We start from the raw sequence: 57,465 nt of genomic DNA on the forward strand, positions 1-57,465 counted from the left end.
GCCACCAGCATGCCGATGAAGACGGAAAGGCCGCCCACCAGCGGGATGTTGCCTTGGTGCAGTTTGCGTTTGTTGGGGCGGTCAACCAGGCCGAGTCGCTCGGCAAGGTTTGCCAGAATGAACAGTGCGATGGCCGAGACGCCTGCTGCCAGGGCGCAGGCGAGAACGATCCGTGTGTCGAGCATTGGATTCTCCTCAATCCATCCCTGTTGAAAGGCACCGGGCAGACAAAACTGTCCGATAGGGGCGGTAAAGCAATCCTTGACGTCGATCAACGACGCCCGGATGACATACGCATGAAGATTTGGAACCGCCCCCTGTCTGATGCGTCCGTTCCACTCCGTGCCATAGACGTCAAACGAACCGCGATTCTAGCACGTCATTCCAAGCCTGAAACTAAACCGGAGCGAAATAAAACGGCTGTATGTCCATGATTTTGCCGAATATGTGTAGAGGTGGTGAAGGGCGGCATATTCAGGGACGTTTTGGCGGGAACTCGCCGTTTGCGTTATTGCCGCGCCGACTGGTTGCCGCCCGGAGGCGGCGTCAAAATCGTCGTGGTGCAAGGCAGGATGATCGGAGGTCATGATCTTGGGCTCCAATTCGTGACCGATGCTTGTAGCCCGTTGGCGGGCGATGCTCTTGCTGCTATTCCCTCCAGAAAAGCATCGCCCGCGAACGGGCTCCTGCAACAGAATTGTTCGAGGGGCCCCGAAGGGTTCCTCGGAAGACCCATCAATTTGCGTCATTCCGGCGAGGTGCCTTTCGACAGCCGAAGGGCTGGTCGGGCCGGATGACGAGCAAAAAAAGGGGGGGGGGGGGCTCGAGGGTCCTTAAAGCGGCTTTCCGTGACGCCCTCAATGGAACATCAGGTTGATTGCCACCATGGTGATGGCCAGGACCACGAAGGTCAGCGAAATGCCGCACTCGGACGGGCCTTTTGCAGGGCGCGCTTGGCCGAGAAATGTTTCTTTAAGTTGACATTTTTTGATAAATGATCATTATAAGAAACACTTTACGAAAGTTAGCACCATGAATCTTCTCGTATCCAAGTCGGAAACTGCCCTCACGCTCGGGCAAACATTGCGCATCCGGCGCAAGTCGCTGGGTCTGAGCGCAGTGGCGGCTGCAGAAGCCGCCGGGATTTCCCGTGTGACCTGGCATCGACTGGAAAAGGGGGAGGCCAGCGTGGCGGCCGGTTCGCTATTGGCCGCTGCCGAGGTACTCGGCTTGCGTGTCGAGCTGCTTGCGCCTGCTTCGATACCGGAGCAGGCGACGGCTACGGGCCCCCTGGCGGATCATTTGCCATTGCATATCCGTCTGCACGATTTTCCGCAATTGCGCCGGCTGGCTTGGCAGGTAGCCGACGATACGCAGGTGCTCACGCCACGCGAAGCGCTGGATTTGTATGAGCGCAATTGGCGGCACGTTGAACTTGAGGCTCTCGAGCTGCGGGAACGTGCCCTGATCAAGGCATTGCAACAGGTCTATGGCAAGGGACTACTGGATGTTTGAACGCCTGCATCATCGCCGTGTCGCCCAGGTATTGCTGGCCCTGGATGGTGGACGGTTGGATGCCATGCAATGCCGCTTCGGCGGGGGTACGGCCATCGCCTTGCGCTGGGGCGAATTCCGCGAGTCCGTCGACATGGACTTCCTCGTCTCCGATGCAGAAGCCTACCGTGAGCTGCGTCAATGCCTTGCCGGTGCCGATGACCTGGCGCCACTGCTGCGAGCAGGCGTTGCACCGATCCGCCTGCTGCGCCCGTGGCGGATCGACCAATACGGTATCCGCACCGTGCTGCAGGTTGAAAGCAGCGAAATCAAGTTTGAGATTGTGCGCGAAGCGCGCATCGTGCTGGATCCGCCTGGTCGTAATGACCGGCTATGCGGCATCGGGACACTCACTGATATAGACGCGGCCGCCAGTAAATTGCTGGCCAATGCCGACCGTTGGCGCGACGACAGCGTTTTTTCCCGTGACGCGATCGATCTGGCCATGATGAACCAGCCACCACGCCGGCTGCGCCCTGCGCTGGAGAAAGCGCGGTGTGCCTATGGCGATGTCGTGCGCATCGATCTGGACAAGGCACTGAAGCGTCTGCGCGGCGATCCAGTGCATTTGCAGCACTGCCTGGGTGCCTTGTCGATGACGCTGCCGCCAGCGGCGCTGCAACAACGACTGCGTGCCTTGCAGCGTCGACTCGATGTTGTTGCCGCCGATGGCTGCGCGTGATGATGGCAAGTTGCGTGAAGCGCGCACCTCCCACTGGGTATCTCGAATAACCGCTTTATTTGTTCGTCATCCCGGCCTGCGCCGATTGCTGTCCGGAATAATCTGGGCATAGCCCTGATGCATGAGGGCTGTGGAGACTTGTATGGGACTGGTAACGGAGCGACTCAAAATCGGCCAGCGACGACCTATCGTGCTCGTCATCCCGGCGAAGGGCCACTGCTGTCCGGAATAATCCTGGGATGTCCTTCGAGAGTGAATACCCGCGCCGCTTGCGCGAGATGCAACAAGGGGGCGACTCCATTTCTGGCAGCGAGCACCTCTCCGGCTCGTCATCCCGGCGCAGGCCGGGATCCAGTAGCGATCACGCCTGTCCAAGCCATATGGCTACTGGATTCCGGCCTTCGCCGGAATGACGGGCAAAAACCGATTTCGGCATATGCCACCGCACGACTGCGGGTATTCGAAATTATTCCGGACAGCAGTGGGCGAAGGCCGGGATCCAGTAGCGACCACGCTTGTTCAGGCCATGCGGCCACTGGATGACCAGACAGCCGTCTGTTGAAAGGCGCCTCCGGCCTTCGCCGGAATGACGCACTTTGAGAGATTTTTGAGGTTCCCGGTGTGCGTTCAATGAGACAAGAACCTTTTTGAGGGAGGCGATTTCGGCCGCGACCAGATTTGCCTGGAGGCACGTATCGGTTGCGGTCCCCGGCTCGGGTGCCCGCGCGGGTGGAGAAATCATCGCGCGGAGGCGTGGGAGCCCTCAATGGAACATCAGGTTGATCGCCACCAGAGTGATGGCCAGGACCACGAAGGTCAGCGGGATGCCGGCACGCAGGAAGTCCTTGCTCTTGTAGCCGCCGGGGCCGGTGACCATCATCAGGGCGGGGTGGCCGGAGCTGATCAGGAAGGTGTTGGACGAGGACACGGCCACGATCAGCGCATAGGCGGACGGATTGCCGCCGGTGGCCACGGCCACGCTGATCGCCACCGGCACCATCATCACGGTGGCGCCCACGTTGGACATGACCTGCGAGAACAGCAGGGTGAGCGTCGCCAGTGCCAGTTGCAGCACCCACGGCGAGGCGCCGCCCATGTGCACCAGCACTTCCTGCGCCAGCCACGCGGCGGTGCCGGTGGAGTCCATCGACCAGCCCAGCGGGATCAGGCAGGCGGTGACGAAGATGGTCTTCCAGTTGATCGCCTTGTAGGCCTCATCCATGTTCAGCACGCCGGACAGCAGCATGCCGATGGCGCCGGTCATCATGGCGATGGACAGATCGAGATTGGTGAACAGGGCCAGGCACTTGGCGGTGAAGAAGAAGCCCACAGCCTGCCAGATCTTGTTCGGGCGCTGTTCCTCCCGCGGGATGTCGGTGACCACCACCAGGTCGCGGTCCTCGGCGGTTTGCGCCAGTTCGCGCCAGCTTGAATGCAGCACCATGGTGTCGCCGGCGCGCAGGCTGACTGCGCGCACGTCGTCGCGGTATACGTGCTCGCCACGGGTCACCGCCAACACCGAGATGCCGTGGCGCTTGCGCAGGTGGAGGTCGCCGATGGTCTGCTTGATGAAACGCGAGTTGGGCGGAATCACCGCCTCCGAAATGCCCGCGCGAGTCGGATTGAACAGCTCGCCCAACTGGCGCATGCGTGGCAGCAGGCGGCACAGCTGGTTGTTGGCGAACTGATTGAGCTGCTCGCGGGGGCCGAGCACACCCAGCACCGAGCCGACCCAGATCACGTGGTCCGCCGGCGGGGCCATGCGTGCATCGTTGCCGCTCTTGATGGCCAGGATCAGCGGCGCGCCGTGCAGTTGTTCCGCTTCGCCGATGCTCATGCCTACCAGCGGGCTTTCCGCGGTGACGGTGAGCTCGGCGGTCTCGCCGACGATGCCGTAGGTCTCGGCGAAGTAGCTTTCGGTACGGCCCGGGGTCACCTTCTGGCGCGCGTCTTCGCGCTCGGGCAGCACCTTGCGGGTGAACAGCCAGAAGAACAGCACGCCGGTAATGGCCAGCGCCAGGCCCACCGGGGTCACGCTGAACAGACCGAACTTGGGAATGGTCTGCGCGCCCGGCGGCAGGTTGTTGTTGGCGCTGGCGATCAGGTCGTTCAGCATGATCAGCGGGGAGTTCGCGATCAGCGTGGTGTTGGTGGCGGTGAGGATACAAAACGCCATCGGCAGCAGCAGCCGCGAGATCGGCACGCCGGTGCGCGCGGACAAGCGGCTGGATACCGGGATCATCAGCGCGGCCAGCGCCTGACTGGGGATCACCGCGCTGAACAGGCTGGCGACCGAGTTGATCACCACGCCCAGCCGGGATTCCTTGCCACGTGCCATGCGCATCACGAAGCGGGCGGTCAGGCTCAGCACGCCGGCGCGGTCCAACCCTTCGCCCATGATCATGATCGCGATGATCGCGATGACCGCGTTGCCGGCGAATCCGTTGAAGACCTTGTCGGCCGGAATCAGCCCGGTCAGGCCGATCACCACCACCACCAGCAGCGCCACCATGTCGGCGCGGATCCACTCCAGCACCAGCATCAGCATGGTGAAGACCACCAGCCCGAGCACCAGCATCATGTCGGGTGTGAGGGTCAGTCCCACTAGCGAGCGTCCCGGCGGGGCGAGCGATCAGTCTGGCGATGGATGGGCAGTGGATGATTCACGCTGCGGCAGCTTGGGTCCCTGATTGAACGCAAGTATAAGCGGCCAAGTGCAAGGGCTGGTGAATCGGGAGCAAGTGGATCACCGCAGTTCTCGCTTTTGCCCCCACCCCCTGCCAGCAGGGGTGGGTTGGGGTGGGGTAGGTAAGCTTGTGGCGAGAGTGGTTGACCCCCTCCCAACCTCCCTTGCACGCCGTTGCTGATTGTAGGAGCGCACCCTGTGCGCGATTGCCTGAGCCTGCAATAGGCTTTTCGCGCACAGGGTGCGCTCCTACCGGGTAGGTCATTCGATGTGGTGGATCTTGTGCTTCGCGGCGTCAGACGCGACGGTAAAGCAGATCCCACACCCCGTGACCCAACTTCAATCCGCGCCGTTCGAAGTGGGTTTCGATACGCCAGGCGGGCTTTTCGGCGTACTCGCCGGGGGCGATGGCGTTGGACCAGGCCGGCGCGGCTTCCATCACTTCGAGCATGTGCTCGGCGTAGGCCTGCCAGTCGGTGGCCAGGTGCAGCAGGCCGCCGGGGGCCATGCGCGTGGCGAGTTGGGCGACGAACCCGGGCTGGATGATGCGGCGCTTGTTGTGGCGCTTCTTGTGCCACGGGTCGGGAAACCAGATGCGCGCTTCGGCCAGGGTGTCCGGGGCGATCTCGTTTTCCAGCACTTCCACCGCGTCGTGCCGATACAGGCGCACATTGCCGGCATCGCGCGCTGCCAGCACGTTCATCAGCCGGCCGACGCCGGGACCGTGCACTTCCACGCCGAGGTAGTCACGCGCCGGATCGTGCTCGCTGGCCCACGCCAACGCCTCGCCGTTGCCGAAACCGATTTCCATCACCAGCGGTGCGGTACGCCCGAAGCGGGTGGCGAAGTCCTGTGCACAGCCGGTGTAATCGATGCCGAAACGGGCCCAGTGATCGTCGAAGGCGCGTTGTTGCGCGGGCGTCATGCGGCCGTCGCGCAGCACGAAGCTGCGGATGCGGCGGAGATGGTCGGGAACGGGATGGTCGGTCATGTCGGGCGAAAGCTATCGAGTGAGTCCCTCTCACTTTGGGAGAGGGTGCCGGCAGGCGGGTGAGGGTGCGGGCGGAGCGAGTAGGTGCAGGCTTTTCGCAGCAGTGAGCGTGGTTTTTCACCGTTCGCCCTGAGCGTAGCGTAGCGAAGTCGAAGGGCTACCCTTCGACTTCGGCCCCTGCGGGCCTACGCTCAGGGCGAATGGCGTAGGGTGAAGTTCCTCTCCCGGCGGGAGAGGGGAGTGCGATCAGCCGATGATGCCGTCGACCGGGCTGGAGGCCGAAGCATAGCGCTTGCGCGGAATCCGCCCGGCGCGGAAGGCGGCGCGGCCAGCCTGGATCGCCAGTTTCATCGCGTGGGCCATCAGTACGGGATCTTTCGCGCCGGCGATGGCGGTGTTCATCAGCACGCCGTCGCAGCCCAGTTCCATCGCCACGGCGGCATCGGACGCGGTGCCCACGCCGGCGTCGACGATGATCGGTACCGTGGCGTTCTCCACGATTTCCAGCAGGTTGTAGCGATTCTGGATGCCCAGGCCCGAGCCGATCGGCGCGGCCAGCGGCATCACTGCTACACAGCCGATCTGTTCCAACCGCTTGGCCAGGATCGGGTCGTCCGAGGTGTAGACCATCACGTCGAAACCGTCGGCGACCAGTTCCTCTGCCGCCTTCAGGGTTTCCACCACGTCCGGGAACAGGGTCTTCGGGTCGCCCAGCACTTCCAGCTTCACCAGCTTGTGGCCGTCCAGCAGCTCGCGCGCCAGCTTGCAGGTGCGCACGGCGTCGACCGCGTTGTAGCAACCGGCGGTATTCGGCAACAGGGTGAACTGCTCGGGCGGCAGCGCATCGAGCAGGCTGGGCTGGCTGGCGTCCTGGCCGATGTTCACGCGACGGATCGCCACCGTGACGATCTCGGCGCCCGCAGCCTGCGAGGCGGCGCGGGTTTCATCGAAATCCTTGTACTTGCCGGTGCCGGTGAGCAGGCGCGAGCCGTAGCTTTTGCCGGCGATGATCAACGGGTCGGCGATGTCGGTGGTTTTCAGGTTCATGGCGTGGCCGGAATGTGGGGGAAAGGGCGAAGCGTGCGGTCAGCCGCCGCCGATGGCGTGGACGATTTCCACCTCATCGCCTTCGGCCAGCGCGTGCTCGGCATGGCGGCTGCGCGGAATGATCTCGCGGTTCACTTCCACCGCCACGCGACGACCGGCGTAACCGGCTTCATCGAGCAGGTGGGCGATGGTGATCGAGGCCGTGCAATCGCGCGGCTGGCCATTGAGCGTGATATGCATCCGCCTATTGTAGCGGTTGTGCCCGGGGCTGTTGGGAGCGGCCCGGCCTTGGCGCCAGGATGATGGAACGTATCGAAAGTCAATTTGTCCGGATGTTTCATAGTCCGTCGCGCGGAGGAGGTAGGAGCGCACCTTGTGCGCGATGCTCTCGGTAGCACACTGCGAAAAAGCATCGCGCACAGGGTGCGCTCCTACAGTGGCGTCGAAACGGCTGTTTCAGTGCTGCCGATCGTCGCCCGGGTGGTATGCCGGTGCGTGCCCGCCATATCCGCGGCTGGGCGCCGAATGGGCTTGGGGTGCACGCCGTTCCGGTTCTACCCGCGGTGGCTGGCGGAAGGCTGGCGCGCGGTAATCCGGGTGCGGTGCACTGTTGTAGCTGCGCTGGGGGATGTTGTTGTATGAGCGTGGGGCTGCGTTGTTGTAGCTGCGCGGCATCGCGTCGACATGTGTGCGGTAGGTGGCTGGAGGCGCGCGTTCGTCGCGCATGCGCCGGGCTGCTTCGAAGCGCGCGGCGGATTCACGGGCGCCGGTGTCGCGCGGCAGGGATTGCACGCGTTCGAAACGCGGTTCCGGCGGCAGCGCGCCCACGGGATGCTGCGTTTCCCGTGATGGCTCCGATCCGCGACCCACAAAACTCACGCCGGGACGTTGCACGTATTCGCGACGCGTGTCCCGGTGTTGCTGCGCGAAGCGGGCAGAAGGAAGCTCGCCGGTGCGTTGCAGGTCATGCGCGGTGATGAGGCGCGGCGGCGTTGGCAGGGTCGCCGGGTGGTTGCCGCCGTAGGCACGCACGTTGCTGCGCGGCGTGGTGGGTGGTACGTCCGGACGGGCAATCCCGGCGGACACGCGGTAGTCCGGGTGCGCCACGTTGTAGCGTCCGGCACGGACAAAGCGCTCGTCGTCTGGTGCATGGCGCATCACCACGGGGCGACGGAAGCCGGCCGTGGGCAGTGAGCGCAGGCGTGGGTTGCGCGACGACAGTGGATTGACCGGCACGGGCTTCACGCGAACCCCGCGGGCTTCGATCGGCGCATGGGCCAGGCGACGGGGGTCGACATGCAGCAGATGCCGATGCACGTCGTGCGCCTCGGCGAAGCTGCGTTCGGGAACGGCGGTGAAGCCGTGCGGGTGATGGTGGGCGTAGTCCATGCCGGGGGAGGTACGGCCGCGTTGGAAGTCGCCGTAATGGCGTTCGATGCGGCCGGCGATGTCGTGCGGGCTGTGCCCGTGGCGATCGCGCAGGTCGGCGATGTTGACGCGCGAGTAATAGCCGCGGCTGGCGTGGTACCACGGGTTGAAGATCTCGCCCGGACCGAGCGGAAACCAGCCCACCGGTGCACCCAGGCCCACCGATACGCCCCAGTGTCGTCCGCCGCCGACGAAGGCGACCAGCGCCGGTGCATAGATCGGCCGCGCGTAACGCGGACCGGGCAGCCAGCCCCATGCGCCGCGGATATAGGCCCAGCGGCCGTAGTGGAACGGCGCGAAGCCCCACGGTGCGTCATCCACCCAGGTCCAGCCCCATGGCGTGATCCACACCCAGTGGCCGAACCGGTACGGCGCCCAGCCGGCGACGACATGGGCGGGGTACCACACCTCGCCATACTCGGGGTCGTCGTTCCAGTCGCCGTAGTTGTCCAGGTCTTCGGCGCCCACCACTTCGGTGGAGACGTAGCGCGGCGTCATCGCGTCGGTGTAGCGGCGGTCGCGGTCGCTGCACCAGGCATCGAACGCGTCGTTGCCGCCCACGTCGGTGATTCCCACGTCGCTCAGCGACGCGTCGTCGAACTGGTAGCTGCGCCCGGCGATCACGTCCTGCTGTGCGTTGTTCTGGCCGAACACCACCGCGTTGCCGTTGAAGGCGGTGACCGTGGTGGAGCGGCCATCGGCGCCGATATCCACGCGGAACGAGCCCGGCTGATCCATCACCAGCGCCACCGTGGGCGTGTCGATCTCGTAGCTCTGGCCGTTGGCGAGGCTGCGCACGCTGAGCTCCAGCGTGCCCTGGGTCAGCTCGAACTGGCCAAGCTGCCCGTTCAGGGCGAGCAGGCCCAGGTCGGTATCGCCATCGACGTGCAGCATGGCGCCGCCCAGTTCCAGCTCGGCACGCGCATCGGCACCGCTGGAAAGCTGGTCACCGTCGGTCAGCGGGCGGTTGACGTCGGCATCGCTCCAGTCATGCGCACCGGCCGGCAGTACGCCGACATCCCCGGCCAGGTAGGACAGGCGCGCCACCCGTGTGGGCGGGTCGACGGCGGTGGTGTCGGTGGTTTGGGACCACGCGGTGGCGGTCAGGCTCAGCAGCAAAAGCAGCGCGGTTACGCGCCAGCGGCGAAGTGATGGGGGCAGGCTGGTGGGCATGCGCATGACATCCTCTTCTTGCGGGAGCGCGCGGGGACGCGCTTTCGTGAGTCCTGCCCCCGGAACAACGTGCGAATGGCCATGACGATGACAGCGGGCGAGGTGGCGGGCAAGGCCATCGATGAGTCGGTTTCGGCCGGATTCATGCGTGGCTGCGACGCCTGAAGGACCCCGGAAGCCACCGTCGTCCAACGAACCTCGCCAGCCGAACCGCCGCTCAGTACGGAACTCCTCGACTCCGGGCCATTGAAATCAATGGTGCTGGATTGCTGCCTTCGCAGGAATGACGAGCGACCGGGATTCCAAAACCTGCCGATCCCGGGTTACCATCCGCCGGCAACGCGGGTGTAGCTCAATGGTAGAGCTGTAGCTTCCCAAGCTACTGACGAGGGTTCGATTCCCTTCACCCGCTCCACCACGCTGTCCCCGCAGCTGGTTTGAACGACCGGTTCGATCCCCGTCGAACTTCCCCGAATCCTCCAAGCAACCAGCGTGTGCCGATGACTGCAGGCGTGATGACTCTTGGTTGGCGGGAGCGGGTCGGGTTGCCGCAACTTGGCATCGAGCGGCTGCGCGCCAAGCTCGACACCGGCGCGCGTTCCAGTGCGCTGCATGTGGATTCCCTTGAAACGTTCATGCGCGATGGTTCGGTCTGGCTGCGCTTTGACGTGAGCCAGGGGCGGCATGCGCAGTACGGCGTGACGTGCGAGGCACCGGCGCTGGGCCGGCGCGTGGTGACCAACAGCAGCGGCCATCGTGCCGAACGCTGGTTCATCCGCAGCCAGATCCTGCTCGCGGGGCATTGCTTCGACGCCGAGATCAGCCTGACCGACCGCCGCGGCATGCGTTTTCCGTTGCTGCTGGGGCGCACGGCACTGAATGAGCGATTCCGCGTGGACCCGGCCTTGTCCTACGTGGCGGCAACGCTCGCTCACGCCGCGGTCGCCGGGCTTTCGTCACATGCGTGAGATGACGTTGTTGCAACATTTGCCTCGGGTGCCGGGTTGTATAAGCTTGGATTTCCCCGCGGTGGCATGGAGATGGAGTCATGAAACGATGGATTGTCCTGATGGCCGGCCTGGTGCTGGCGTTTTCCGCAGCGGCTGCCGACAGCGTGCGCTTCGGTTCCAGCCTGGTGGTGCTTGGCGATACCGAGGCGCATGTGCTGAAGGTGGCCGGCAAGCCCGCGATACAGAGCGATGTGCAGAACCGCTTTGGCGCGGTGGTCGCGCATCGACTGGACTACGACGAAGGCAACAAGACCATCTCCATCTACGTCGGCCAGGATGGTCGCGTGGCGAAGATCACCGAAACGTACAACTGAACCGGTCGCGCTTTTTCAACGACAGCCGCGCTGGTCATCCCGGAACCCCATGAAGATCGCCATTCTCTCGCGCAATGCGCGGCTGTATTCCACGCGTCGGCTGGTGGAGGCGGCCCGTGCCCGTGACCATGTGGTACGCGTGCTCGACCCGTTGCGCTGCTACGTGCGCATCGCGCCGGAAGCGGTGCAGATGCGCTACAAGGGCAAGCCGCTGCGCGATATCGACGCGGTGATCCCGCGCATCGGCACCAACACCACGTTCTACGGCACGGCGGTATTGCGCCAGCTGGAAATGATGGGCGTGTACACGCCCAACCCGTCCGACGCGGTGCTGCGCGCGCGCGACAAGCTGCGCAGCCTGCAGATCCTTGCCGCCCAGGGCATTGCCATGCCGGTGACGGTGTTCGGCGACAACCCCGACGACACCGACGACGTGCTGGCGATGCTGGGCGAGCCGCCGCACGTGATCAAGCTCAACGAGGGAAGCCAGGGCACCGGCGTGGTGCTGGCGGAAAAGCGCAGCGCCTCGCAGAGCGTGGTCGAGGCGTTTCGCGGCTTGTACGCCAACTTCCTGGTGCAGGAATTCGTGGCTGAGGCGAAGGGCTGCGACCTGCGCTGTTTCGTGGTCGGCGGCAAGGTGGTCGCGGCGATGCAACGCGAGGCCAGCCCCGGCGATTTCCGCGCCAACCTGCATCGTGGCGGCAGCGCCAGCGCGGCCGTGCTGAGCGCGGCGGAAAAACGCATCGCGGTACGTGCGGCCGGTGCGTTGGGTCTGGGTATCGCCGGCGTCGACCTGCTGCGCTCCCATCGTGGCCCGCTGGTGCTGGAAGTGAATGCCTCGCCGGGACTCGAAGGCATCGAAGCGGCGACTGGCGTGGATGTATCCACCTGCATCATCGAGCACCTGGAGCGGAACACGGCAAAGTGAATGTGCGGCGCTGCGCATTTCGAGAGGTTTCATGAACACTGTGCGACCGCGTATGGATGGGATTAACTGCCGCGTAACCCTGCCACCCCTATAAAGACCCCACTGTTTTTTGCTGGACACTTCAACCGCAAGGCTACGGTGGCAGCAGATGACGGTATCGGGGCAAGTAGCTTCAGCCCGGGCAGGGTGGCCGCAAGGTCATGCGCCCGGGCTTTTTTATGCTGTCGGGTGGATCGCGGCCGAAACCGGCCATGCAATGTCCTTTGCAGGGGCGCACCCTGTGCGCGAAAGGCTTCTCGCGATACCCGGCCAAGAGCCTTCGCGCACAGGGTGCGCTCCTGCAAAAGAGCTGGGTGAGGCGGTTTCGGCCGCGATTCACCACGATGCATTCAGCTTTACCGCTTACGTCGGTGCGGCACACCGTTTAAGCTTGAGCTTCCGCCGGACTGTGTGCCGGCAGCGTAGCGGAGTGACGCATGCGCGTTCTGGTGATTGAAGACAACAGCGATATCGCGACGAACATCGGCGATTATCTGGAAGACCGCGGCCATGTGGTGGATTTCGCCGGCGATGGCGTGACCGGCCTGCATCTTGCCGTGGTGCACGATTTCGACGTGATCGTGCTGGATCTGACCCTGCCCGGCATGGACGGCCTGGACGTGGCGCGCAAGCTGCGCCACGAGGCGCACAAGCAGACCCCGGTGCTGATGCTGACCGCGCGCGACGCACTGGAACAGAAGCTCACCGGCTTCGAATCCGGTGCCGACGATTACATGACCAAGCCGTTCGCGCTGCAGGAACTGGCCGCGCGGCTGGAAGTGCTGGCGCGCCGCGGCAAGGGCCCGCAGAGCCGGGTGCTGAAGGTGTCCGACCTGACCTACAACCTCGACACGCTCACCGTGAACCGCGATGGCAAGTCGATCCAGCTCAACCCGATCGGCCTGAAACTGCTGCAGGCGCTGATGGAAGCCAGCCCCTCGGTGGTGACACGACAGGATCTGGAGCAGAAGGTGTGGGGCGAGGAACTGCCCGACAGCGACTCCCTGCGCGTACACATCCACGGCCTGCGCGCCGCGATCGACAAGCCGTTCGACAAGCCGCTGATCCACACGCGGCACGGCATCGGCTACCGCATGGTCGATCCGGATGCAGTCCAGGCGTAAGCTGCGGTTTCGCCTCGTCGTTTCCTTCGCGCTGTTCGGCTTCGGCCTCAGCGCGTTGTTTGCCGTGGCTGCGCTGAACATTCGTTCGCGCGTCGAGGATCAATTGGTCAGCAACAGCCTGCAGAATGAGGTGGACAACCTCAATGCGCAGGTTCGTGCCGATCCGACCAGACCGCCTCATTTCGACATCATCAAGGCTTGGTCGTGGAGCGAGCGGACGATCTACAAGGCACCACTGAACTGGCAAAACCTGGCGACTGGCGTTCATGACATCACTGAGACGGATGCTGACGGTCACACCAAGCGCTACAAGTTGGCTGTCGAGCGGAAGGGTGGTGTCATCAGCTTTCTGCGCTACGACGTATCCCGCGATGAACTGGGCAAACGGCAACTTCTGATCAGTGTCATCGCGGCGGTATTCCTGTTTGGCCTGCTCTCGCTGGCGATCGGCCTATGGCTGTCGCGCAAGGTGCTCAAACCGGTGACCCAACTGGCGCAGCGCCTGCGTGACTTCCGCAAGGCCGGCAAGGCCGAGCCGCTGGCGGCGAACTTCGCCGACGACGAAGTGGGCGAACTGGCGCTGGCGCTGGACGAATACGCCGCGCGGCTCACCGCGATGGTCGAGCGCGACCGCGAATTCAACTCCGACGTCAGCCATGAATTGCGCACACCGCTGGCGGTGGTCGCCAGTACCACCGAATTGCTGCAGGGTTCGCCCGACCTGACGCCCAAGCTCGCCGAACGCCTCAAGCGCATCGAGCGCGCCTCGCGCCAGGCCACCGAGCTGATCGAGGCGCTGCTGCTGCTTTCCCGCGCCGAACGCCGCGGCCCCACCCGCGGCGAAACCACCGAGGTCGGCAAGGTCGCCGCCGACGTGATCGAAAGCCAGCGCCCGCAGCTGCGCGGCAAACCGGTGGAAATCGAGTTGGCGATGAACGAGCCGGTGAGCGTCAACGCCCCGGCCTCGGTGCTGTCAGTGGCGCTGACCAACCTGATCGGCAACGCCATCAAATACACGCTGGAAGGCACCGTGCGCGTGGAAGTGGGGAAAGGCCGCATCGAAGTGATCGACACCGGCCCCGGCATCAAGCCCGAAGATGCCGAACGCCTGTTCCAGCGCGGCGTGCGCGGCGAAGGCGCCGGCGGCAGCGGTGCCGGGCTCGGCCTGGCCATCGTGCGCCGCCTGTGCGACCTCTACGGCTGGAACGTATCGATGCGCCCACGCGGCGACGCCAACGGCGCCATTGCGAGCATCGTGTTTGACTGAGAGTCTGTTCACGACCTTGTCCTTGCAGGTGCTCCACCTTGTGGCTGAAACCGCTCCTGCCGTGGAGCGATGAGGGCATGCGGGCGCGCTAAACGAGATCGTGGACACCAGTTTTCTCCCTCCCCTGCATGCAGGGGAGGGTTGGGGTGGGGTGCTCTTGCTTGATCTTTCCGTTAGCCCGGGTCACGCCCTCCCGCCCCCTGCATGCGCAAGGGGCGGGACCGAACGGGGGCCGCACTCGACGATGTTGGCGTGGCAGGTGCTAATCCAGCGCAAGCCCAGCCTGGGCTCCCGGTGCCACCGCCGGGCGCACCCGCGAATACGCCAGCAACTCGCCCAGCCGGGCGCCTTTCTCGCGCCAATCATGGAACAGTGATTCGCCGACCAGGGCGTAGTGCCAGTTCCGCTCGCCGCGTTGTGAGGGCTCCAGTGCATTGATCCGCTCGCACCACGTGGCCGCGGCCTTCAGCTTGCGCTGCACATTTGGATGACTGATCTGCTCCTGTGCCTTGGTCTCGACCAGGTAGATCGCGTCGGCCGTGCGCACCAGGAAATCCGGGATGTAGAACGCGGGCAGGCCGTCGTTCTTCACGTAGCGCAGCCGCACGAAGTCGTGGCGGTTCTCGCTGATCTTGCAGAACGCCTCGACGCCGGCATCCCGTTGCGCCCACTCGATGAAGGTGCGCTCCAGCCCGCCGCTGCGGGTGGGATAGGGCAGCCGCGTATAGATGCACTTGGACACTTCCAGCGACGCGCTTTCGCGCACCATCAGCCTGGTCACCTCGGACAGGTGGCGATGGCGCACTTCGGTGGTACCGCTGGTGCTGTGTTCCTCGGCGCGTACCAGCGCCAGGCCAAAGATCTTCACGACGTGATCGAGCACCGGCTGCAACAGCAACAGCCGCCAGCCTTCGTCCTCGAACGGCTCGAAGGGCTCGTTGAACAGGCGTTCGCGAATGTAGTCGTCCAGCGCGGTGGCCAGTGCGGCGGTATTCATCTGCAGGTAGGGACGATCCAGGTTATAGGCGATCTTGTTGCCCTTCGGCAACGGATGATTCAGCGCCTGGCTCACGCGCCGGGTCAGCCGCGACAGCAGCTCGTTGTAGCCGCCGACGTTCATCGCCACGCCGTCGACACGGTAGTCGCCGAACAGCGTGCTGCTCTGCAGGTCCTGCGAGGTGAAGGTGTCGCCCTTGCCCAACAGCTCGGCGAGCTTCGCGCGGCTCATTGCGCTGAATGGCGACAGCGTGGCGATGTCGATCGGCAGGTGTTCGACGTTCTCCTCGGTCTCGCGCAGGATGAACGGAATGGCGAAGTCGTATTTCTCGTAACCCTCTCGCAGCTCGGCGGCGATCAGGTCGCCGGTGCTGCTGCCCTCGTCGTCATCACCGGTCTCGCCGACCAGACCTTCGCGCATCAGTTCGTCGTAGAAGCTCTGGAACCCCGGATGCTCGACGATGGAGAGGATGTCGATCAGCGAACCGGGTTCCTCGCCGCGGTTGATCCGCTCACGGTTCTCGCGCTTGATGTCCGCGTATTCCGGGTCGCGCCACATCAGCCGCAGGCCGCGGCCGATGGTCTGCTCCAGCAGGATCTGCGCCTGGCTGGAACGCAGCGGCACGATCACGCAGATGTTGTTGACGTCGAAACCCTCGCGCAGCATCAGTACGCTGACGATCACGCGTGGTTGCGCATGTTTGTCGACATTGAACAGGCGCTGGCGCAATGGTGCCCATTGCTTCTCGCCCAGCTCGGCCTTTCTGCCCGAGTCGACGGTCAGCACGTCTTCGTCATGCAGTCCCTCGTCGCGCAGGAACTGCGCCACCAGCGGCGATACCGTGGTGTCTTCGCATACCACCAGCATCTTCGGATGGCGCGTGGCATCGACGCGGGCGAAATCCGCCTCCAGCTTGCGCAGCTTCTGCAGGCCGGCGCGCAACATCACGCGCTGGCCTTCGGACAGTTGCACGTTGCCGTCCGCATCGCGCTCGGCCTTGAACTCCAGCGGCAGCGCGCCGAGTTCCTTGCGCTTGTCCAGCACCAGCGATTTCACCAGGCCCAGCCGCATCGCGTCCTTGAGGTCGAAATCGACCACGATGTGCGGGAAGTAGACCTTGCGTCGCTTCTTGCCGCCGCCCACGTCGTTGTACGGCGTGGCGGAGAAGTCCATCTGCACGAAGCGGCGGCCCTTGCCCGCGGCGATGATCGACAGGCTCTTCTGCCACTCGACCTCGGTGATTTCGCCTTCCTTCTTCAACTCGTGGATGTGGTGCGCCTCGTCGTTGAACACCATCAGGTCGGGCAGGTCCGCGAGGTAACTCAGGATGTTGCCGCGTGCCCAGCGCCGGTCCAGCACGTCGAGGCTGTTGCCGGTGGCGCGGCCAGGCACCAGTGGCAACACGTCATAGGCCACGCGCGCCGCGTCGGCGACTATGCCGGGCGTGTCGACCCACTCGGTTTCGTTCTGCTCGGCTTCCTCCTCGGCCTCGCTGAGCAGGTGCCAGTTGGTGATCGCGATCATGCCGTTGCCGGTGGCCTTCAGGCCGATTTCCTGCTTCTGGCAGACGTTGCCGCGCACGAACTGTGCGATGCGTTCGCGCCGTGCGGGCGGCGTGAACAATTCCGCGTAACTGGCAATGTCGGAGCTGGCGAAGTCGCGGCTCTTGTCCTCACTTTCCTTGCCGAGGAAGGCGTCGAGCAGCCGCTCGTACACGATCAGCCCCGGTGCCACGATCAGGAAGCGGCGGGTGAAGCGCGGGTCGTCACGCCCCTCGTCCAGCGCCGCGGTCTTGTTCAACAGCTGCCATACCAGCAGCGCCTGCAGCACCCAGGTCTTGCCGGTACCGGTGGCCATCTTCAGGCAGTACTTCGGATGGCCGTGCTTGCCCTGCGCCACATCGGCCAGCCGCGTGCCTTCGAGCAGGACATCGGCGCATACCTGCGTGTACAGGTCTTTCAGGTTCGGACTGTCCAGCACCTCGTGCGCCACGATCACGTTGAGGATCGCCTGCTTCTGGCCCGGATGGAAATTGAACGCGCGCGACTGGCAGGCGTCGTCGCCGAACCACCAGCGCAGCAGCTCGGCGGTCACCGGCGTCACCAGTTCATAGAGGTCGGCGATGCCCTGTTCCAGGCCGATGCACAGTTGTTCGGTGCGGCGGGTCAGTGCGGCAGCCAACGCCAGCGGATTGGCGGGATCACGCATGCTCATGCTCCCCATGCTTGCGCATCGTAAACATATTGTTTACGATGGCCGAGCGAAAGCCGACCAGGTAAACAGGAGTGACCGGGTGATCAGGAGCTTTGTCGACAGGGAAACGGAGCGGTTGTTTTCCGCCGGAGCCGCCAAGCGATTTCCACCGGATATCGTGCGTCGTGCGATCGGACGCCTGCAGCATCTGCATCTTGCCAATCGGGTCGAGGATCTGCGCAAGCCGCCCTCCAATCGCCTCGAAGCCTTGAAAGGTGATCGAGCAGGCCAATGGAGTATTCGTGTCAACGAACAATGGCGGGTGTGTTTTCGTTTTGAAGGCGGCGACGCTTTCGATGTCGAGATCGTCGACTACCACTGAGGAACCGCATACATGTCCATCCCCGCCACCAAAAACGGCATGCCGCCCATTCATCCCGGCGAACTTCTCGAAGAGATCCTGAGTGACCTCGGCATGAGTCAGGCGGCTTTCGCTCGCGTGGTCGGAGTTTCGCCGATGCGTATTTCGCACGTGGTTCGTGGCGAACGTCCGGTGACTGCGGAGCTTGCGTTGCGGTTTGGTCGCGCCTTTGGCCAGACCCCGCAAATGTGGCTGAACTGGCAGACCGACTACGACCTCAAGATCGCCGAGCGCGAGATCAAGGACAGTCTGCGCAAAGTTCAGCGGTTGGCGGCCTGAGAGCCGCTGGAATGACGAGGGCCGGAGCGTCCCACGCGTAATCACTTCCTACTCTCCGCCACCATCTGCACTACCTCGGCCTCGAAGCCGAACACGTCGACCACGCGCACGCAGACGCGGCGCTCGCCGGCCTTGCTCGGCACGTTGAAGCGCGCTTCGGTCACCACGCGCAACGGGTCGTCGTCGTTGGCGGTGTTGCCGCGATAGTCCTGCCACACCGAGCGGAACACCTGGCCGTCGTAGTCCGGGTCCACCGCCCAGTACTCGATCAGCGCCAGCGGTTCGGCGTTGGCGACCTTGAGCAACTTCTTGCGGTTGTCCTCATCGAGGTTGATCGCCTCGGGCGAGAGCAGCACGTAGTTGTCCAGTACGACTTGCAGCTGTTCCTCGTCGCCGCTGCGCGTGCGGCGCACCGGCTTGATCGTGAGGTACTGCAGGCTTGAAAAGCGCACCTGGCCGCGCAGCTTCTCGATGCCGCCCTTCTTGCGCAGGCGGTCGAGAAGGTCGGGCGGGATCACCAGCACTTCCAGCCGCGCATCGTTCAGCGCGGTGATGCTCTGGCCGATCGACGGCTCGAAGTTCCAGCCCAGCACCACGACACGATCCCAGCCGCCGAGCAGGTGTTCGCGCTGGGCGATCGCCTTGCGCAGGGTGGCGTCACCGGTGAGCTTGTTCGGCGAGTCCACCAGCACCAGTGTCTTCCTGCCGCCGAACACCACCGCACCGAGATTGCGCAGCGGGTTGTCCTCCGGCTGCAGAGGCAACGCGCCGTACAGCGACAGCACGATGGACGACAGGTCGCCGACGCGGAAGCTGCGCCCCAGCGAACTCTTCGCCGCCTCGACCTGGTAATCGCCGATCGCCTGGTACAGGAATGGTTTCGCGCCTTGGTCGATCAGCCGCTTGCGCATGATCATGCAGGAGGGCTTGCCGAGGTCGGTGGTGATCCAGCGGCGGCCGAGCTTTTCGGCAACGGCGGCGGTGGTGCCGGAGCCGCCGTTGAAGTCCGCGACGAGGCCACTCTCGGGGCAAGATGCTTTGACGATACGCTCAACCAGAATTTCCGGCTTCTGCGTGCTGTAGCCAATGCGTTCTGACGAAGTGTTGCCTACGCGCGATACGTCTGACCAGATTGATTGCGGGACAGCGCCATCCTTTTCATCGAGATAGACAATCAATCCATCCATGCGGGGCGTGCCATCTTTCTTGAGCGCGATGCGCCCTTGCTCCCACCAAGCCTCGAGCTGCTCCAACGTATATCCCCACCCACGACCAGCACTGGGCATCGTTCCGCGCCAGTTGAATTTGCCGGAGTCGCTGCTCTTTCTCTCAGCAGTCATGTCTTGGCAGGTGTAGAGGCGACCTTTGGGGTCTTTCTTGTAGCGCTTCAGTTGTTCGGAAGAAAATGGAATGCGGTCAGGATTCCAATAGCTATTTTCAGTCTTGGTATAGAACAGGATCGTGTCGTGGATTCGCCCCCACTGCCCAGCCTCGTTATGGGAATTCGTACGCTGCCATGTGATCTCGTTCCGAAATCTATCTTTTCCAAATATCTCGTCAATCACAACTTTGACGTAATGGCCGACATGCCAATCCAGATGCACATAGATCGAGCCGCTATCACTCAATAGCTCCCGCATCAGGATCAACCGCGGCGTGATCATCGCCAGATACGACGCCGTGCCGTCCGACCACGTATCCGAATACGCGAACTGCTCGATCACCGTCGGCTTCTGCTCCAGCTCCACGCCGGGCAGCGCAACCTTGGTGCGGTAGTCCGCCTTGGAATCGAACGGTGGATCGATGTAGATCAGGTCCACCTTGCCGCGCAGGCTGGGCGTGTGTTCGTCGCCGGCCAGCAGGGCGGCCATCGCCAGCAGGTTGTCGCCGTAGATCAGCCGGTTGGTCCAGTCGGCCGTGCCTTCGTCGCCCAGGTGCGCCTGCCGGTTCGCCGCGGTGATCCAGTCGCTGTCGCGTGTGTCCTTCGACGGCAGCACCCACTCGCGCGTCTGCAGGCTGACCCGGTGGCGTCCTTCCAGGCTCTCCAGGATCTTCTCGGCCTGCTGCCGCCCGCGGGCGACGATCTCGGGGAGTTGTTCCAGCAGGGACTTGGGCATGACGACGACCGGCGTAAGGCTTGATCGATCATGAAAGCAAAACTTTCAACATATATAAAGTAAAACTTTCAATGGCGTGACTGGACGGCACCTATGGTCACAGGCCATGAAGATCGACAAGAAAGCCTTCGCCGACCGCCTCCGAGCTGCCTTGAAGCACGAGAGGATCGAGGCCAGTGCGTCGGAGCTGGTGCGACTTCTGGAATTGCAGGGTGAGCAGGTGTCTTCGCAGGCGGTATCAGGCTGGCTCAACGGCAAGCATCGCCCGCGACCGGCACACATGGAGGCGTTGGCAAAGGTCGTGGGCGTGGAGCCGCACGAACTGGAGTATCGGGTGACCCGATCCAGGGGCGTGCAGGACGTGAACATCGCATGGCCGGATCACGTACGTGGTCATGATCGGCTGGCTTTCGAGGACTATCTTCAGTTGTCCGACGAAAAACGGAAACTGGTTCGCGAACTGATCGCGGAGCTGGCGAAGGGGGCACCGGGCAAGCTGCGCTGAGCGGTAACTTCCGCATTCGCTTCTTCCCCAGCTAGCAGGGGAAGGTTGGGTGGGGTGTTTTTGCGGGCTTTCGCGAGGTTGACCCCTCACCCCAGCCCTCCCCCACCCGCAAGGGGACTCCCCTCGGTCGCCGGAGGGGAGAGGGAGCAGAACATCAGCACTCGATGACGTTGACCGCCAGACCGCCGCGCGAGGTCTCTTTGTACTTGTCCTTCATGTCGCGGCCGGTGTCGCGCATGGTCTTGATGACCTTGTCGAGCGAGACGCGGTGCTTGCCGTCGCTCTTCATCGCCATGCGGCTGGCGTTGATCGCCTTGACCGAGCCCATCGCGTTGCGTTCGATGCAGGGAATCTGCACCAGGCCGCCGATCGGGTCGCAGGTGAGGCCGAGGTTGTGTTCCATGCCGATCTCGGCGGCGTTCTCGACCTGGTGGATATTGCCACCCAGTGCGGCGGTGAGGCCGCCCGCGGCCATCGAGCAGGCCACGCCGACTTCGCCCTGGCAGCCCACTTCGGCGCCGGAGATCGAGGCGTTTTCCTTGTACAGGATGCCGATGGCGGCGGCGGTGAGCAGGTAGTCGACGATGCCGTTCTCGTCGGCCTTGGGGCAGAAGTGCAGGTAGTAATGCCCCACGGCCGGCACGATGCCGGCGGCACCGTTGGTGGGTGCGGTGACCACGCGGCCGCCGGCGGCGTTTTCCTCGTTCACCGCCAGCGCGTACAGGTTGACCCAGTCCAGGATGGTCAGCGGATCCTTCAGCGAGGCTTCCGGCTGGTTGCGCAATTCATCGGCCATCGCCGGGGCGCGGCGCGTGACGTGCAGGCCGCCGGGCAGGGTGCCGGGCGAGCGCAGGCCGCGAGCCACGCAGTCGCGCATGGCCTTCCAGATCACCAGCAGGCCGGCGCGGGTTTCCGCCTCGGGGCGCCACACGCTTTCGTTGGCCAGCATCAACTGGGCGATGCTGAGGTGATGCTTTTCGCACTGCGCCAGCAGTTCGTCGCCGGTGGAGAACGGGTAGGGCTGTGCGGTGGTGTCGGCGACGATGCGGTCTTCCGCCGCTTCATCGGTGTTGACCACGAAGCCGCCGCCGACCGAGTAGTAATCGCGCGTGGCCAGTTCGTTGCCGTCGGCATCGTAGGCGGAAAAGCGCATGCCATTGGTGTGGAACGGCAGCTTCTGGCGCTTGTTGAAAACCAGGTCGCGCTTCTCGTCGAACTCGATCTCGTGCTTGCCCAGCAACGACAGGCGACCGCTGCCGCGAATGTGTTCCAGCGTGGCCGGAATCCGGTCGGGATCGACCGTATCCGGATGCTCGCCGGTGAAGCCGAGCAACACCGCCTTGTCGGTACCGTGGCCGCGCCCGGTCATCGCCAGCGAGCCGTACAGCTCGGCGCGCACGCGCACCACGTCGGCAAGCACGCCTTTTTCTTCCAGCCAGCGTTCGGCGAAGCGGGCGGCGGCGCGCATCGGTCCCACCGTGTGCGAGGAGGACGGCCCGATGCCGATCTTGAACAGGTCGAATACGCTGACGGCCATGGCTACGCTGCTGGGAAGATGGGGATGAACGGTTATTCTACGCGGGATCTCCGTCCATCCGCAGCCGCATGCCCCGACTGATCCTCTACCAACGCGACTACTGTCACCTTTGCGACATGGCGCTGGCCGTACTGGCCGAAGCGCGCACGCCGGAGTTCGACAGCGTGTGGGTGGACGACAGCAAGGAACTGGAGCGTCGTTACGGCACGCGCGTGCCGGTATTGCGCAATCTCGACGACGGCCGCGAGCTGGACTGGCCGTTCGACGCGGCCGCGGTGCGGGCATTCCTGGGCAGCAAACGCCTCCTGTAGGAGCGCACCCTGTGCGCGATGCTCTTCCTGTGGCGTTTGCGCCGCAAAGCATCGCGCACAGGGTGCGCTCCTGCATGATGGGGCAGGTGATGCGAGCGACCTACGGTGCGCGTCTCAACCGCTTGAGAATCTCCTCGCGCGCTTCGCGCAGGATCGAATCACGGTCGAGGCTGGCGACGATCTCGGCGACGGCGCGCTTGGCGCCCTGTTCGCCCCAGGACTTGCCGGCGATCAGATAGCGTTCGGCGGCGCGGCCGATCAGCACCGTGGCGTACCAGCCGAGCGCGCCCTGGGCCGCGGCAGTGACTACGGTGGATAGCCCGGCACTGACGCCTTTCAGCGCCGAGGCTACCAGCTGCACGCCCCAGATCGCGCCCATCAACGCGGCGAGCTGGGCGGAGATCACCGCCACCAACCGGCCGGATTCGGCGCGGGTCAGCGGCAGGCCGTAGACGCGCGACAGTTGCACCACCATCGCCGCATCGAGGCCGGCGGCGGCGAGCAGGTCGGCAACGGGGATCGGGTTCAGCGCCACCGCCACGCCCTTGGCGATGCAGTAATGGCGGATCAGCTTGCTGGCCACCGCGCGGCGCGTTTCGGCGATGCGTGCGCTGACCTGATCGGTAAGTCGCCCTGCGTACAAGCCGGCATTGAGCGCGGACAGCGTCTTGCCTTCGCGCGCGGCGATGGCCAGCAGCCGTTCGCGCAGGGCAGCGACGTCGGGCGGCGTGGCTTGTTCGGCGGAAAACCCGCGATTGTTCTCGGCGTCGACGACGCGTTGCGCGGCCGGGCGTGCCGCCACCGCCAGCACATCCTGCTCGCGCAGCAGCCCCTGCGTGCGCTGGCGCAGGTGATCGAGCAGATCCACACGCTCGGCCGCGCTGTAGCGGTCGGCCTTGTTCAACGCCAGCAGCAGCGGGCGCTGGGTGGCGGCCAGGGTTTTCAGTGCGTCGAGTTCTTCGCGGGTCAGGTCGCCATCACAGACGAAGATCACCAAATCGCATATTTCGGCGACGTCGAAGGCCAGCTTCTCGCGTGCCTCGCCATCCAGTTCGTTGATGCCGGGCGTGTCGATCAATACCAGGCCGTCGTGCTGCGCCTCGTCCAGCGTGGCCTGTGCGGCCTGGGTGGTGGTGCCGTGCAGGACGCCCACCGCGAATGCCTCGTGGCCCAGCAACGCATTGGCCAGCGACGACTTGCCGGCGGAGACGCGGCCGAATACCGCCACGTGCAATTCGCCGCGTTCCAGCCGGGCCAGCATCGACTCGATGCGCGCGAAATCGGCGGCCAGTTCGTGGCGAACCGACGGCGGAATGGCGGGATCATCGATCAGGTTACGCAGGCTGTCGGCCACGCGCGTATCGGCGTTGCCGGAGGCTGTGCGCGTTGGCGCAGGCTCCGGCGTGAGCCGGTTGCGCAATCGCTGCCAGAGTGCGTCGAGATCCACGCGTGATCGGCTACTTGGCAGCGAGCACGAGGTGTGCGGTGACTTTCACGTCGGCGCCGATCACCGAGGTATCGGCGTACTGGCCACCGCCCACGTTGAAATCGAGGCGCTTGAGGTTGCCGCTGACATCCAGCGTGGCACCGCTGCCCTGCGGCTTGAAATCCACCGTGAGGCTGACCGGCTTGGTCACGCCACGCAGGGTGAGCTGGCCATCGGCGATCACCTTGCCGCCGACATCGCGGAAACCGGTGGTGACAAAGTGCGCGGTGGGAAATTTGGCCACATCGAAGAAGTCGGGGCCGGGCAGGGCGCTGTCGCGATCACTGTCGCCGGTTTTCGCACTGGCCAGGTTCACGTCGACGTCGAACTTCGAGCTGGCCAGGTGTGCCGGGTCGTAGCTGATCGTCGCGGTCCACTGGCTGAAGCTGCCATCGAAATTGGCGCCCTGGAAAACACCGACGAAACCGAGCTTGCTGGCGGCCGGTTGCACGGTGTAGTCGGTGGCGAAGCCGGCGCAGGGCAGCGTCAGCGCGGCGAGCAACAGCAGGGATTTCAGGGCGGGATGTTTCATCGATGGTCTCCTTCGGGCGGCGTGCGCGGGCGGCCGAACGGCAGCATCCGGCGCAGCACATTGTCGCGATCGAACACGTGATGCTTCAGAGCGGCGCCCACATGCGACACCAGCACCAGCAACAGCAGGAAAAACAGGTATTCGTGCACGTCGCGCACGACATGGCTGATGCCCTCGTTCTTCGCCGTCAGCGCGGGCAGGTTGAACAGCTTGAACCATTGCAGCGGCTTGCCGGTGACCGAGTTGAACCACCAGCCGCTGAGCGGAATCGCCGCGATCAGCACGTACAGAAAGGCATGCGTGGCGTGCGCGACCCGGCGCTGCCAGCGCGGCATCGGTTCATCCGGTGGCGCGCGTTCGCTCAGTCGCCACGCCAGCCGCAGCAGCAGCAAGGCCAGCAGGGTCAGGCCGATCGACTTGTGCAGCGCGAACACGTTGATCTTCGAGATCGACGGCGACATGCCGACCATCAGCAAGCCCCACACGCCGTTGCCGAGAATGCCCAGCGCCATGATCCAGTGGAAGCACTTGATGACGCTGCCCCATTGGCGATGGTTGCTGCGCAGACTCATGGTTTGGCTCCGGAAGTGGTGTCGATGTGATCGTCGCGAATCGCCTCGAGTTCCAGCCATACGGCGACGTTGTGACCGATGGCGTTCGGAAACGCGGTGATGCCGAAGGCAGTGCGGTCCAGCGTGGCAGTGGCCGAGAAGCCGGCCACCACGTGCATGCCGAAGATCGTGCGCGCCAGCCGGTTGAGGGTGAACGGCAACGTGACCGGCCGGGTCACGCCATGCAGGGTCAATTCGCCATGCAACACGCCGTGGCTGGCGTCCTTGCGTTCCACCGAGGTACTGACGAAATGGGCGTAACGTTCGTGCGAGCAATCGAGCAGCGAGCCGCCGCAGACTGCGTCATTCCACTTCGCATCACCCATGTCGGCGCTGCCCATGTCGATGTCCAGCACCGTAGACGCATGGCTCCAGTCATCCGGATCGAAGCGCAGCCAGCCGTGCGCGATACGCAGCCGCCCGAACGGGCGCGAATAGCCGTCGTGGTCGATGCTGAAGACGATCTGGCTGTGCACCGTGTCATAGCGGTAGGTGTGCATGGCGGCTTGCGCCGCTGCTGGCAATAACAGGATGGCCAGGGCAAACGACAACCAGCATGTGGGGCGGAAACGAGGCATGGGCGAAGTCTGGCCGAATGATGCGGGTGATGCCAGTTGCCGGTTGCGAACAAAGTGTTCGCGGGGCGGCGCTGCTCGTTGCGCTTACTTGTTTTGCCGGTTTGCTGCTGTTGCCCGAGGCGCTTTGAGTGGTGTTTTGCTTTGACTGAGGTGATTCGGTCGCGTGCCGCCGCCTATAGTGTCGGGGTTTCACCCATCTGTCGACGGGCGAGTCACTTTCTCTCGCTTGCCCGAGAGAAAGTAACCCAAGAGCCGCACACCCAAGCGTCGAGTTCAATCGCGCGAGCCTGCCCTTCCTAGTCCTCAGTTTTCGGTGACGGCGCGGAGTGGCCGCTGGTGTAACAGGAAGAGCCACCTCTATTCCAAAAAGCCTCGACCGATCAGGCTTGTAGGGTCGGCGGGTCCCACAGGCCATTTCTCTGGGTTATGTCTCTTGACTCCGGGCATCCTGCCCTACGCCCTTCGGGCCAGCTTCGCTGTTCGCCACTGCTCCTGCAGTGGCGTGGGCCAGCAAAGAGAGGTAACTCGGGCGCCGGCAGGCGTCCGAAAGCCCACCGCAGGCGAGCAATCTGGCGATTACGCCCGAACGAGCAAAAGCCCTCTGCAGGCGAGCCACCCGACGCCAACTCCAAGTCAGGCGACAGCCTCACCCAGACACCACCAGCGGAGCCTACGAGGCATCCCCCTCGTCCCGCTCCCGCCAGGCCTCCATCGTCAGCGCCGCCAACTGCCGCATCCGCGCCCCCCGCGCATCCGCCAGCAACCCCTTCAACCGTTCCCCGGCATCCTGCTGATCCAGCGTCTTGCGTTCGGCCAGCGAGGCGGACAGCGCGCGGCCCATCGAATCGAAGATCAAGGCGTAAGCGAATGCGTGCAGCACGCCGCCGCCCAACGTGCCGAGTCCGGGGAAGGCCTTCAGTGCATTGCCGGCCACGGCCAGCACGATGGAACTGCCGGTGCGCAGGGTGAGCCGGGCTTGCTGGATGAAGTCCTCGATCTGGACGTCGCTGACGCGCACGCCGTACAACGTGGCCAGTTCGCGGGTGAGCGCGGTGGCCAATGCGCCCTGGATCACCAGGTCGCTGCCTGGCACCACCGCCGCCAGTGCGCCGACGATGGCGCGCCGCGCGTACTTGCGCACGATGCGTTCGGATTCGGCGGCGCGGGTCTGCGCCTCGAGGACGCCGGTGCGTTCGTGCACGCCGGCCAGCACGGCGTGTTCGCGCAGTGGCTCCAGCCCTTCGGCGCCGGGGGCGGTGAGTCGGGCCAGGGCGTGCAGCAACGGCTCGATGTCGGGCGTGCGCTGGCGTTCGACCTGCTCGGTGCTGCCGTCGGCGAGCCGGCGCTGGAAACGCTCGCTGCCGCCGGCGCTGATCGCCACCACGGTGGCGGCGGTCCCGCGGGTCTGCCGGCGCAGGCGATCGAGCAGTTGCGCGCGCTCGGCCTCGTTCCACTGGTCGGCCTTGTTCAGCGCCAGCAGCAGCGGCTTGCCGAAATCACCGAGCCAGCGCAGTTCATCCATCTGTGTGCGGGTGAGGTCGCCGGCGCACAGGTAAACCACGGCATGCGCGCGCAGGGCTTCGTGGCGGGCCAGGGTTTCGTGCGCCTCGCCGCCGGCCTCGCGGCTGCCGGGAACGTCGGCCAGTACCAACACGCGGCCATCGGGCAACTGGCCGTCGTGGTGGGTGACTTGCTGGGTGGTGCCGCCGCGCACGTCACTGGTAGCCAGCGCTTGCGGCGCCAGTGCGCGAATCAGGCTGCTCTTGCCGCTGGAGATTTCGCCGAACAATGCCACGTAGACACGGGCAGTACTGCGGCGGCGATCGAGTTCGGACAATTCCGCGTTGAGCGCCGCGGTGTCGGTCCCGCGCTCGCGCAGCTGGCCGATGCGTTGCTCCAGGCTGCCGCGATCGGGCGCCGGCACGGGGCGGCGCTTGCGGCGCGGACGCAGCAGCCACCACAACACGCCCAGTCCGACCAGCGCGAAGGCCAGCAGCACGAGGCCCAGGGTCCACTGCAGCCACGTGGGCAGGGTGAGGAAGCGTTGGGCCAGCGCCAGCGCGCGGTCGGCGGCGGCAAACAGCAGCCATGACAGCGCGGCGATGGCGAGTGCGGCGAGCAGCAGTCGGGGGCGTCGGGTCATGCGCCGAAGTGTAGCGGCAGGGTCGCCGACTCGCCCGAACGGCGGGGTTTTGGCATCATGCACGGGTTGTGACGGACCGCGACACGGTCGTCCGTCGTCCAGGGAGGCATGGGGGAGGCTCATGGCGGGGACGCTTTTGCTGGGAATGGCGATGCTGCTGGGCACCACGATGCCTGGTGCTTCCGTGCGTGCGCCAACGCCCCATGCGCCGATGGTCGGTACGGCGCCGGTGGCCTCCGTATCGGCAACGAATACGCCGCTGCCAACCCCGCAGTTTCGCCGCTATGGCACCAGCGATGGCCTGCCCAGCACGCATGTCTATGCCGTGGCGCAATCGCCGGACGGCGCGATCTGGTTCGGTACCAAGGGGGGCATCGCTCGCTTCGATGGCGTGCAGTTCCAGGTTTTCCGGCATGCCAAGAACGATCCGGGATCGCTTTTCGACAATGGCATCGATGCGTTGCTGGTCGACCACCAGGGGCGTCTCTGGGCCGGGGGCCTGAACGCGGGCCTGAACCGTTATGTCGCCGCCACCGGCACGTTCCTGCACTGGGGCCATGACCCGGCCGATCCGCACAGTCTGGTCAGCGACCGCGTCTGGTCGATCGCGCAGACCGCCGATGGCAGCCTGTGGGTGGGCACCAGCGCCGGCCTCGATCGCATGAGTCCGGATGGCAAGGATTTCGAGCATATCGTCAATCCGTTGCTGGGCGACAAGCCGGGCGACTTTGGCCCGGTGGGCGCGCTCTACGTGGATGCGAAGGGGCGGCTGTGGATCGGCAGCGACCACGGCACCTTCGTGCGCGAAGCCGACGGCAGCATGCACGAAGTGCTGGAGGCGGGCAGCAAGCGGCGCGTCGTGCCCTGGCGCATCGAGGGCACCGGCGACGAGGTGCGCATCGCGGCCGTCGATGGCTTGATGATCGTGGGCAAGGACGGCTATGCGCATCCTTTCGGTGCGCCGACGATTCCGGCCACCAACGTGATGTCGAGCGTCCGCGATGCGGCCGGTCGCTTGTGGGTGGGCACGCAGAAGGGCCTGTTCGTGCAGACGACGGCGGGCGGACCGGTTACGCCGGTTAGCAATCATCCGGTGCTGTACGGCAACCTGCCCGGCACCTGGGTGTGGCAGATCATGACCGACCGCGAGGGCGGCGTTTGGATGGCCTTGTTCGACGGCGGCGTGGCCTATCTGGCGCCCGGCTGGAACAGCTTCAGCCGTTTCACCCATGTGCCGGACGATCCGTCCAGCCTGCGCGACGCGATGGCCACCACGATGGCGCGTGGTCGTGACGGCCGACACGTCTGGGTGGGCGAGCGGCGGGGGCGGGTGGATCGGCTCGATCCGGCCACCGGCCATGTCGAGCAGGTGATCTCCGGGCTTGTCGGCGACGTGGTCGGGATGACCCAGGACAATCGGCACCGGCTGTGGGTGGCGGTGCAGGGCGGGCTCTACGTGTGCGCGATTTCGTCCTGGCGCTGCACCAAGGTGGATATCGGATCGGCCGGTGCCAAGCGCCCGCTTGAAGTGGAGCCCGGTCCCGATGGCCAGATGTATGCGCGTACATTCGGCCATGGCGTGTTCCGGATCGACCCGGACAGCCTGAAGGTCACGCGGATGCCGATGGACCAGCCCAGCGACAAGGTGCTGTGGGGCAGCCAGATGACCGAGCATGGCGGCGTTTTCTGGTACGCCAGCGATGGCGGCATGATGCGCCTGAACGCCACCAACAGCCGTTTCGAGATGGTACCCGGTGGGCCGGTGGGGCAATCGGTGGATGCCTTCTCGTTCGATGCGCATGGCCTGTGGATGGCCAACGACAACGGCCTGACCCATTACCACTACCAGGGCGACGGCATCGCGCTGGATCGCACCGTCGACAGCGCGCAAGGCTGGCCGCCGATCAGCGTGGTGGATCTGCGCGTGGATGCGCATGGCCGGGTCTGGATATTCGGCCACGACGGCCTGTGGTGCTTCGATCCGGCCAGCGGGAAATTCCGTGCGCTCGGGCTGCAGGATGGACTGACCAACGGCGAGTTCACGCGTGGCTATGCGCTGATGCCGAGTGGCTACATCTACGCACCCACGCTTGGCGGGGTGGTCGCATTCGATCCCGATCGGGTGCAGGACCATCCCGGCAAGCCGCATCTGGCCATCACCCAGGTCAGCATCAACGCCGGCAAGAACTGGACTGCGGTGCCAGTCCGCAATGGCGTGTTGCACATGGGTTGGGGCGAACACCGCTTGATGGTGCAGACGCGGGCATTCAGTTACCTCGATCCGCCGTCGACGCTCTACTGCTTCAAGCTGGTCGGTTTCGACAATGGCTGGGTCGATACCGGCAATCGCGGCGAACGCACGTTCATCGGCCTGAGCGCAGGCGATTACACGCTGGAAGTGCATGCCTTCGTCAACGGCCACTGGACCTCGCTGGCCGCGCCGTTGCGCATCCATGTGCAGTCGCCGCCGTGGCTGCGCTGGTGGGCGTGGCTGGTTTACGCCGTGCTGATCGTGTTGCTGGCATGGGCCATCCTGCTGGCATGGCGGCGACGCATGGCAAGCCGGCAACAGATCATGCTGGCCGAGCAGCGGCGCAGCCTGGCCGAGCAGGCCAGTGCGGCAAAGAGCCAGTTCCTGGCCACGCTGAGCCACGAGATCCGCACACCGATGACCGGCGTGATGGGCATGGCCGAACTGCTGCTCGCCACGCCGCTCAATGCCGTCCAGCACAGTTACGCCGAAACCATGCAGCGCTCCGGCGAGCTGCTGCTGAAATTGCTCAACGATGCGTTGGACCTGGCTCGCATCGAATCAGGCCGATTGCAACTGGAGCCGGCGCCATTCGATCCCTGCGCCCTGGTGCAGGAGATCGGCCGCCTGCAAACCGGCCACGCGCGTGCCAAGGGGCTGGAGTTCGACGTGGAAATCGAGACCGACCTGCCGCCGCGTGCGATGGGCGACGTGTTCCGCATCCGCCAGATCCTGCTGAACCTTGCCAACAACGCATTGAAGTTCACCGAACACGGTCGCGTGGTGCTTGGCGTGGGTTGCTACGGCGAGGAACTGGTGTTCAGCGTTTGCGACACTGGCCCGGGCATTCCCGAGGACGTGCAGGCGCATCTGTTCGAACCGTTCGAGCAGGGCGAGAGTCCGCAACGCCGCGTGGGCACCGGCCTTGGCCTGTCGATCTGTCGCGAACTGGCCTTGCTGCTGGATGGGCGCATCGGGCTGGAATCGCGGATGGGCGAGGGCAGTATCTTCCGGCTGCACCTGCCACTGCACGAGGTCAGCACGCCGGCACCGCGGACATTGCCGATGCCGCGCCGGGGCGATGGCACGACGCACCGGATCCTGCTGGTGGAAGACGACGCCATCGTGGCGGCAGTCGTCCGTGGCTTGCTCGAACGCCTGGGACACGGCGTTCGCCATGCGGTGAACGGACTGGAGGCGATGGCCGAACTGGCACAGGAACCTTGCGACCTGGTGTTGATGGATCTTGACCTGCCCGGACTCGACGGCTTCCAGGTAGCGCGTCTGATTCGCCAGAACGAAGCGCCCGGCGAGCATGTGCCGATCATTGCCGTCACCGCCCGCACCGGTGGTGACGACGAGGCCCGCAGTCGTGCCGCCGGCATGGACGATTTCCTGCGCAAGCCGCTGACCGGTGCGCAATTGGCTGAAGTGCTGGCGGAATGGGCCTCGCCGTCGACCGCGTCGACGAATTGAGGCAAGAGGCCGAGAGGCTGGCGAGGATGCCGGGAAATGCCATTTGTGGCGGTTTGACAACCGGTCTGCGCGAGTCGACCGGGTCGTGTCGGGGCGGGTCTCGCATTCATTGGGCCGAAAGGCATCGGGATGGCGATTTCGATATTGACTACAATGACGGATCTTTCTCGGCCAGCGCTCCCGAACCTCGATCGATTCGTCGTGACGGCGGGGCTTGGGCATGATGCAAGGCAGCTGCAGGGGAATCGCGTGCGGGCGTCCTGGTTATTCGGCTTCGTGCTGGCGTTATCGGCATTCGCGGCATCGGCCAGGCCGGTGGCGGAAGGTGCGCGCGCGGCTGTGCCCGGGATCGCGGTGACTGCGCCCACGCTGACGCCGCAATTTCGTTCCTACAGCGTGAGCGACGGCTTGCCCGGTGGCGTGGTTTACGCCGTCACCCAGGACCGGCGGGGCAACATGTGGTTCGGCATGTCCGGTGGCCTGGTGCGCTACGACGGCGTCAGCTTCAAGACCTTCCTGCACGAGGCCGGCAATCCCGATTCGCTCGTCGGCGGCAACATTTACAGCTTGTCGGTGGATAGCCACGACATGCTCTGGATCGGTGGCATCGACAAGGGCCTGAGCCGGTACGATCCCACCACCGGTGACTTTCGCAACTGGCAGCACAGCGACAAGGATCCGGCCAGCCTGTCGAACGACGAAGTGTGGGCCACCGCCACCACACCCGATGGCCGTCTGTGGGTGGCCACGGACGCTGGTCTCGATCGCATGAATGCTGATCGGAAGGGTTTTACCCATGTCTACGGCAACGCTCCGGGCTTGCGCGACCTCGGCGCGGTTCGTGCCTTGCATGTCGAAGCCGATGGCCGGATGTGGCTGGGCACCTCCACGGGCATCTACCTGCGCCAGCTCGATGGCCGGCTGCAGCGCGTGCCGGTGGATCCGGCATTCACGGCAAAGCTGAAGATCTGGCGCATCGACGGCAGCGGCGACGACGTGCGGATAGCGGTGACCGGCGGGCTGCTGAAAGTCGGCGCCGATGGCGTGGCGCATCCGCTGAAGATCGACGGCCTGGCCGGCCAGCGCGTGATGAGCAGCGTGCATGACGATGCCGGGCGCCTGTGGGTCGCGACCGAGAAAGGGATGTTTTTCGAGAAGGCCCCGGGCCAGTGGCAACTGATCGGTGGCGAGCCGTTATTGCAAGGTGGCTTGCCGGGCAGCTGGATCTGGCAGCTGTGCCGCGATCGCGAAGGTGGCTTGTGGCTGGCCGGCGAAGACGGCGGCGTCGCCTACCTGCCACCGGGCTGGGACCACTTCACCCGCTTCACGCACATCCCCGACCAGGCGGACAGCCTGGCCGGCACGTCGGCGCAGACGATTGCTCTGGGCGACCATGGTTCGCTCTGGGTGGGCGGTACCGGCTGGGTTGATCGGCTCGACCCGGTTACCGGCCATGCGCAGCATGTGGTCACCGGGCTGCGTGGCGCGGTCATCGACATCGTCGAGGACGTGCGCGGGCGCGTATGGATCAATGCCGAAGGCAGCGTGTCCCTGTTCGACCGGGGCAAGCTGACGCCGCTGGATCTCGGCAAGGCGGGTGTCACCCGCCCGGTCAGGCTGGCGACGTTTGCCGATGGGCGGGTTTTCCTGGCCTGTTGGCACAAGGGCCTGTTCGCGATCGACCCGGACAGTCTCGCGTTGAAGCCGTTGCCGCTGGCCGGCTCGGGGGGCACGGTGCCGCTGCCCAATCAGTTGCTGGCGCATGCCGACACGCTCTGGTATGCCTCGAAAAAAGGCTTGTTGCGGCTGGACGACGGCGCCCAGCGCATGCGGTTCGTGTCGGGTGTGCCGCGGGTGCCCATCTACTCGATCGATTTCGATTCGCACGGCTTCTGGCTGGCGCTGGACCAGGGATTGCAGCACTACCACCTCGCCGGCAGCCCCGGGCATGACTTGCACGCGGTGCTGGATGATCGCGTCGACGACCTGCCGGGCTGGTCGGCACAGAACCTGATGGGCATCAAGGTCGACGCGCTGGACCAGGTCTGGCTGCTCGACATGAACGGGCTTCGACGTTTCGATCCCGTGACGCGTGCCACGTATCGCTACGGCCCGAAGGATGGCCTGACGGATGCGCAGTTCCTCAACGAGATCACGGCCACTACCGCCGATGGCAGCATCTACGCGGTATCCAAAAGCGGGGTGATCGGTTTTCGCGCGCTGCGTCGAAAGAGCGAGGCGAAAGCGGGAGTGCCCCTGGTCAGGCTGGCCCGCATCGAGGTGCGTCGCGATGGCCAGGTCCAGTCCTTGCCCATCGACGGCACGACGATCCATCTGGGTTGGCGCGATCGCGATCTGCACGTCAGCGCGCGGGTGGCCTCGTACATGAATCCGGCGGCCAACGACTACCGGTTCCGCTTGAGCGGCTTCGATGCCGACTGGGTCGATACCAGCAGCCGCGGCGAGCGCGACTTTGCCGGACTGGCCAATGGCGATTACCAGCTTCAGGTCATGGCGGCCGGCGCCAATGGCGTGTGGGGCCGGCTGGCCACGCCATTGCAGATCCGGGTGCAGTCGCCACCCTGGCTGCGTTGGTGGGCATGGCTGGTGTACGTCGCGCTGCTGGGCTTGCTGATATGGCTGATCTTGCTGGCCTGGCGCCGCCGGCTGGCACATCGACACCAGATGTTGATGGCCGAGCAGCGGCGCAACCTGGCCGAGCAGGCCAGCGCGGCGAAGAGCCAGTTCCTGGCCACGCTGAGCCACGAGATCCGTACGCCGATGACCGGCGTGATGGGCATGGCCGAATTGCTGCTGAGTACATCGCAGACCGAGCAGCAGCGCGACTACACCGAGGCCATGCAGCGTTCCGGCGGGTTGTTGCTGAAGCTGGTGAACGATGCGCTGGATCTGGCCCGCATCGAGGCCGGCAAGCTGGAGCTGGAGCTGGCGCCGTTCAGTCCGCGCCTGCTGGCGGAGGATGTGGCGCGACTGGAGTGCGGGCAGGCCCAGGCCAAGGGCCTGGTCATGAAGACGGAACTGGATGATGACCTGCCCTTGCGCCTGGTTGGCGATGCGATGCGCATCAAGCAGGTGTTGTTCAACCTGGTCAACAACGCACTGAAATTCACCGAGCGCGGCAGCGTGACGCTGGCGATGCGCTGGCGCGGCGATGCGCTGGTGTGCACGGTCATCGACACCGGCCCGGGCATTCCCAAGGAAAACCAGGCGCGCCTGTTCGAGCGGTTCGAACAGGACGATGGCCCGCAGCGGCGCTCCGGCAGCGGGCTGGGCCTGGCGATCTGTCGCGAACTGGTCGCGTTGATGGAGGGCACGATCAGCCTGCACTCGGCCTCCGGGCAGGGCAGCACCTTCAGCGTGCGTTTGCCGCTGAAGCTGGCGCCGAGCATGACGAAGCGCACGGCCAAGGCGAAACCCAGCGGGAATGGGCGCGTGCTCGACGTGCTGCTGGTGGAGGACGATGCCATCGTGGCCGCGGTGGTACGCGGCCTGCTGGAACACCAGGGGCATCGCGTGCGCTACGCCGGCAACGGCTTGCAGGCGCTGGCCGAACTGGAGCAGGGGCCGTGCGATGCGATCCTGCTGGACCTGGACTTGCCCGGTGTCGACGGCCTGCAGCTGGCCCGGCTGATCCGCCAGGGCGAGCACGCCCGCGTGTGGATCGTCGCGATCACCGCGCGATCCGGCGGCGACGAAGAGGCGCGCAGCCGCGCTGCCGGCATGGACGATTTTCTGCGCAAACCGCTGACCGGTGCGCAACTGGCCGAGGTGCTGGCGATGGTGCCTGTTGCGGGCGCCGTCGAAACCGATTCGGTGTAAGACGATCGCCAAAAACACCACGTGTGTTCTCGCCGTAACCGGGTAGGAGCGCACCCTGTGCGCGAATGCTCTGCGCTTGATCAGAACCGAGGGCATTCGCGCACAGGGTGCGCTCCTGTGAAAAGCGGGGTGGCTGGCTGCAGGGGCCGCCGCCCCTCACATGTCGAACTTGTTCACCTGGAATCCGCGACGCAGGTATTCGCGCCAACGGGTGCGCGAGCCTTCGCGGGCGGAGGGATCGGCCGCCACCACTTCCAGCACGCGTTCGCCGACGGCATCGGGGCAATCGTCACGCAGGTTGATCATCAGCGGTCGCGGCGGCGTGTCGATGCCGGGCGGCGCGACCAGCACCGCGGTATCGGCATCGTCGTCGTCGCCGGCGAGCTGGTGCGGGATGAAGGCATCGTCGTCGAACGCCCACAGCAGATCATCCAGTGCCTCGGCCTGGGCGAAGTCGCGGCACAGGATCAGCGTGGGCTGCGCCGCCGCGCAGGCTTTCTTCGCCAGTTCGCAAACCAGCAACAGCGGCTGCTCGCGAAAGCGCGGCTTGTCGATCAGGTAAAAGTCGGCGCGCATAGGGCAGGAGTGAGTGGAGAGGAGAGAGAAGTGAGAGAAAACGGTGAGCGTGATGATGCCTCAAACGCGCATCTCTCACTCCTCAACTTCTCTTCACTCACTTCTCGCTCCGATCGATCAGCCACTGCGCCAGCAGCGCCACCGGGCGGCCGGTGGAGCCGCCCTTGCGGCCTTCGTCCCAGGCGGTGCCGGCGATGTCCAGATGGGCCCAGCGCTGGCCGTCGGTAAAGCGCGACAGGAAGCAGCCGGCGGTGATCGCACCGGCGCTCTTGCCGCCGATGTTGGCCATGTCGGCGAAGCCGGATTCCAGCTGCACCTGGTAGTCGTCCCACAACGGCAGGCGCCAGGCGCGGTCCAGCGTGGTTTCGCCGGCGGCGAGCAGTTCGGCGGCGAGGTCGTCGTGCTTGCTCATCAGGCCGCTGGCATGCTTGCCCAGCGCGATCACGCAGGCGCCGGTCAACGTGGCGGCGTCGATGATCGAGACCGGCTGGAAGGTCTGCGCGGTCCAGGTCAGCGCATCACACAGGATCAGGCGCCCTTCGGCATCGGTGTTGAGCACTTCGATGGTCTGGCCGGACAGGCTGGTCAACACGTCGCCGGGGCGATAGCTGTCGCCGTCGGGCATGTTCTCGGCCGAGGGCACCACGCACACCAGGTTGAGCGGCAGGCCCATCTTCACCGCAGAGACGAAGCCACCCAGCACGCCGGCGGCGCCACCCATGTCGAACTTCATTTCGTCCATGCCGGGGCCGGGCTTCAGGCTGATACCGCCGGTGTCGAAAGTGATGCCCTTGCCGACGAAGGCGTAGGGCTTGTCACCCTCGGCGCCACCGCGATATTCCAGCGCGATCAGTTTCGGCTTGTTGGCCGAGCCGCGACCCACCGCAAGCAGCGAGCCGAAGCCGAGCTTTTCCATTTCCACGTGATCGAGCACGCGGCAGCTGACCTTGTCATGCGCATCGGCGAAGGCCTGCGCCTGTTCGGCGATATAGGCGGGAGTGCAGATATTCGGCGGCAGGTTGGCCAGCTCGCGGGCGAAGCGCACGCCTTCGGCGATGCCACGGGCCTGGTCGAGACCGGCGTGGGCGTCATCGGCAGCGGCGAAGGCGAGCATGGTCAGCGCCGGCTTGCCTTGATCGCGTGGCTTGACGGTGGCGGTGTAGCGGTAGGCGGCGTAGTCGGCGGCCAGCGCAGCGGTGCGCACGCGCCAGGCGGTATCGTGGCCGGGCACGTCCAGCTCGGTGAGCCAGGATGCGGCATTGTCCAGCGGCAACTTGCCCAGGGCGCGGGCGGCTTCGATGTTCACCTTCTGGAAGCGGGCGGCGTCGAAGCTTTTCTGCGCGCCCAGGCCCACCACCAGCACGCGCTTGGCGCTGATGCCCTCGGGCGCGAACAGCACGGTGACGCTGCCGGCCTTGCCGTTGATGTCGCCGCTTTCCACCTGCCGCTTGATCACGCCGCCGGCGGCACCATCGATGCGCGCGGCGGCGCTGGTGAGCAGGCCGTTCTCGTACACACCGACCACCACGCAGGGGCTGTCGACGGTTTCGGGGGCGGCGGAGACAAGGCTGAACTGAAGCGTCATCGGAAATGTCCTGCAGAGCGCCGGCGGGGTGGAACCGGCTAGACTTGGGGTTTGCCGGCCGCGTGGCGCGGCGTGAAGCCATTGATTCTATCGCATGCTGAGCATCCTCGACCGCTACTTCCTGCGTGAGCTGGGCCAGACCGTGGCCGCGACCGCCATCGTGCTGCTGGCGATCATGTCCGGCACCACCTTCGCGCAGGTGCTCAAGCAGGTCGCCAACGGCAGCTTCCCGGCCAGCGTGATGTTCCAGGTGCTGGGGCTGAACATGCTCGACAGCCTGTCCACGCTGCTGCTGCTGGCCGGCTTCATCGGCATTCTGCTGGCGCTGGGTCGGATGTACCGCGAGAGCGAGATGCACGTGCTGGCTTCGTCCGGCATGGGCCCGCGCGGGTTGCTGCGACCGGTGGCGCTGCTGGCGCTGATCCTCGCGCTGGTGGTGGGGGTGGTCTCGCTATGGCTGGGGCCGTGGGCTGCCGCCAAGTCCAGCCAGGTGGTGGCGGCGGCGAACCGTTCGGTGATCGCGGCCGGCCTCGACGCCGGCCGCTTCACCGAGCTGCCCGGCAAGGGCGGCATCATCCTGGTCGATACCTTGAGCCGCGACGGCAGTCAGCTCGGGCGCACCTTCATCGCCACCGAACGCACCGGCAAGGATGGCGTCCAGCAGGTCAAGCTGATCACCGGGACCAAGGGCCACCTGTACCAGGGCAGCAACGGCGAAGACCGTTATCTGTCGCTGGACGATGGCTGGCAGTACGAGATCCCGCTGGGCGGCGACAACTGGCGGCGCATGCAGTACCAGCGCAACGACACCTCGCTGACAAACGTGCAATCGGACGACGATGACGATCCGGCGCACACCCTGGATACCTTCACCCTGGCGCATGTCGACAACGCCGACGCGCGCGCCGAGTTCGCCTGGCGCACCATCGCTCCGGCGATGGCACTGGTGCTGGTGATGCTGGCGCTGCCGATGTCGCGCCAGAGTCCGCGCGAACCGCGCTTCGGTCGATTGCTGCTGGCAGTACTCGGCTTCTACGCCTATTACCTGGTGCTGGCGCTGTGCCGCGGCCAGATATCCAAGGGCCATTGGCACCATGCCGGCTCGCTGTGGGCGGTAAGTGCGTTGGTGTTCGCGTTGGCGGTGTGGTTGTTCCAGCGGCAGTACGCCGCGCGCAAGCCGCGCGGGGGGACTGCCTGATGGAGGCCCTGCGTATCAAGCGCGTCGACTGGCTGGTCAGCCTGAGCGTGCTCGGCTCGATGCTGATGGTATGGCTGGTACTGACCGGTTTTGACGCAGTGTTCGAGTTCCTGCGCCAGCTCGGCAACGTGGGCAAGAACGGCTACACGATCAACAATGCGGCGGTGTACATCCTGGTCACCGTGCCGCGGCGCTTGTACGAGATGTTTCCGTTTGCGGCGTTGATCGGTGGTCTGCTCGGTCTCGGCGCGCTGGCTTCCAGTGGCGAACTGACCGCATTGCGTGCAGCGGGCATGTCGCGTATGCGCATCGCCGCCTCGGCCGCCGGCGTGGTGGTCGTGCTGCTGGTGGCCGTGGTGGTGATGGGCGAGACGGTGGGGCCGTGGGGCGACCAGCAAGCCCAGGCCATGCAGTTGCGCATGAAGTCCGGCAACCTCGGCCTGACCAACGGCAGCGGGCTGTGGGCGCGCGACGGCGATCGCATCATCAATGCCCGCGCCAGCATGCTCAGGCACGAGGACGGCCACAGCAAAGTGCAACTGGCCGACGTGCGCGTGTTCACGCTGACTCCGGATGGCCAGCTCAGTCGCTTCGACTGGGCCAAGACCGCCGAGCACGTGGGCGGTCAGTGGGTACTGAACAACGTTCGCACCACCACCCTGGACGACAAGGGCACGCACAGCAGCCAGTCCGCGCGCGTGCTGTGGGCGTCGCATCTCAACCCGCGCATCCTCGAACAGTCGCTGATCCAGCCGCAGTACCTGCCGATGCGCGATCTGCATCGCAGCATGCGTTACCTGGAAAGCAACGGCGAGAATCCCGGCCCTTACGCCATCGCATTCTGGGCGCGCGCACTGTATCCATTCAACGTGCTGGTGCTGGTGTTGTGCGCGATGCCGTTCGCGTTTGGCACGCTGCGTTCGGGTGGTCTGGGCAAACGCATCTTCATCGGCATGCTGCTGGCAATCGGCTGGTATTTCCTGCAGAAGGCGATGGTCAGTTTCGGCACCGTCTACGGCGTGCCGCCGGGGGTGGCCAACGTCTTGCCCGCGATCCTGCTGGCGGGGCTGGCATGGCTGTATTTCCGCAAGCGTGTCTGAGCGGCAACCGCCGGTGCGACCGCGTCTTGTGCTGGACACCAATGTCTGCCTCGACCTGTTCGTGTTCGACGATCCGCGTTGCGCGGACCTGCGGGCGGCCTTGCGCGAAGGCCGTGTCGAGGCGGTGACGCGCGACGATTGCCGCGCCGAATGGCTGGCCGTGCTGGCGTATCCGCGGCTGGCACTTGCGCCGAAACGACGCGCGCAGGCTGCTGCCGCGTTCGACGCCTGCGTCCGCTGCCTGCCATCGATGCCGGTGGATGCGCGCTTGCCGCGCTGTGCCGATCCGGATGACCAGAAATTCCTGGAGCTGGCCGCGATGGCCGGTGCGCAGGCCTTGCTCAGTCGTGACGACGCCTTGCTGCGGCTGGCCCGACGCACGCAGCGCGACGGACTGTTCGCGATCCTGCCGCCGTGGACATGGCGCGAAATCGAGTCGGCCTGATGGATCGGTAGCATCGGTCGGGCTGATTCATCGCCATCCCGCACTTGCCGTGGCGGTGCACATCTTCCAATCTGACCGTTTTCCGGAATAGACGAGGTGTGCCGTGGAATGGGTGGATCTGCGCAGCGACACGGTGACCCGGCCCACGCCCACGATGCGCGCGGTGATGGTCGAGGCCGAAGTGGGCGACGACGTCTACGGTGAAGACCCCACCGTCAACGCCTTGCAGCAGCGACTGGCCAGTGATCTCGGTTTCGAGGCGGGGTTGTTCGTGCCCAGCGGCACGCAATCCAACCTGTTGGCGCTGATGTCGCATTGCGAGCGCGGCGACGAGTACCTGGTCGGCGCCGACGCGCATACCTACAAGTTCGAAGGCGGCGGTGCGGCGGTGCTGGGTTCGATCCAGCCGCAGCCGATTCCGCATGACGTGGATGGCACGCTGCCGCTGGAGAAGATCGCGGCGGCGATCAAGCCGGTCGATCCGCATTTTGCACGCACGAAATTGCTGGCGCTGGAAAACACCTGGCACGGTCGCGTGTTGTCGCGGGATTACCTGCGGGCCGCGCATGAGTTCGCCCGCGAGCGCGGCCTGGCCCTGCATCTGGATGGCGCGCGCCTGTTCAACGCGGCAGTGGCCGATGGCGTGCCGGCACGCGAGATCGCGCAGCTTTTCGACAGCGTATCGATCTGCCTGTCCAAGGGGCTGGGCGCACCGGTGGGTTCGGTGCTGGTGGGTTCCGCGGCGCTGATCGACAAGGCCCGGCGCTGGCGCAAGGTGACCGGTGGCGGTTGGCGCCAGGCGGGTATTCTCGCGGCGGCGGGTTTGCATGCGCTGGATCATCACGTCGAACGTCTGGCCGAGGACCATGCGCGCGCCGCACGACTGGCTGATGGCTTGCGGGAGATCCCGGGCGTGCACCTGCTGGGTCATCACACCAACATGGCTTTCGTCGATGTGCCGGCAGATCGCCTGCGTGATCTGGACGTCCATTTGCAGGCGGCGCGCATCCGCATCAGCATCGGTTACCTTCCGACCTTGCGCCTGGTGACGCACCTGGATATCGACGACGACGGCGTGCAACGCACGCTCGAGGCGTTCGCACGGTTTTTCGCACGTTGAGAGAGGTGGTGATGATTCGATTGCAGCAGCGCGCGCAGCGCCCACGCCTGGCGGCAGGCCGACGGCTTTCCGTGATCCTGGCCTGGGGCCTGTGGATCGTCGCGACCGCGGCGTGGAGTGGTACGCCCGTCGCCACCGGAACGAAACAGTTCTCCGGCAACCCGATCCTGCACGGCTGGTACGCGGACCCCGAGTCGGCGATCTTCGGCAAGCAGTACTGGATCTATCCCACCTACTCGGCGGACTACGGCAAGCAATTGTTCTTCAATGCGTTCTCCTCGCCCGACCTGGTGCACTGGACCAAGCATCCGCACGTGCTGGACGCGCGCTCGGTGCCGTGGGTGAAGAAGGCGCTGTGGGCGCCGGCGATCGTGCACAAGGACGGCAAGTACTACCTGTTTTTCGCCGCCAACGACATCCACAGTGACAGCGAAGTGGGCGGCATCGGCGTGGCGGTGGCCGACCGGCCGCAGGGGCCGTTCCGCGACCTGCTGGGCAAGCCGCTGGTCGGCGCCTTCCACCACGGCGCGCAGCCGATCGACCCGGGCGTGTTCCGCGACGACGATGGCAGCTATTACCTGCTCTACGGCGGCTGGGGCCATCTCGTCATCGCGCACCTGAAACCGGACTTCACCGGCTTCGAGCCGCTGCCCGACGGCCAGACGTTCAAGGAGATCACGCCCGAACACTACGTGGAAGGGCCGCTGATGTTCCGCCGCGACGGCAAGTATTACCTGATGTGGTCGGAAGGCGGCTGGACCGGGCCGGACTACTCGGTGGCGTACGCCATCGGCGACTCGCCGCTGGGGCCGTTCAAGCGCATCGGCAAGATCCTGCAGCAGGATCCGGCGATCGCCACCGGCGCCGGCCACAACTCGCTGCTGAACACCCCGGACGGCAACTGGTACATCGTCTACCACCGACGGACGAAGGGCGAGACGGCGGCCAACCATCGGGTGGTCTGCATCGACCGGCTGTACTTCGACGCCAAGGGTTTCATCCGGCCGGTGAAGATCACCCGGCGCGGAGTGGAGCGGCATCCGCTGCGTTGAGCGCAGATTCACCCGAAACCTTTGTGGAGCGCACCCTGTGCGCGAAGGCTCTGGCGCTCCATCCGAGCCAAAAGCCATCGCGCACAGGGTGCGCTCCTACCGAAAGCCGGCGAGGGTCAGCCGGTCGCCTGATCGAACTTGCGGATGAAATCCCGCACTTGCGGGTACACCACTTCGCGCCAGCGTCGCCCACTGAAAATGCCGTAATGACCGGCACCCTCGATCACCTTGTGCGCGCGCCGCTTCGCCGGGATGCCGCTGCACAGGTCGTGCGCGGCCTGGGTCTGGCCGAGGCCGGCGATGTCGTCCAGTTCACCTTCCACGGTGAGCAGGGCGCTGTGCTTGATCGCGGCGGGGTTCACGCGTTCACCGGCCACGTCCCACAGGCCGCGGGGCAGCAGGAATTGCTGGAACACGGTGGCGATGGTGTCGAGGTAGAACTCCGCCGGCATGTCCAGCACGGCGTTGTATTCGTCGTAGAACTTGCGGTGCGACTGGGCGTCTTCCAGGTCGCCGCGCAGCAGGTTCTGGTAGAAGTCCCAGTGCGATTGCAGGTGGCGGCTGGGGTTCATCGCGATGAAGCCGGCGTGTTGCAGGAAGCCCGGATACACCTCGCGGCCATGGCCCGGATAGTTGGCCGGCACGGTGTGGATCACGTTGCCCTTGAACCACGACAACGGCTGCGTGGTGGCCAGGTTGTTGACGCTGGTGGGGCTGCGTCGCGGATCGATCGGGCCGCCCATCATGGTCAGGCTGCGCGGGGTGGCTTCGCCGCGCGCGGCCATCAGCGACACCGCCGCAAGCACCGGCACGGTGGGCTGGCAGACCGAGATCACGTGCAAATGGTCGGCGCCGATGTGGCGGATGCATTGCTCGATCAGCGCCACGTAGTCATCCAGCCCGAACGGGCCGGCGTCGGTGGGCACCATGCGTGCGTCGACCCAGTCGGTGACGTAGACCTTGTGTTCGCGCAGCAGCGTGCGCACGGTGTCGCGCAACAGCGTGGCGTGATGGCCGGACAACGGCGCCACCACCAGTACCACCGGCTCGTTCTTCATCGCTTCGATGGTGGCCGGATCGTCGCTGAAGCGCTTGAAGCGCTTCAACTGGCAGAACGGCGTATCCAGCGCCACGCGTTCGATCACCGCGATCTCGTGGCCGTGGGCTTCGACGCTGTGGATGTCGAAGGCGGGCTTTTCGTAATCCTTGCCGAGGCGGTGGATCAACTCGTAGCCGGCCGCCATGCGCTGCGTGCCGGGCCATTGCGACATCGGATTGCCCGGTTCGTTGAGCATGCGTGCGCTGGCTTCGGCGAAATGGCTGAGCGGGCCAAGGAAGGCGCGCTGCCATTCATGGATCTGATAGAGCATGGGGATGCCCCCGGAAGACCAAAACGCGGATTCTAGCGCGTGGCGGGTGAATTTGTTGCACCGCCACATCTTCGCGGGCGTCGGGCTACCGGGCGACGAAGGTACCGGCGGCGATGTCATGCAACGCACGCCGCTGCGGATCGAACAGGCCGATGCCGAACCACGCGGCCCACGCGATGCCGATCACCCACAATGCGCTCGCTTGTCCCAGCCACGGCGCCAGCCCCAGTCCCAGCAGCGGCAATGCGGCAATGATCAGGCGCAGCACCGCCTGTCGCCATGTCACCCTCGAGCCATCGGCGGCCAGCACGCGAATGCGCCATGGGCGCATGCCCACCGTTTGGCCGCCGCGTCGCCATGACGCGAGAAAATAGGCGGCGACCACCAGTCCCTGCAACGGCTGGTACCACCAGGCGATGTGCGTCTGCGTGTCGGTGGTGATCAGTTGTCCGTGCGTGGCCAACTGGCTGAGCAGGCCCACCACCATCACCAGCGCCACCACGATCAGCAGGTCGTAGACCAGCGCGATCAGTCGACGCCACAGCGGGCAGGGCGTTGCGGCGTGAATGGTCATCGGGCGGATGGCGTTCCTGTTGGCGTGTCGATGCCGGGCGGCGCGTGGCCGGACAAGGTCCGACCAGTGGACGTGTCGGACGGTGCATCGAGTATCGAGCGTATCCGCTGCGCGTCGGCCGCGGTCGCCGGATTGTAGATCACCAGGCCGAGGTCGGGCCGCCCGTCGACGGCAAAGGACGAATACTCGTATGCGATCGCGCCGACGACCGGATGATGCAGGCGCTTGATGCCATTGCCATGGGCACTCACGTCGTGAGCGCGCCACAGGGCTTCGAATTCGGGGCTCGACCGGCACAGTTCGTCCACCAGCGCACCCACTTCCCCGGTGGCGCCGGCGCGAGCCGTGTCCGCGCGGAAGGTGGCCACCACGAAGCGGGCGACGCTGTCCCAGTCGAACTGGGCGGCGCGGACGCGGGGATCGCAGAAGATCATGCGCAGGACGTTGCGCTGTTTCGGCGCCAGTGCGCTGTAGTCGGTCAGCAAGAGGGTTGCGGCGCGGTTCCAGGCGACCACGTCCCAGGTGGTCGTTTTCACCAGCGCCGGGCTGTAGGGCAGCGCGTCGAGGACGTGCTGCAGTCGTGGCGTCACGCCCTCGCCGGCCCGGTAACGGACCTCGGGTGGCCGGCCCAGGCCGAGCAGGAACAGGTGTTCGCGTTCGATATCCGTCAGCATCAATGCGCTCGCGATGCGCTCGAGCACCTCGGCCGAAGGCGCGCCGCCACGGCCCTGTTCCAGCCACGTGTACCAGGTGGCGCTGATATGCGCGCGCTGGGCCACCTCCTCGCGCCGCAGTCCCGGCGTGCGCCGACGCTCCGACGGGTAGCCGAGGGCCGCCGCATCGAGCTTGCTGCGGCGGTCCTTCAGGTAGGTGCCGAGCGGGTTGTCGTTCGCGGTGGGCATGGTCATCCTGTTGATGGATATACCTGTATGAGTGGCTCATTTTACCGCGATAAAGAGCGCATCCAGCGCATGGGTTTCGGGTGGCTCGCCAGCGCCGGTTCGGACCGGGTGGTTCGGAGCGGGGGCTCTGCATTGCGTGATTTTGCTTGCGTCGGGCGCACGCCGCGGTAAGCATCGTGCAGATGCAGGACACGAATGCCGCTACCCCCTCCGCCGCGGATGCCGCCAGCATCGCCGCCTTCCTCGAACGCATCTGGTCGGAAGACGGACTGGCCGACCGCACGCTGGATGCCTATCGCCGTGACCTGGAGGCGCTGGCCGGTTGGCTGGCGGCGCGCGGGCGCAATCTGGGCACGGCGCGCCGCGAGGATCTTTCGGCGTTCCAGGGGCATCGTCCTGTGGCAGTGCGCACGATGGCGCGGCGACAATCGGCGTTCCGGCGTTATTACGCGTTCCGCGTGCGCGACGAACCGGGTTTCGACGATCCCACGTTGCTGATCGAGCGCCCGAGAATGCCGCGCAGCCTGCCCAAGGCGCTGGCCGAGCGCGAGATCGAAAGCCTGCTCGATGCGCCCGATATCAGCAGCACGCTCGGCTTGCGTGATCGCGCGATGCTGGAGCTGATGTACGCCTCGGGTCTGCGGGTATCCGAATTGGTGGAATTGCCGCTGGCGGCGCTCAACCCGCGCCAGGGCGTGCTGCGCATCACCGGCAAGGGCGGCAAGGACCGACTGGTGCCGGTGGGCGAGATGGCGCTGGAACGCATCGAAGCCTATCTCGCCGACGCCCGCCCCGCGCTGGCGAAGGGGCGCCAGCCGGTGGCGCTGTTCCTCAGCAATCGCGGCGCCGGCATGACGAGGCAGATGTTCTGGACGCTGGTGAAGCGCCATGCGCTCAAGGTCGGCATCCAGCCCAAACGCATCTCGCCGCACGTGCTCAGGCATTCCTTCGCCACCCATCTGCTCAACCACGGCGCCGACCTGCGCGCCTTGCAGATGCTGCTGGGCCACAGTTCACTCAGCACCACGCAGATCTATACGCTGGTGGCGCGGGAGGGACTCAAGCGCCTGCATGCCCAACATCATCCACGCGGTTGACGGCGTCGTGCCGGGATGTGATGTCGCAATGACGAGCACGTCCGCGCCCCGCACCCGCTGCTGTGCGAGAATCGGCCGGCATGCCGGCATCCCCGACGGCCTTCGAGGTGTAACGATGTTGAAGAAATGCTTGCTGGCGATTTGCGTCGGCGGATTCGCGCTCAGCGCCTGTGCGGCGGGTAACTCCGACGCGGCCTCCACCGCGGCAAGCACCGCCGCGCTCCCCGCGAATGCCGCGAACGCGCCGGCCGAGGTGCGCCAGGCACTCGAGAAATTCGCGCCCGGGCTGAAGGTGGATGTGGTCGAGCCGGCGCCGATGCCCGGCTTCTACCAGGTGATCGCCGCCGGCCAGCTGGTCTACGTCAGCGCCGATGGCAAATACATGCTGCATGGCGACCTGGTCGATCTGGCCAAGCACAAGAGCCTGGGCGATGTTGCCTGGGCGCAGTTCCGCAAGTCGGAACTGGCCAAGGTGCCGGCCGCCCAGCGCATCGTGTTCGCGCCGCCGCATCCGAAATACACCGTCACCGTGTTCACCGACGTCAACTGCGGTTTCTGCCGGGCGCTGCACAAGCACATCGCCGAGTTCAACAAGGAAGGCATCGCGGTGGACTACCTGGCATGGCCGCGCGAAGGCGTGACCAGCACCAGCGGCCGACCCACGCCGACCTATACCGAAATGGTCTCGGTGTGGTGCCCGAGCGACCGCAAGGATGCGCTGTCGGCGGCGATGGAAGGGCATGCGCCCAAGCCGGCCACCTGCGACAACCCGGTGAAATCGCAATTCGACCTGGGCGTGAAGCTGGGCGTCACCGGCACCCCGACCATCGTGGCCGAAGACGGCACCATGATCGGCGGCTATCTCACCCCGGAACAGATGCTGCAAGCCGTGCGCAAGCACAGCGAAGGCTGACGCTTCTGCCGTTGTCCCTCTCCCGTCGAGAGAGGGGCCGCAGGCGGGAGAGGGTACGGGCGGAGTGTGGCGTTACAGCGTTGCCGAACCCTTACCCCAACCCCTCTCCCGATGGGCGAGGGGCTCAACCGCGCGGTCTGGGGCGGCAGGTTATGCCGTATTGCAGCATCAGGTAGAATGGCGGTTTCCACTTGCATAGCGCCGTTCCCCGCATGATCGCACTCGACGGGCAGAACGCCCTCTCGCCGTTCCGTCTCGATCGCCTGAATGCACGTCTCGATGCCTTGCATCGTGGCGCCTGCGTGCAGGCCTCGTGGTTTGTCTATTTCATCGATGCTGACGCCGCACCGGCAGGCGAGGCGCGCCAGCGCCTGCTGGCCGTGCTGGAGGCGAAGGATGCGGCGCCCGCGCCGGCCACGCTGTGGGTAGGGCCGCGACTGGGCACGATCTCGCCGTGGTCGAGCAAGGCCACCGACATCCTGCATGGCGCCGGCTTCGACGTGCGCCGGGTGGAACGCGGCATTGCCTGGCAGGTGGTCGGCCTGCCGGAAGCCGAGGACCCCGCGCATGCGGCGGTGCTGGCGGTGCTGCACGATGCGATGACGCAATCGGTGCTCACCTCGCTGGAGCAGGCGCAGGGCCTGTTCCTGGCCGGTACGCCGGGTGACCTGGTGCACGTGACGCTGGGCAGCGATGCCCGCGCCGCACTGGCCAAGGCCAATGCCGAGCTGGGCCTGGCGCTGGCCGAGGACGAGATCGACTACCTCGCCAAGTGCTATGCCGAGCTGGGCCGCGATCCCACCGACGCCGAACTGTTCATGTTCGCGCAGGCCAACTCCGAGCATTGCCGCCACAAGGTGTTCAACGCCAGTTGGACGCTGGATGGTGAGGAACAGGACAAGAGCCTGTTCGCGATGATCAAGAACACCCACCAGCACGCGCCTGCGCACACGCTGTCCGCCTACCACGACAACGCGGCGGTGATCGCCGGCAGCGAGGGCCAGCGCTTCTTCGCCGACGCCGATGGCGTGTGGCGTGCGCACCAGGAGCCGATCGATTTCGCGATCAAGGTGGAAACGCATAACCATCCCACCGCCATCGCGCCGTGGCCCGGCGCGGCCACCGGTGCCGGCGGTGAGATCCGCGACGAGGGCGCCACCGGCTGCGGCGCCAAGCCGAAGGCGGGGCTTACCGGTTTCTCGGTGTCGGACCTGCGCATTCCCGGCCATCCGCAGCCGTGGGAAGTGGAGCGCCCGCTGCCGCCGCGCATGGCCAGCGCGTTCGAGATCATGCGCGATGGCCCGCTGGGCGCCGCCGCGTTCAACAACGAGTTCGGCCGCCCGTGCCTGGGCGGCTACTTCCGCAGCTTCGAGATGGAAACCGGCGAGACCGGCGTGCGTCGCGGCTACGACAAGCCGATCATGCTGGCCGGCGGCATCGCCAACATCCGCCACGACCACGTGCAAAAGCGCATGCTGGAACCGGGCCACGCGGTGATCGTGCTGGGCGGCCCGGCCATGCTGATCGGCCTGGGCGGCGGCGCGGCTTCGTCGGTGGCGGGTGGCGCGTCCAGCGCCGAGCTGGATTTCGCCTCGGTGCAGCGTGACAACGCCGAGATGGAGCGTCGCTGCCAGCAGGTGATCGACGCCTGCTGGGCGCGCGGCGAGCACAACCCCATCGTCAGCATCCACGACGTGGGTGCGGGCGGTTTGTCCAACGCGATTCCCGAGCTGCTCAACGATGCCGGCGTGGGCGGTGACATCGACCTGTCGAAAGTGCCGTGCGACGACCCCTCGCTGTCGCCGATGCAGGTGTGGAGCAACGAGTCGCAGGAGCGCTACGTATTGGGCATCGCACAGCCCGACCTGGCCGAGTTCGAGGCGTATTGCCAACGCGAACGCTGCCCGTATGCCGTGGTCGGCACGGCCACCGCCGAGCGCGTGCTGAAGCTGACCGATCCGCGCCGCGGGCTGACGGTGATCGATCTGCCGATGGACGTGCTGTTCGGCAAGCCACCGCGCATGCACCGCGACGCCACGCACATCAAGCCGCGCGTGGACCTGATTCCCGACTTGTCCGGCATCGGCATGGACGAGGCGTTGCTGCGCGTGTTGCGCCTGCCCACCGTGGGCAGCAAGAACTTCCTCATCACCATCGGTGATCGCACCGTGGGCGGCCTCAATCACCGCGATCCGATGGTCGGACCGTGGCAGGTGCCGGTGGCTGATTGCGCGGTGACCATGACCGATTTCGACGGCTATGCCGGCGAGGCGATGGCGATGGCCGAGCGCGCGCCGGTGGCCCTGCTCAGCAGCGCCGACGCGGCGCGACTGGCCGTGGGCGAGGCGATCACCAACCTGGCCGCCGCTTCGATTGCCGACCTGAGCGAGGTCCGCCTGTCCGCCAACTGGATGGCCGCGGTGAACCACCCGGGCGAGGATGCCGCGTTGTTCGACGCGGTCAAGGCGGTGGGCATGGAACTGTGCCCGGCGCTGGATATCTCGATTCCGGTGGGCAAGGATTCGCTGTCGATGCAGACGGTGTGGACCGACGGCGAGACGCCGCAGCGCACCGTGTCGCCGGTGTCGCTGGCAATCACCGGTTTCGTCCGCGTCGACGACGTGCGTCGCACGCTGACCCCGCAATTGCAGCTGGATCGCGGCGATTCCGACCTGTGGCTGGTCGACCTGGGCGCCGGGCGTGATCGCCTGGGTGGCTCGGCGCTGGCGCAGGTGTTCAATCGCAAGGGCGGCGTGCCGCCGGATCTCGATGACGCCAAGCGCCTGAAGGCCTTGTTCGATCTGGTGCAGGAAGCCAACCGCGCCGGCCTGTTGCTGGCCTATCACGATCGCTCCGACGGCGGCGCCATCGTCACCTTGCTGGAGATGGCCTTTGCCGGGCATTGCGGCCTGGAAATCCATCTGGACGGCTGGGCCGAGGCGACCTTGCGCGCGCTGTTCAACGAGGAACTGGGCTCGGTGCTGCAGGTGGCCACGGCCAATCGCGAGACGTTCGAGGCCTTGCTGGTCAAGTACAGCCTGGCCGGCATGAGCCATCGCATCGGACGGCCGAAGGAAAAGCTCGGCATCAAGCTCTTCCTGGGCAGCGAAGCGGTATTCAAGTGGCAATGGACCACGCTGTTCGGCGCGTGGAACGAAACCAGCCACGCCATGCAGCGCCTGCGCGACAACCCGCTCAGTGCCGATGCCGAGCTGGAGTGGCGCATCGACGACGCCGATCCGGGCATCAGCCCGAAGCTCACCTTCGACCCGGCCGAGGACATCGCCGCGCCACTCATCGCCAAGGGCGAGCGGCCGCGCGTGGCGATCCTGCGCGAGCAGGGCGTCAACGGTCAGGTGGAAATGGCGGCGGCGTTCACCCGCGCCGGTTTCGACGCGGTGGACGTGCACATGTCCGACCTCGCCAGCGGCCGGGTGAAGCTGGCCGATTTCCGTGGTATCGCGGCTTGCGGCGGCTTCTCCTACGGCGACGTGCTGGGCGCTGGACGCGGCTGGGCCACCTCGATCCTCTACAACGACATGTTGTGCGCGCAGTTCACCGCGTTTTTCGCCGACGAGACGAAATTCGCGCTGGGCGTGTGCAACGGTTGCCAGATGCTCAGCCAGCTGAAGGACATCATTCCCGGCGCGCAGCACTGGCCGAAGTTCCTGCGCAATGCCTCGGAACAGTACGAGGCGCGCGTGGCCACGCTGGAAGTGCTCGATTCGCCCAGCCTGTTCTTCAAGGGCATGGCCGGTTCGCGCATTCCGGTAGCGGTGGCGCACGGCGAGGGACGGGTGAGTTTCCCGCATGCGTGCAGTCCGTCGAAATCGGGTGGCGCGGTGCGCTTCGTCGACAACCGCGGCAAGCCGACCGAGAACTTCCCGCTGAATCCGAACGGTTCGCCGGGTGGCCTGGCCGGCTTCACCGCTGCGGATGGCCGCGTGACGATCCTGATGCCGCATCCGGAACGCGTGTTCCGCACCGTGCAGTTGAGCTGGCATCCGGAGTCCTGGGGCGAGGATTCGCCCTGGATGCGCATGTTCCGCAACGCGCGGGCGTGGTGCGGCTGAGCCGACCTTCGTTGCCACCGCGATGGTCGGCGTGGGCGCTGACCGTCGCCTGGCTGCTGTTGCTTGCACTGCTGCCATGGTGGCTGGGATTGCCGTTGCTGCTGGCGCTGGCCGCCGCCCTGCTGTCGCAGGTAGCGCGGCTGGCCGAATACACCGGCATGCTGCGCCGGGCGCTGCACTGGGGCGTGCCGGGCTGGTTGCTGTCGGTGCTGCTGGCGCTGGGCGGTGGTCCCCGCGCATGGGTGTTGACCATGTCGGCCGCGTTGGCCGGTTTTTCGCTGCTGGTGTTGCTGGACAACTGGCTGGATCGCGACCGGCCGCGCCAGCCGTCGCCGATGTCATCGGCCGAGTGGAGCGAGCTGGCGATGGCGCCGATCGGCCCGGCGGCGGCCATCATCGAATTGCAGCCGCCGATCTGGCTGGATGTGGGCGAGGGGGTTGCCGACCCTCGTGGCGGCACGCTGCACGTCAGCGGCCGCGTGTTGACGCTGGCCGACGCTCGTCGTGTCGACGGCGTCGAGCCACGCTGCTGTTTCAGCGCCGATGGTCGCTGGCTGGCCATGCCGTTGATGGCCGGACGCGGCACCGTGCTGCTGGACCGCCAGCGCAACAGGCTGCACCGCCTGCGTGGCTGGCAACTGTGCGGCTGGCATGCTGGCCAGCCATGGCTGAATCGTGGCAAGGATGACGCCCCGCTTGGCCTGGCACACGTGCTGGGGCATGACGACCTCGAGCCTTGATGTCTGGGTGCGGGAGGTGTTTGCCGAGTGCATCCCTCTCCCACCGGCAGAGGGTGGCGGTAGCCGGGTGAGGGTACGGTCGAAGCGTGATGCTTCGCTTCGCCCGTACCCTCACCCCAACCCCTCTCCCGACGGGAGAGGGGCTTCCCGCCGCCATGCCGCAGGCGATTTTCTTGCCCCGGCATTCTCCGGCGCCGGCATCTACCGCATACTTGCGCAGTGAACAGCCCCGCTTCTTCCCCCGGATCGGTCAATTTGCCGCTCAGCGTCATCGTGGTGTCCGCCGACAGTGGCGAGACCCTGCGCGATTGTGTGCGCCACGTGCTGGCCTGCCAGGTACCGCTGGAGCTGATCCTGATCGACAACGCCTCGGCCGATGGCGTGCCGCAGGCAATCGCTCGCGCGCAGGAGCACGAGCCGCGCCTGAAACTGCTCTACAACCGCGCCAACCTCGGCTTCGGGCCCGCGGTGAATCGTGCGGCCGCGCAGGCGCGTGGAGAGGTGCTGCTGGTGCTCAATCCCGATTGCATGCTCGATCAGGCCAGCCTTCAACGCCTGCTCGACGTGCTGGACGATGACCCGAAGACGGGGCTGGTCGGCGCGGTGGTCTGTGATGCGCAAGGCGTGCCCGATCCGGCGTCGTATCGGCGCGATCCGCTGCTGCGTCGCGCGCTGGTCGATCTGTTGGGCACGTCTGGCGAGGGCGTCAATATCAAGGGCGCGATACCGGACCGAGTAGTCGAGGCCGAAGCAGTCTCCGGTGCGCTGATGCTGATGCGGCGCACGTTGTTCGAGCGCATCGATGGTTTCGACGAAGGCTACTTCCTGCATTGCGAAGACCTGGACCTGTGCCGCCGCGTGCGTGACACGGGACGGCGCGTGCTGCTGGCCGGCGACGTGCGCGTGCTGCATGGCAAGGGCAGTTCCAGCCGGCATCGACCAGTGTTCGTCAGCTGCTACAAGCATCGCGGCATGTGGCGCTGGTTTCGCAAATTCGATCCGGCTGCGCGCAATCCGTTCGTCGCGGCGGCGGTATGGCTGGGCATCTGGACGCACTTCGCGCTGCAGATTCCCGGGCAAACGCTTAAGGCGAGGAGTGAGAAATGAGGAGTGAGAAGTGAGAGAAAGCCAGAACCCCGCAGCGGGCGATGCCTTGCTCTCTCTCACTTCTCACTCCTCTTCACTCACTTCTGTTCCTGCGCCATGAGTACCTCGCGCCTCGCCACCCTCGCCACTCTCGGCCTGCTGCTGATGACCGCCGTGTGGGGTTCGACCTTCGTCATGATCAAGGATGTGATCGCGCGGATGCCGGTGGCGGATTTCCTCGCCGTGCGTTTCGCGGTGGCGGCGGTGGCGATGCTGGCATTGTTTCCCCGGCATGTCTGGCGGCTGGGGCGGGTCGGCATCATGCGCGGCCTGGTGCTCGGCGCGATCTACGGTGCGGGGCAACTGCTGCAGACCTGGGGCCTGGCGCTGATTTCACCCAGTGTCAGCGGATTCACCACCGGCATGTACGTGGTGTTCACGCCGATCCTTGCCGCGCTGCTGTTCCGCCAGCACGTGCGGGCGCGGGTATGGGGCGCAACGCTGCTGGCCACGCTGGGGCTGGGGTTGCTGTCGCTGCACGGTTTCTCGGTCGGCGCAGGCGTGTGGCTGACCCTGGCTTCGGCGGTGATGTACGCGCTGCACATCGTGGTGCTTGGCCGCTGGGCACGTTCGGACGACGCGTTTGGTTTGTCGGCCATGCAGATGGTGGCGATCGCGCTGGTCTGCGGATTGGCCACGGTGTCGCATGGTGGTCCGATGCTGCCGCCGGATTCCGCTGCGTGGCTTGCCGTGTTGTACATGGCGCTGATCGCCGGTGCCGGCGCGATGCTGTTGCAGACCTGGGCCCAGTCGCATCTGCCGGCCACGCGTGCGGCGATCGTGATGACTACCGAACCGGTCTTCGCCGCCGCGTTCGCGGTGGCCTTCGGCACGGATGTACTCGGTTGGCGGATGCTGGTGGGCGGTGGCCTGGTGCTGGCGGCGATGTACCTGGTGGAGCTGGCGCCGCGTCGCAAGACGGTGACGGCACTACCGGCCGAGGCAGTGCATCACGAGGTGTGACCGGCGGCTTTGCGCCGGGTGGCCCGGGTCTGCATGGCCACGCGCACCAGGTACACCACGATCGCCACGTTGCCGACCAGTGCGGCCAGCTTGAGCCAGCCGAAGCGGTGCAGGGTTTCGTACAGTTCCAGCGGAATCAGCGAGGCGGTGGCGATCACGGTGAACCATTCCGCCCAGTACTTGCCCATCAGCAGGCCGACGCCTTCGATGCCGAACAGCACGGCATAGCCCAGTGTCACCAGGCCCACCGCCACGAATTTGCTCGGTCCGAAATCCACCAGCGTCGACACCAGCTTCCAGCGCAGGCCACTGCTGTCGGTCAGCGGCAGGTGTTCCAGCCAGTGCACCATGTGCTCGAAGTTTTCCGCATGATCGAGATGGAATGCCGCCGCGGCCACCAACAGCAGGCAGAGCGTCTTGACGATCTCGTAGAAGGCGATGACACGCAGGCCGGCACGGTGCGGCGAGGCGGGTGCCGTCTGCGCGGTGGAGCGGGCAGCGGCAGTGGTTTCGAACTCGGACATGCGGAATCGGAGTGACGTGGATCGGAGTTTCCATTGTCCGCGCTGGTGGATGAATGGCCAGTGCGCAATGGCAGGGGCGGGTGTCGGAGCGGAACGGCCCGGCAAAAAGGCCACGCCGAGCGTGTCGGCGTGGCCTCGGGTCCAGGCGGGTTCTTCAGCAGCAGCGGCCGCCGCCACCCTTGTAGCGGGCTTCCTGCCGCTCGCGGAAGAATTCCTCGTAGGTGGGCACCTTGCGCTCGGGATGGTGCTCGCGCAGGTGCTTCACGTACACCTCGTAGTCGGGTACGCCGCAGCACAGGCGGGCGGTTTGCACCGCCCACTTGCGGACGGACTGGAAGCTCGCATTCATCGCGTCATCCTCAGTGGCTCACGCCCATGGTACTCGCCACGCTGTCCAGTGCCACGTACGGTTCTTCGTGCGCGGTTGGGTGGCTGGTCTTCCACGCCTTCACCAGCGCGCGCAGGCAGAACAGCACCATCACCACGATCAGCGCCATGAACAGGCCGGTCAGCGCCATGTCCACGTAGTTGTTGGTGACGATCTGCTGCATCGCGGCCTGGGTCTTGGCCGGAGCCAGCAACTGGCCGTTCTGCATCGCGGCGGAGTACTTGTTGGCGGCGGCGGTGAAGCTGATCGGGCCGCTGAGCTTCTCCCAGCCTGCGGTGAGCGTGCAGATGATCAGCCAGATCGCCGGGATGCCCGGCACCCACATGAAGCGCTCGCGCTTGAGTTTCACCACCACCACGGTGGCCAGCATCAGCGCGATCGCGGCCAGCATCTGGTTGGCGATGCCGAACAGCGGCCACAAGGTGTTGATGCCACCCAGCGGATCGACCGCGCCCTGGTACAGGAAGTAGCCCCACAGCGCCACGCAGATCGCGGTGGCGAGCAGGTTGCCGGCCAGCGAGCTGGTTTCCTGCAGCGGCTTGTGCACCAGGCCGGCGATTTCCTGGATCATGAAGCGGCCCACGCGCGTGCCGGCATCCACCGTGGTGAGGATGAACAGCGCTTCGAACAGGATCGCGTAGTGGTACCAGAACGCCATCATGCCCTCGCCGGGAATGATGTTGTGCAACAGCTGGGCCATGCCCACCGCCAGTGTCGGTGCGCCACCGGCGCGCGACAGGATGCTGTGCTCGCCCACGTCCCTGGCGGTCTGCAACAACTGGTCAGGCGTCACCACGAAGCCCCACTGGCTGATCACGGTGGCGGCGTGATCCACGGTGGTACCGATGATCGCGCTGGGCGAATTCATCGCGAAGTACACGCCCGGATGCAGTGAGGCGGCGGCCACCAGGGCCATGATCGCCACGAAGGCTTCCATCAGCATGCCGCCGTAACCGACCAGGCGTGCCTGGCCTTCATTGGCCAGCAGCTTGGGCGTGGTGCCGGAGGCGATGATCGAGTGCCAGCCCGACACCGCGCCGCAGGCGATGGTGATGAACAGGAACGGGAACAGGTTGCCCTTGAACACCGGGCCGCTGCCGTCGATGAACTGGGTCACCGCCGGCAGCTGCAGCATCGGCGCGGCCAGGAAGATCGCCAGCGCCAGCAGCGCGATGGTGCCGATCTTCAGGAAGGTGGAAAGATAGTCACGCGGCGCCAGCAGCAACCACACCGGCAGTACCGAGGCAATGAAGCCGTAGCCGATCAGCCACCAGGCCAGGCTTTTCGCGTCCATGTCGAAGATCGGCGCCAGCGTGGCCGAGTCGGCGATGTACTTGCCGCCCCAGATCGACAGCAGCAACAGCACCAGGCCGACGATCGACACTTCGAGAATGCGGCCCGGCCGCACCCAGCGCAGGTAGGCACCCATCAGGAACGCGATCGGAATGGTCGCAGCTACCGTGAAGGTGCCCCACGGGCTGTGCGTGAGCGCCTTGACCACCACCAGCGCCAGCACCGCCAGCACGATCATCATCAGCACCAGCACGCCGATCATCGCCACGATGCCGGGGGCTGGCCCCAGTTCCTCGCGCAGCATGTGGCCCAGCGAGCGGCCGTCGCGACGCAGCGACAGGCCGAGGATCATGAAGTCCTGCACCGCACCGGCAAACACCACGCCGAACAGGATCCACAGCGTGCCGGGCAGGTAGCCCATCTGCGCCGCCAGCACCGGGCCGACCAGCGGGCCAGCGCCGGCGATGGCGGCGAAGTGGTGGCCGAACACCACCCACTTGTCGGTGGGCACGTAATCCAGGCCATCGTTGCGCAGCACCGAGGGCGGTGCGCGGGTGGGGTCCATCCTCAACACGGAATATTCGACGAACTTGCCGTAGAAGCGGTAGCCGATCACGAACACCGCGATGGCGGCGGCGACCAGCCAGATCGCATTGATCGGCTCGCCGCGACGCAGCGCGACCACGCCGAGGCAGAACGCACCGACGATGGCGATGGCAGCCCAGAGGATCTTTCCCGCCGGACTGGTTTTGACTGTTGCACTGTGCATGAGGGATCTCCCCGGGAACTCCCCGCAAGAGTCCCCCTCCGCGTGGCAGGGGGTCAATGGCAAGAGCGTTAGCCATTGGTCGAATGCCGGTGGCGCCGAAATGGTGCCGGCAGGGCG

The 57,465-nt window shown here is 65.7% G+C and carries 46 protein-coding genes and 1 tRNA gene (1 of these 47 running past the window's edge); 25 read left to right on the forward strand and 22 right to left on the reverse strand.

What is annotated here, in order from left to right; translation table 11 throughout:
• Positions 1-275 carry the 5' end (the start) of an undecaprenyl/decaprenyl-phosphate alpha-N-acetylglucosaminyl 1-phosphate transferase gene (locus BMY90_RS04950; RefSeq protein WP_245734905.1) on the reverse strand. 961 nt of this gene lie to the left of the window's left edge, so 275 of the gene's 1,236 nt are visible here — the first part of the coding sequence; the start codon lies at positions 273-275; its stop codon lies off the left edge, out of view.
• 757 nt (positions 276-1,032) lie between these two features.
• On the opposite strand from BMY90_RS04950, the gene BMY90_RS04955 reads away from it, so the two are divergent.
• Together BMY90_RS04955 and BMY90_RS04960 are read left to right on the forward strand one after the other, a co-directional pair.
• Positions 1,033-1,515, forward strand: coding sequence for a helix-turn-helix domain-containing protein (locus tag BMY90_RS04955; RefSeq protein WP_092702128.1), 483 nt, complete (start codon positions 1,033-1,035; stop codon positions 1,513-1,515).
• A gap of 31 nt (positions 1,516-1,546) precedes the next feature.
• Positions 1,547-2,236, forward strand: coding sequence for a nucleotidyl transferase AbiEii/AbiGii toxin family protein (locus BMY90_RS04960; protein ID WP_245734907.1), 690 nt, complete (start codon positions 1,547-1,549; stop codon positions 2,234-2,236).
• A gap of 763 nt (positions 2,237-2,999) precedes the next feature.
• Here BMY90_RS04960 and BMY90_RS04965 read toward each other — a convergent pair.
• The 5 genes from BMY90_RS04965 to BMY90_RS04985 all read right to left on the reverse strand — a co-directional run bounded on the left by BMY90_RS04965 (position 3,000) and on the right by BMY90_RS04985 (position 9,567).
• A complete protein-coding gene (locus tag BMY90_RS04965; protein ID WP_037101107.1) occupies positions 3,000-4,817 on the reverse strand; it encodes an SLC13 family permease in 1,818 nt (605 codons plus the stop codon).
• A gap of 400 nt (positions 4,818-5,217) precedes the next feature.
• Positions 5,218-5,913, reverse strand: coding sequence for a tRNA (guanosine(46)-N7)-methyltransferase TrmB (trmB, locus tag BMY90_RS04970; protein ID WP_092702132.1), 696 nt, complete (start codon positions 5,911-5,913; stop codon positions 5,218-5,220).
• Positions 5,914-6,159: 246 nt separating this feature from the next.
• Entirely contained in the window at positions 6,160-6,960 is an 801-nt protein-coding gene (locus tag BMY90_RS04975) for a thiazole synthase (RefSeq protein ID WP_092702134.1), read from the reverse strand.
• 39 nt (positions 6,961-6,999) lie between these two features.
• On the reverse strand, positions 7,000-7,200 hold the full coding sequence (thiS, locus tag BMY90_RS04980; RefSeq protein ID WP_092702135.1) for a sulfur carrier protein ThiS: 201 nt from the start codon (positions 7,198-7,200) through the stop codon (positions 7,000-7,002).
• Between the two features lie 216 nt (positions 7,201-7,416).
• Entirely contained in the window at positions 7,417-9,567 is a 2,151-nt protein-coding gene (locus BMY90_RS04985; protein WP_092702137.1) for a DUF6600 domain-containing protein, read from the reverse strand.
• Positions 9,568-9,902: 335 nt separating this feature from the next.
• Between BMY90_RS04985 and BMY90_RS04990 the strand changes: the two genes are divergently transcribed.
• The 6 genes from BMY90_RS04990 (at position 9,903) to BMY90_RS05015 (ending at position 14,243) form a co-directional block, all read left to right on the forward strand.
• Positions 9,903-9,976: transfer RNA gene (locus tag BMY90_RS04990), tRNA-Gly, on the forward strand.
• Between the two features lie 100 nt (positions 9,977-10,076).
• Positions 10,077-10,529, forward strand: a complete 453-nt coding sequence (locus BMY90_RS04995) for an ATP-dependent zinc protease family protein (RefSeq protein ID WP_245734909.1) — start codon at positions 10,077-10,079, stop codon at positions 10,527-10,529.
• An 80-nt stretch (positions 10,530-10,609) separates the two neighbouring features.
• Positions 10,610-10,885: a DUF2845 domain-containing protein gene (locus BMY90_RS05000; protein ID WP_092702140.1), complete on the forward strand. Its 276-nt coding sequence runs from the start codon at positions 10,610-10,612 to the stop codon at positions 10,883-10,885.
• 49 nt (positions 10,886-10,934) lie between these two features.
• Entirely contained in the window at positions 10,935-11,813 is an 879-nt protein-coding gene (gene rimK, locus BMY90_RS05005) for a 30S ribosomal protein S6--L-glutamate ligase (RefSeq protein ID WP_092702142.1), read from the forward strand.
• Between the two features lie 476 nt (positions 11,814-12,289).
• The gene (locus BMY90_RS05010; RefSeq protein ID WP_008212270.1) at positions 12,290-12,976 is read left to right on the forward strand and encodes a response regulator transcription factor; all 687 of its coding nucleotides are present in this window, start codon (positions 12,290-12,292) and stop codon (positions 12,974-12,976) included.
• Positions 12,960-14,243 carry a sensor histidine kinase gene (locus BMY90_RS05015; protein WP_092702144.1) on the forward strand — a complete coding sequence of 428 codons (1,284 nt, stop codon included), beginning with the start codon at positions 12,960-12,962 and terminating at the stop codon, positions 14,241-14,243. The genes BMY90_RS05010 and BMY90_RS05015 overlap by 17 nt, the downstream gene beginning before the upstream one ends.
• A gap of 262 nt (positions 14,244-14,505) precedes the next feature.
• Here the strand turns inward: BMY90_RS05015 and BMY90_RS05020 are convergent, their stop codons facing one another.
• On the reverse strand, positions 14,506-17,448 hold the full coding sequence (locus BMY90_RS05020; protein ID WP_092702146.1) for a DEAD/DEAH box helicase family protein: 2,943 nt from the start codon (positions 17,446-17,448) through the stop codon (positions 14,506-14,508).
• On the opposite strand from BMY90_RS05020, the gene BMY90_RS05025 reads away from it, so the two are divergent.
• Positions 17,447-17,815: a type II toxin-antitoxin system RelE/ParE family toxin gene (locus BMY90_RS05025; protein ID WP_425438645.1), complete on the forward strand. Its 369-nt coding sequence runs from the start codon at positions 17,447-17,449 to the stop codon at positions 17,813-17,815. The genes BMY90_RS05020 and BMY90_RS05025 overlap by 2 nt on opposite strands.
• 12 nt (positions 17,816-17,827) lie before the next feature.
• The gene (locus BMY90_RS05030; RefSeq protein WP_092702148.1) at positions 17,828-18,133 is read left to right on the forward strand and encodes a HigA family addiction module antitoxin; all 306 of its coding nucleotides are present in this window, start codon (positions 17,828-17,830) and stop codon (positions 18,131-18,133) included.
• A 41-nt stretch (positions 18,134-18,174) separates the two neighbouring features.
• Here BMY90_RS05030 and BMY90_RS05035 read toward each other — a convergent pair whose 3' ends face one another.
• Positions 18,175-20,250: a site-specific DNA-methyltransferase gene (locus BMY90_RS05035; RefSeq protein WP_092702150.1), complete on the reverse strand. Its 2,076-nt coding sequence runs from the start codon at positions 20,248-20,250 to the stop codon at positions 18,175-18,177.
• 106 nt (positions 20,251-20,356) lie between these two features.
• Here BMY90_RS05035 and BMY90_RS05040 point away from each other — a divergent pair, with 106 nt between their 5' ends.
• Positions 20,357-20,755, forward strand: a complete 399-nt coding sequence (locus tag BMY90_RS05040) for a helix-turn-helix domain-containing protein (protein WP_092702152.1) — start codon at positions 20,357-20,359, stop codon at positions 20,753-20,755.
• Between the two features lie 154 nt (positions 20,756-20,909).
• Here BMY90_RS05040 and BMY90_RS05045 read toward each other — a convergent pair whose 3' ends face one another.
• Entirely contained in the window at positions 20,910-22,292 is a 1,383-nt protein-coding gene (locus BMY90_RS05045) for an L-serine ammonia-lyase (protein ID WP_092702154.1), read from the reverse strand.
• Positions 22,293-22,360: 68 nt separating this feature from the next.
• On the opposite strand from BMY90_RS05045, the gene BMY90_RS05050 reads away from it, so the two are divergent.
• Positions 22,361-22,603 (forward strand): glutaredoxin family protein, encoded by a 243-nt coding sequence (locus BMY90_RS05050; protein WP_092702156.1) that lies wholly within the window; start codon positions 22,361-22,363, stop codon positions 22,601-22,603.
• Between the two features lie 100 nt (positions 22,604-22,703).
• Here the strand turns inward: BMY90_RS05050 and BMY90_RS05055 are convergent, their stop codons facing one another.
• The 5 genes from BMY90_RS05055 to BMY90_RS05075 form a co-directional block, all read right to left on the reverse strand.
• The gene (locus BMY90_RS05055; protein WP_092702158.1) at positions 22,704-24,050 is read right to left on the reverse strand and encodes a GTP-binding protein; all 1,347 of its coding nucleotides are present in this window, start codon (positions 24,048-24,050) and stop codon (positions 22,704-22,706) included.
• Between the two features lie 10 nt (positions 24,051-24,060).
• On the reverse strand, positions 24,061-24,621 hold the full coding sequence (locus BMY90_RS05060; RefSeq protein WP_175481496.1) for a YceI family protein: 561 nt from the start codon (positions 24,619-24,621) through the stop codon (positions 24,061-24,063).
• Positions 24,618-25,193, reverse strand: a complete 576-nt coding sequence (locus BMY90_RS05065; RefSeq protein WP_092702160.1) for a cytochrome b — start codon at positions 25,191-25,193, stop codon at positions 24,618-24,620. Before BMY90_RS05065 ends, BMY90_RS05060 begins: the two co-directional genes overlap by 4 nt.
• Positions 25,190-25,810 (reverse strand): YceI family protein, encoded by a 621-nt coding sequence (locus BMY90_RS05070; protein ID WP_092702162.1) that lies wholly within the window; start codon positions 25,808-25,810, stop codon positions 25,190-25,192. Before BMY90_RS05070 ends, BMY90_RS05065 begins: the two co-directional genes overlap by 4 nt.
• A gap of 670 nt (positions 25,811-26,480) precedes the next feature.
• Positions 26,481-27,953: a GTPase gene (locus tag BMY90_RS05075; protein WP_092702164.1), complete on the reverse strand. Its 1,473-nt coding sequence runs from the start codon at positions 27,951-27,953 to the stop codon at positions 26,481-26,483.
• A 121-nt stretch (positions 27,954-28,074) separates the two neighbouring features.
• Between BMY90_RS05075 and BMY90_RS05080 the strand changes: the two genes are divergently transcribed.
• Together BMY90_RS05080 and BMY90_RS05085 are read left to right on the forward strand one after the other, a co-directional pair.
• The gene (locus BMY90_RS05080) at positions 28,075-31,680 is read left to right on the forward strand and encodes a hybrid sensor histidine kinase/response regulator (protein WP_245734911.1); all 3,606 of its coding nucleotides are present in this window, start codon (positions 28,075-28,077) and stop codon (positions 31,678-31,680) included.
• A gap of 354 nt (positions 31,681-32,034) precedes the next feature.
• The gene (locus BMY90_RS05085; protein ID WP_245734913.1) at positions 32,035-35,520 is read left to right on the forward strand and encodes a hybrid sensor histidine kinase/response regulator; all 3,486 of its coding nucleotides are present in this window, start codon (positions 32,035-32,037) and stop codon (positions 35,518-35,520) included.
• 156 nt (positions 35,521-35,676) lie between these two features.
• Here the strand turns inward: BMY90_RS05085 and BMY90_RS05090 are convergent, their stop codons facing one another.
• Both BMY90_RS05090 and BMY90_RS05095 read right to left on the reverse strand, forming a co-directional pair.
• The gene (locus BMY90_RS05090; protein WP_008215205.1) at positions 35,677-36,096 is read right to left on the reverse strand and encodes a DNA polymerase III subunit chi; all 420 of its coding nucleotides are present in this window, start codon (positions 36,094-36,096) and stop codon (positions 35,677-35,679) included.
• 97 nt (positions 36,097-36,193) lie between these two features.
• Positions 36,194-37,681, reverse strand: coding sequence for a leucyl aminopeptidase (locus BMY90_RS05095; protein WP_092702171.1), 1,488 nt, complete (start codon positions 37,679-37,681; stop codon positions 36,194-36,196).
• Between the two features lie 94 nt (positions 37,682-37,775).
• On the opposite strand from BMY90_RS05095, the gene lptF reads away from it, so the two are divergent.
• The 5 genes from lptF (at position 37,776) to BMY90_RS05120 (ending at position 42,596) form a co-directional block, all read left to right on the forward strand.
• Positions 37,776-38,879 (forward strand): LPS export ABC transporter permease LptF, encoded by a 1,104-nt coding sequence (gene lptF / locus BMY90_RS05100; RefSeq protein ID WP_092702173.1) that lies wholly within the window; start codon positions 37,776-37,778, stop codon positions 38,877-38,879.
• Positions 38,879-39,979 (forward strand): LPS export ABC transporter permease LptG, encoded by a 1,101-nt coding sequence (lptG, locus tag BMY90_RS05105; RefSeq protein WP_092702175.1) that lies wholly within the window; start codon positions 38,879-38,881, stop codon positions 39,977-39,979. The genes lptF and lptG overlap by 1 nt, the downstream gene beginning before the upstream one ends.
• Positions 39,980-39,992: 13 nt before the next feature.
• Positions 39,993-40,424, forward strand: coding sequence for a putative toxin-antitoxin system toxin component, PIN family (locus BMY90_RS05110; protein WP_245734915.1), 432 nt, complete (start codon positions 39,993-39,995; stop codon positions 40,422-40,424).
• A gap of 103 nt (positions 40,425-40,527) precedes the next feature.
• Positions 40,528-41,544, forward strand: a complete 1,017-nt coding sequence (ltaE, locus tag BMY90_RS05115; protein ID WP_092702179.1) for a low-specificity L-threonine aldolase — start codon at positions 40,528-40,530, stop codon at positions 41,542-41,544.
• Positions 41,545-41,555: 11 nt separating this feature from the next.
• Positions 41,556-42,596, forward strand: a complete 1,041-nt coding sequence (locus tag BMY90_RS05120; protein WP_092702181.1) for a glycoside hydrolase family 43 protein — start codon at positions 41,556-41,558, stop codon at positions 42,594-42,596.
• Positions 42,597-42,712: 116 nt separating this feature from the next.
• Here BMY90_RS05120 and BMY90_RS05125 read toward each other — a convergent pair whose 3' ends face one another.
• The 3 genes from BMY90_RS05125 to BMY90_RS05135 form a co-directional block, all read right to left on the reverse strand.
• The gene (locus tag BMY90_RS05125) at positions 42,713-43,966 is read right to left on the reverse strand and encodes a polyhydroxyalkanoate depolymerase (protein ID WP_008215218.1); all 1,254 of its coding nucleotides are present in this window, start codon (positions 43,964-43,966) and stop codon (positions 42,713-42,715) included.
• An 85-nt stretch (positions 43,967-44,051) separates the two neighbouring features.
• Entirely contained in the window at positions 44,052-44,540 is a 489-nt protein-coding gene (locus BMY90_RS05130; protein WP_092702183.1) for an RDD family protein, read from the reverse strand.
• Positions 44,537-45,442, reverse strand: a complete 906-nt coding sequence (locus BMY90_RS05135) for a helix-turn-helix transcriptional regulator (protein WP_092702339.1) — start codon at positions 45,440-45,442, stop codon at positions 44,537-44,539. Before BMY90_RS05135 ends, BMY90_RS05130 begins: the two co-directional genes overlap by 4 nt.
• 182 nt (positions 45,443-45,624) lie before the next feature.
• On the opposite strand from BMY90_RS05135, the gene xerD reads away from it, so the two are divergent.
• The 6 genes from xerD (at position 45,625) to BMY90_RS05165 (ending at position 54,374) form a co-directional block, all read left to right on the forward strand.
• Complete coding sequence (xerD, locus tag BMY90_RS05140) at positions 45,625-46,539, forward strand: site-specific tyrosine recombinase XerD (protein ID WP_092702341.1); 915 nt, start codon at positions 45,625-45,627, stop codon at positions 46,537-46,539.
• Between the two features lie 115 nt (positions 46,540-46,654).
• Entirely contained in the window at positions 46,655-47,452 is a 798-nt protein-coding gene (locus BMY90_RS05145; protein ID WP_092702185.1) for a disulfide isomerase DsbC N-terminal domain-containing protein, read from the forward strand.
• 212 nt (positions 47,453-47,664) lie between these two features.
• Positions 47,665-51,525 carry a phosphoribosylformylglycinamidine synthase gene (purL, locus tag BMY90_RS05150; RefSeq protein ID WP_092702187.1) on the forward strand — a complete coding sequence of 1,287 codons (3,861 nt, stop codon included), beginning with the start codon at positions 47,665-47,667 and terminating at the stop codon, positions 51,523-51,525.
• Positions 51,526-51,536: 11 nt separating this feature from the next.
• Positions 51,537-52,265 carry a hypothetical protein gene (locus BMY90_RS05155; protein WP_092702343.1) on the forward strand — a complete coding sequence of 243 codons (729 nt, stop codon included), beginning with the start codon at positions 51,537-51,539 and terminating at the stop codon, positions 52,263-52,265.
• A gap of 255 nt (positions 52,266-52,520) precedes the next feature.
• Positions 52,521-53,372 carry a glycosyltransferase family 2 protein gene (locus tag BMY90_RS05160; protein ID WP_092702189.1) on the forward strand — a complete coding sequence of 284 codons (852 nt, stop codon included), beginning with the start codon at positions 52,521-52,523 and terminating at the stop codon, positions 53,370-53,372.
• Between the two features lie 96 nt (positions 53,373-53,468).
• Complete coding sequence (locus BMY90_RS05165) at positions 53,469-54,374, forward strand: DMT family transporter (RefSeq protein WP_092702191.1); 906 nt, start codon at positions 53,469-53,471, stop codon at positions 54,372-54,374.
• On the opposite strand, the gene BMY90_RS05170 is transcribed toward BMY90_RS05165, so the two are convergent.
• The 3 genes from BMY90_RS05170 to BMY90_RS05180 all read right to left on the reverse strand — a co-directional run bounded on the left by BMY90_RS05170 (position 54,362) and on the right by BMY90_RS05180 (position 57,348).
• Positions 54,362-54,898 (reverse strand): DUF2127 domain-containing protein, encoded by a 537-nt coding sequence (locus BMY90_RS05170; protein ID WP_092702193.1) that lies wholly within the window; start codon positions 54,896-54,898, stop codon positions 54,362-54,364. The two genes, BMY90_RS05165 and BMY90_RS05170, sit on opposite strands and share 13 nt — an antisense overlap.
• A gap of 154 nt (positions 54,899-55,052) precedes the next feature.
• Positions 55,053-55,247 carry a YbdD/YjiX family protein gene (locus tag BMY90_RS05175; RefSeq protein ID WP_092702195.1) on the reverse strand — a complete coding sequence of 65 codons (195 nt, stop codon included), beginning with the start codon at positions 55,245-55,247 and terminating at the stop codon, positions 55,053-55,055.
• A gap of 10 nt (positions 55,248-55,257) precedes the next feature.
• Positions 55,258-57,348 (reverse strand): carbon starvation CstA family protein, encoded by a 2,091-nt coding sequence (locus tag BMY90_RS05180; protein WP_092702197.1) that lies wholly within the window; start codon positions 57,346-57,348, stop codon positions 55,258-55,260.
• Positions 57,349-57,465 lie beyond the last annotated feature (117 nt).

This window comes from Rhodanobacter glycinis, from assembly GCF_900114325.1.
Lineage (GTDB): Bacteria > Pseudomonadota > Gammaproteobacteria > Xanthomonadales > Rhodanobacteraceae > Rhodanobacter_A > Rhodanobacter_A glycinis.

What these genes read in the sequence shown, in the direction of transcription:
- BMY90_RS04955 (WP_092702128.1), top strand. Translation starts at nt 1,033, where the DNA reads ATGAATCTTCTCGTATCCAAGTCGGAAACTGCCCTCACGCTCGGGCAA.
- BMY90_RS04965 (WP_037101107.1), bottom strand. Translation starts at nt 4,817, where the DNA reads ATGATGCTGGTGCTCGGGCTGGTGGTCTTCACCATGCTGATGCTGGTG.
- trmB (WP_092702132.1), bottom strand. Translation starts at nt 5,913, where the DNA reads ATGACCGACCATCCCGTTCCCGACCATCTCCGCCGCATCCGCAGCTTC.
- BMY90_RS04975 (WP_092702134.1), bottom strand. Translation starts at nt 6,960, where the DNA reads ATGAACCTGAAAACCACCGACATCGCCGACCCGTTGATCATCGCCGGC.
- thiS (WP_092702135.1), bottom strand. Translation starts at nt 7,200, where the DNA reads ATGCATATCACGCTCAATGGCCAGCCGCGCGATTGCACGGCCTCGATC.
- BMY90_RS04985 (WP_092702137.1), bottom strand. Translation starts at nt 9,567, where the DNA reads ATGCGCATGCCCACCAGCCTGCCCCCATCACTTCGCCGCTGGCGCGTA.
- BMY90_RS04995 (WP_245734909.1), top strand. Translation starts at nt 10,077, where the DNA reads ATGACTCTTGGTTGGCGGGAGCGGGTCGGGTTGCCGCAACTTGGCATC.
- BMY90_RS05000 (WP_092702140.1), top strand. Translation starts at nt 10,610, where the DNA reads ATGAAACGATGGATTGTCCTGATGGCCGGCCTGGTGCTGGCGTTTTCC.
- rimK (WP_092702142.1), top strand. Translation starts at nt 10,935, where the DNA reads ATGAAGATCGCCATTCTCTCGCGCAATGCGCGGCTGTATTCCACGCGT.
- BMY90_RS05010 (WP_008212270.1), top strand. Translation starts at nt 12,290, where the DNA reads ATGCGCGTTCTGGTGATTGAAGACAACAGCGATATCGCGACGAACATC.
- BMY90_RS05015 (WP_092702144.1), top strand. Translation starts at nt 12,960, where the DNA reads ATGCAGTCCAGGCGTAAGCTGCGGTTTCGCCTCGTCGTTTCCTTCGCG.
- BMY90_RS05025 (WP_425438645.1), top strand. Translation starts at nt 17,447, where the DNA reads ATGCTCATGCTCCCCATGCTTGCGCATCGTAAACATATTGTTTACGAT.
- BMY90_RS05020 (WP_092702146.1), bottom strand. Translation starts at nt 17,448, where the DNA reads ATGCGTGATCCCGCCAATCCGCTGGCGTTGGCTGCCGCACTGACCCGC.
- BMY90_RS05030 (WP_092702148.1), top strand. Translation starts at nt 17,828, where the DNA reads ATGTCCATCCCCGCCACCAAAAACGGCATGCCGCCCATTCATCCCGGC.
- BMY90_RS05035 (WP_092702150.1), bottom strand. Translation starts at nt 20,250, where the DNA reads ATGCCCAAGTCCCTGCTGGAACAACTCCCCGAGATCGTCGCCCGCGGG.
- BMY90_RS05040 (WP_092702152.1), top strand. Translation starts at nt 20,357, where the DNA reads ATGAAGATCGACAAGAAAGCCTTCGCCGACCGCCTCCGAGCTGCCTTG.
- BMY90_RS05045 (WP_092702154.1), bottom strand. Translation starts at nt 22,292, where the DNA reads ATGGCCGTCAGCGTATTCGACCTGTTCAAGATCGGCATCGGGCCGTCC.
- BMY90_RS05050 (WP_092702156.1), top strand. Translation starts at nt 22,361, where the DNA reads ATGCCCCGACTGATCCTCTACCAACGCGACTACTGTCACCTTTGCGAC.
- BMY90_RS05060 (WP_175481496.1), bottom strand. Translation starts at nt 24,621, where the DNA reads ATGAAACATCCCGCCCTGAAATCCCTGCTGTTGCTCGCCGCGCTGACG.
- BMY90_RS05065 (WP_092702160.1), bottom strand. Translation starts at nt 25,193, where the DNA reads ATGAGTCTGCGCAGCAACCATCGCCAATGGGGCAGCGTCATCAAGTGC.
- BMY90_RS05070 (WP_092702162.1), bottom strand. Translation starts at nt 25,810, where the DNA reads ATGCCTCGTTTCCGCCCCACATGCTGGTTGTCGTTTGCCCTGGCCATC.
- BMY90_RS05075 (WP_092702164.1), bottom strand. Translation starts at nt 27,953, where the DNA reads ATGACCCGACGCCCCCGACTGCTGCTCGCCGCACTCGCCATCGCCGCG.
- BMY90_RS05080 (WP_245734911.1), top strand. Translation starts at nt 28,075, where the DNA reads ATGGCGGGGACGCTTTTGCTGGGAATGGCGATGCTGCTGGGCACCACG.
- BMY90_RS05090 (WP_008215205.1), bottom strand. Translation starts at nt 36,096, where the DNA reads ATGCGCGCCGACTTTTACCTGATCGACAAGCCGCGCTTTCGCGAGCAG.
- BMY90_RS05095 (WP_092702171.1), bottom strand. Translation starts at nt 37,681, where the DNA reads ATGACGCTTCAGTTCAGCCTTGTCTCCGCCGCCCCCGAAACCGTCGAC.
- lptF (WP_092702173.1), top strand. Translation starts at nt 37,776, where the DNA reads ATGCTGAGCATCCTCGACCGCTACTTCCTGCGTGAGCTGGGCCAGACC.
- lptG (WP_092702175.1), top strand. Translation starts at nt 38,879, where the DNA reads ATGGAGGCCCTGCGTATCAAGCGCGTCGACTGGCTGGTCAGCCTGAGC.
- BMY90_RS05120 (WP_092702181.1), top strand. Translation starts at nt 41,556, where the DNA reads ATGATTCGATTGCAGCAGCGCGCGCAGCGCCCACGCCTGGCGGCAGGC.
- BMY90_RS05125 (WP_008215218.1), bottom strand. Translation starts at nt 43,966, where the DNA reads ATGCTCTATCAGATCCATGAATGGCAGCGCGCCTTCCTTGGCCCGCTC.
- BMY90_RS05130 (WP_092702183.1), bottom strand. Translation starts at nt 44,540, where the DNA reads ATGACCATTCACGCCGCAACGCCCTGCCCGCTGTGGCGTCGACTGATC.
- BMY90_RS05135 (WP_092702339.1), bottom strand. Translation starts at nt 45,442, where the DNA reads ATGCCCACCGCGAACGACAACCCGCTCGGCACCTACCTGAAGGACCGC.
- xerD (WP_092702341.1), top strand. Translation starts at nt 45,625, where the DNA reads ATGCAGGACACGAATGCCGCTACCCCCTCCGCCGCGGATGCCGCCAGC.
- BMY90_RS05145 (WP_092702185.1), top strand. Translation starts at nt 46,655, where the DNA reads ATGTTGAAGAAATGCTTGCTGGCGATTTGCGTCGGCGGATTCGCGCTC.
- purL (WP_092702187.1), top strand. Translation starts at nt 47,665, where the DNA reads ATGATCGCACTCGACGGGCAGAACGCCCTCTCGCCGTTCCGTCTCGAT.
- BMY90_RS05165 (WP_092702191.1), top strand. Translation starts at nt 53,469, where the DNA reads ATGAGTACCTCGCGCCTCGCCACCCTCGCCACTCTCGGCCTGCTGCTG.
- BMY90_RS05170 (WP_092702193.1), bottom strand. Translation starts at nt 54,898, where the DNA reads ATGTCCGAGTTCGAAACCACTGCCGCTGCCCGCTCCACCGCGCAGACG.
- BMY90_RS05175 (WP_092702195.1), bottom strand. Translation starts at nt 55,247, where the DNA reads ATGAATGCGAGCTTCCAGTCCGTCCGCAAGTGGGCGGTGCAAACCGCC.
- BMY90_RS05180 (WP_092702197.1), bottom strand. Translation starts at nt 57,348, where the DNA reads ATGCACAGTGCAACAGTCAAAACCAGTCCGGCGGGAAAGATCCTCTGG.